This is a genomic window from Salsuginibacillus kocurii DSM 18087 (genome assembly GCF_000377705.1).
Taxonomy (GTDB): domain Bacteria; phylum Bacillota; class Bacilli; order Bacillales; family Marinococcaceae; genus Salsuginibacillus; species Salsuginibacillus kocurii.
Window position 1 is genome coordinate 57,672 of the sequence record NZ_KB898624.1, and the last position, 57,671, is coordinate 115,342.

Sequence of the window (57,671 nt, forward strand, 5' to 3'; positions counted from 1 at the left end):
TGAAGCCTTAGCTATTGCGGCGGAAGAAGCAGAAGCAAACGCTAAGTAATAAGAAAAGAGCTGTCTTAAAAGAAGTTTCTAAAGCATTGAAAAATGAAGCAGGTGCACAGGTACGCTTTCCGCTTGGTCAGTGAAGAGGACGGAGTGTGGTGTCACAGATCATTAGTGCGGCGTCGCGCAACTCCCCCGCCTGTATTTGTGTTATGGCAGCCGCGCCAACGGAAGCACCCAGTTTTCTTATGATAACTAGAAAAGAGCTGCCCTTTTGGGACAGCCCTTTTCATTCACAGTCACGATATAACTTTTTAAAGGTTTTCTTATTAGCCTTGGGTCTTGTAGCGTTCAATACATTCGTCTACAAGTTGAGCAGCAGCTTCTGCATCTTCCCAGCCACCGATCTCAGTCTTTTTGTTTTCAAGGTCTTTGTATGTTTTAAAGAAATGAGCAATTTCATCTAATTTGTGCTGTGGTACATCTTTAAGTGAGGTGATTTGCTCAAAACGTGGGTCTTCCACTGGTACAGCGATTAGCTTTTGATCTTCTTCACCATCATCAATCATGTTCAAATATCCAATTACGCGGGACTCAATCATGCAACCTGGGAAGGTTGGGTTTGTAACAAGTACTAAAATATCTAATGGATCGTCATCCAAAGCCAAAGTATCTTCTAAATACCCATATTCCGCTGGATAAAACATCGAAGAGAAAAGGACTCGGTCTAATTTAAATACACCTTTATCCTTGTCAAATTCATATTTGTTCTGGCTCCCTGTTGGAATTTCAATTAGTGCTTCTACAACTTTACTCATATGTATTCCTCCTAAAATGTTTGTTTTGGTATTATGATTCTTAAAAAAGGTGAGAACTACGAAGATTTGTTCCATGAAAAGCTTGTACTCATTTACTGCTAACTTATAAAGTTGATTCATTACAGCGATAAGTGGATGTGCAGGTATGCCTTAACCCGCATAAGCGGTTGGGCTCCCAATCAGACAGTTCGATGATAAAAAGACCCAACCTGGGTGGATGGGCCTCACTTTTCCTTACTCAAATTTCAATGCGTCGCCGTCAAATGGTTCATCAGCGATTTTAATGGAATCAGTAGGGCACCCCTCAAAAGCATCTTCCATATCTTCAAGTAAGACGTCAGGAACTTCTACGGTACCTTTATTATCATCGAGGATAACTTCCGCAAGCCCTTCATCATCATAATCATAAATATCAGGTGCAGCAGCACCACATGCCCCACACGCGATGCATGTATCTTTGTCAACAATGGTGTACTTAGCCATTTGAACAACCTCCTGAGATTAGGGTAAACATATTCCTTATAAAAAAACGAGCACTATACTGTTGCTCAAGTGTAAGTTCGGACATAAGGAATCAACTTTATATTTCATATTGTATGCCCTCATGTTAAACTTTTCAACAGTTAAGAGCGTAGAATTCCCTGCTTTTTTGATAAAAATGTTATCAGAGAAACCTTTAAATAAGGGGGATATACACTTGGAAAAGTTCCGGCAGGTGTTATTTGTGCACCTTTTATCCAAGCTGCATCAGGATCGAACAGCCCGTTCAGCTTATCATTTACTAAAAGGAAAACGCTCTGCTCAAACCATTCAGGATGCCCGCTTGTATCAGATGTTAGAATATTTTGGAGCTGTTCCTGCCTGGAGTGACGAAGTCTTTGAACGGGATATTTTTGAATTAGAAGCGAAAAATTATATTGAAAAAGGACGGGAAGAGGGCTTTTATACGGTCACCCCTGCTGGAAACAGAGCTGTTCAGGCTGGTTTTAATATGTTTCCCTTTTCGCGCAGTTTTCATGGCTTTCATTTTAAAGACGATGCCCCCATATTTTGGGAACGGCTGCAGTTAGCGGTGCAGACCGTCTCCTTTATAACTGCAGGGAATACTTCATTTGTGCCGATTAGTTCCAAATTTGAAGTGCAACAACAGATAAGGAAATGGTATTACAGGTATGATGATAAGCTGCAATTAAGCAGATCGCTCCTCCAAGAGCTTTATACAGGGTTGGCGGAGTTATCAGATAAAGAAGCCTGTCTCCTTACTTCCCAGCTTACAGGCAGAGATGGTGTTGGGTTGACAATCCGCCAATTGAGCCGCCAGCAAGATGAAGAATACATACGGACTCTCTTTTGGGGCGTTGTCCATCATTTGACTGCAACTGTGAAATCTTCGCCCGAGCAATTCCCCGTTCTGCATGCCCTCTCCTATGATTTAACAGAAAGGAGCACGTTAACCTACACTGCGCAAAAAACCCTTCTGTTACTCGAACAAGGTTATTCCTTTTCTGACATTGTCCAATTTCGTAAGTTAAAGCCGAGTACAATTGAAGACCACTTTGTAGAAATAGCGGGGGCAGTAGAAGGGTTTAGATTTAATGAGCTAGTGAGTGAACAGGTTAAGCAAAAAGTTGTGCAAGTCTCTAAACAGGAGAATACGAAACGGCTTAAACTAATTAAAATGTCTTTAGATGCGGAACAGATAGAGGCCACTTATTTTGAGATTCGCTTAGCGCTCGCTCTAGGAGGGAAAGAGGAGTTATGACACTCGAAGAGAAATTATATAATTGGTTCGGCTACTCTTCTTTTCGCCCAGGCCAAAAAGAGATTATTGAGGAAATCGAAAAAGGAAAAGATGTATTTGCCATGCTGGCGACAGGTGGGGGGAAATCGATTCTTTATCAGCTGCCTGCTTTTACTCATGCATCTGGTTTAACACTTGTTGTATCTCCGTTAATTTCGTTGATGGAGAATCAAGTCCAAGAATTGAAAGCGAACGGATTAAAACGTGTGACTTCTATTACTAGTACACTTACTTTTTCTGAAAAACAAGAACGAATGGCCCGCCTTCAGGAATGGCGCCTGCTTTATGTATCACCAGAGATGTTAAATGCGCCTACTTTCCTAGAGCGTTTAAAAGCGCAACCGATCCATTTACTTGTGGTGGATGAAGCTCATTGTGTTTCGCAATGGGGGCATGATTTTCGCCCGGATTATCTTGATATTGGCGAGAAACGTTTGCAGCTTGGTTCTCCACCTTGTCTTGCGTTAACTGCAACTGCCACGCCTACTGTCCGGGAAGATATTTTGAAGCATTTACATATGGACAGCAAAAGGACTTCTTTATTCTGTCATTCGATGAATCGACCGAATATCGGCCTGTTTGTTGAGCATGTGCAAGGGGAAGAAGACAAAAAAAGTCGCTTACTTGATATTCACTCGCATTTTCGCGGCCCGATGATGATTTATACAATGAGCCGCATGGTAGCTGAAGAACTCGCTGTTTGGTTAGAGGAGCAAACGACTGTGCGGGTTGCTGCTTATCACGGGGGGATGGAGGCACAGGAACGATTAATGATTCAGCAGCAATTTATTAATGGCTCCCTCGACGTGATTTGTTGTACGAGTGCTTTTGGGATGGGCATTAATAAACCTGATGTACGATGTATCATTCACTATCATATTCCTGCCGATTTAGAATCCTTTGTCCAGGAAATAGGACGGGCGGGAAGAGATGGGGAGCGCGCGGCCTCGATTGTATTAAAAGCTCCGTATGATGAAGATAGACCGGAAGGAATGATTTATCATACCTATCCTCCTGTGGAAACAATTAAACATTTACTTATGATGTATGTAGAGGATAACCAAACAGCTGAGCAATTATTGGCTGCCTGGGATGAAGAAGAGGAACTGTATGGGAGGCAAATTGTATACGCCTTAAAACGAATGGGATGGTTTGATTCTGATGATCAGTTATATACCGCTAACATTGAGCGAATGGCCGCCCATCTTAGTAAGTGGGTTGAAGAGCGGATAGCTAATCGCTTACAAAAGCTTGCAGTCATGAAAAAATGGTTGTATGCAACTACGTGCAGGAGAGAAATGTTGGTAAAGGAATTTAATGAAACGGCAGGACAAAACAGCGAGTGTTGTGATGTGTGCGGAGCTGAGTGGCCTGAAGTGGCTGTGAAAAAAGACTTGAAAGTGTCTGAAAAAGGTTGGCGGGACCGATTGCAACAGTTGCTCGGTGAATAGTTTGAAACGAGTGGGGGGAGAAAATGACACGTAATGATCAGGCAGAGAAGTTAAGAGAACAAGTGAAAACAAACAGAAAGATAAGAGAAGAGGTGAACTTGCCTCCTCGTAGTCAGGTACACAAAAAAAAGAAAAACCAAAAAAAGAGCAAACGTCGTTATTTTTTTCAGTTTCAATTCATTCATGTCCTGTTTATAGTCTTTGTTATTGGAGTATTTCTGACGTTAATATATTTAATTTGGGGATGGCCGCTTTAAAAAAAACGTCTCTTACAGCACTTTATCGTGCCTAAGAGACGGAGAGTAACCAAAAAATAGATATTTGGGTCGGTTAAAGCAGGTGCCTGATATAGTGACATGTACTTTTGAAAATGATTTAATACGCCCAAATGCAAGGGTCCGTTTTTTAACCGGGCAGTAAACTTCAACTGGTAAGCCAAGACGAATGTTCTCCATTAAATCTTCGTCAAATGCGAGGGACTTTGTTTTCATTTTGTTTAATTTCATTCGCTCCCCTCCGACCGCACAGAATCTTCTAATTCTTATTATACGGGTTGTTGTTAGAAAATTCAATAAAAGGTCATAGCTTCGGTGAAGTCACTGTGGTTAACGATGCACGTACATCTGTTTCGTCTTCCTCGAGTGGGGAGGCCAGCATAAGCCCAATCAAACAAAATATTACTCCAGCTCCCATACTGATGAATGGAATAAGTAAACTTTTTTTGCGATACAGCTGTATCAAAATAAAAATAAACCCAGCCGTAAAAAAAAGGGAGCCAATTAAGAAAACTGTAAGGTCCATAGTACCGCTCCTTCAAAATAGTAAAATAACATGGTGTGAATATTATATAAAATTTCGTTAAACAAAGCATGTGATGCTGAAAACTGACACAAGTTTGTAAACAGATCAGAAAGGAGATATGTATGAACGCAAATGCAAGGCAAGTAGCAACGTATTTACAGAAAAGCAAGTGTACAGTGATTCTCACAGGGGCAGGCATGTCTACTGAAAGTGGTATACCTGATTTTAGGTCGGAAAATGGGTTGTGGCATGGGAGAGACCCGATGACCATAGCTACGCCAGAAGCATTAGAAACCGATTACGAGACATTTTTCAATTTTTATTTAGCTCGTCTAGAAGCCTTAGACGAAGCTAGTCCTCATAAAGGACATCAGATATTAGCGAAGTGGGAAGAAAACGGCTTTACCCACCACGTAGCTACTCAGAACGTTGATGGCTTCCATAGGCAAGCTGGACAGCAGCACATATCTGAATTGCATGGGTCTATCCAAGCCATTCGCTGTCACGATTGCAATATGAAAGCAAGCGACGAAAAATTTCGCAGTAAAGGAGCTTGCAGTGCTTGTGGAGGAAGGCTGCGTCCGGACATCGTACTCTTTGGGGAAATGCTGCCCCAACAGGAATGGGAACGAAGCATAGAAATGATATCTGAAGCTGAGCTCGTGCTGGTAATTGGTACCAGTCTGCAAGTTGCCCCAGTCAGCCAACTGCCTAATCTTACGCCAGGCCAAAAAGTGTGGATTAATCAAGAGGCTCCGGAAAGGGAGGAGTGGTTTGACCTTACGATTCAAGGCAAGGCCGGCGAAATATTAACAGAAATCGATCAAATGTTGTCTCAACCAGAATCGTAGCAGAAAGGAACTGAACGATGTATCTAGGGCTGTTTATCCTCTTCCTTTGCACTCTATCACTTTTTACAATTATTGCTCGGCATACGTGCACAACTCGCATACAACGCACTACCATAAAACGACCGGATTTAATAGATCAGGTGGAACAGCTGCAGCTTTTGTTTATCTCAGATCTTCATGGGAAGCGCCTCTCACCCAGGTTTCTTCAGCGTATAGACGAGAACCTGGATGCCGTAGTTGTGGGCGGAGATTTAACGGAGGCCGGCTTAAAAGAAGAACAAGTCGTAAAAAATTTAGAACGGCTATCAACGTTAGCACCTCTCTATTTTGTATGGGGAAACCACGACGAATATTGGGGAAAAGAAGCGCTTGCTCGTTTATTGACTCATATGGGCGTCCGAGTTTTAGAAAATCAACCTGCGTATATACCAAGTAATACAGGTGCAGTTCAACTCCTGGGTCTCTCGCTAAGAGAAAGTGAAGAAGACCCAGCGTTAATCAGCCGTGCCCAACAATCGTTTACTATTATAGCGGCGCATGATCCGGAACGCCTCGAACCATTTTTACAACAAAAAACCCCTGGACTTTATTTGAGCGGCCACACCCATGGTGGACAAATTCGTTTGTTTGGCTGGGGCCCGCGACCCAAAGGAAAGTGGGAAGTTATAGCGGGTTCTCCTTTTCTAATCAGCAATGGTTACGGCACTACCAAACTGCCGTTTCGTTTCGGGGCACCTTCAGAATGTCATGTAATAACGATTTGCGCCTGTGAAGATGAACGCAGGCGGTGAATAGTTCACTGCTTCATGGATTTATACTTATGCAAACTGGTGAATTGTAAAGGCAGTATGTAGAAGAAGACAAGCTATATCAGGCTGCTTGTAGATAACACGTGTTGTTCTGAAAAAAAAAGAGAGGCACGCGTATTTTTTGCAGAGGAACGGTTAACTGAGCTATCATTAGAGACAACCTACCATAATCAAGTACTAAACCGGCCCAGCAAGCACTTTGTTAAATTTGCTAAGTAACAATGGGGAAAGAATACAGATTCTAAGAAGACAGTACTACTTGATGCCGTTGCTCCCTTGAAAAAAAGGGAATTGCTAATGCAGGCAGGAGGAGGAAAAAATGCGGTGAAATGGGCACACTTGATAAATGAGCGACTTAATGAATTTGTTAACGAAAGGATAGCCTCCTTGCACGGTTTCAAAAAGACTGAATACGCTATATCATATAGAGCGAGTGAGGTTCCCGAAGGAGGGTGACGATGCGACTCGAAAGAATTGCCACAAATAAAGTGAAGGTGTTTTTAACCTTTGATGATTTAAAAGAACGCGGTTTAACGAAAGAGGATTTGTGGCGAGACCGCCCCCGCGTGCATCAGTTGTTTCGTGATATGGTAATGGAAGCAGAAGGGCTTGGGTTTCAAGCTGACCGTTCCTTATCTGTAGAAGTTTTTGCTCTTCCGGCCCAAGGCATGGTCGTTCACATATCGAAAGCAGCGGCCATCGAAGATGAAGCCGATTATATTGAAATGGATATCACTGTTGATGAACGGCATGAATTGTTTTATCAATTTACAGACTTAGAACCCGTGCTTCAGCTTGCTGATATGTTATATCAGTTAGGAGTCAGGGGAGGCCAGCTGCTATCAATGGACGCTTATTATTATTTATATTTCCCTCACCGCTATGAGCTCCCACTTTCATTCGACCGTTTTATTGCCATTGCTTCTGAATATGGGGAAGCGTGCCCGTTTTCACCGGTCGCTGTAGACGAGCACGGAAAACAGTTAATCAAAGAAGGCGCTGTTAAAACTCTTCATGAAACATTTCATCGTAAATAGCAAGTCCCCGCTCATTTGAACGGGGACTTTTCTTCGCCGGTTAAAACGGTCTGCTTTTTATGAAGAAGAGCCTGACGTTTAAGATGATTGGCAGAGCCATGTAATGATTTAAAGCCATGTGAAGCACAGGGGGACGTTTGGCACATGTGGAAAAATAGCAGGTTTTTCTTTATACTTAAGAGAGTATAAAAATGGATAAACGCGTAAAAACATGGTTTTTCCTATCTGCTTAAAGCATGCGAAGATACACATATAAGAAAATAGTAGGCCCATCTTTAATTGAGGTGAGTAAAATGGCAAATCAGGAACAGGAATCAGAAAAGCACGCAGCAGAAAATATGGACGTTCTTGCATCTACCCAAACAATCGTTAAAGATGCCTTAGATAAATTAGGTTATCCAAATGAAGTTTATGCTCTTATGAAAGAACCTATGCGTTTACTAACGGTTCGAATTCCGATCCGCATGGATGATGATTCTGTTAAAGTGTTTACTGGTTATCGGGCGCAGCATAATGATGCTGTTGGCCCGACAAAGGGCGGTGTGCGTTTTCACCCTAATGTTACGGAAAATGAAGTAAAAGCTCTCTCGATTTGGATGACATTGAAAGCAGGAATTGTGGACTTGCCCTATGGTGGAGGAAAAGGTGGAATCGTCTGCGACCCAAGACAAATGTCATTTCGGGAATTGGAAAGGCTGAGCCGTGGTTATGTACGAGCTATAAGCCAACTAGTAGGGCCTACAAAAGATATTCCAGCTCCTGATGTGTTCACCAACTCGCAAATTATGGCATGGATGGTCGATGAATACAGTCGCATTCGAGAATTTGATTCACCGGGTTTTATAACTGGAAAACCTATAGTGCTAGGTGGTTCACATGGAAGAGAATCTGCTACAGCTAAAGGGGTAACGATCTGCATTCGTGAAGCGGCAAAGAAAAAAGAATTAAACATTGAAGGAGCTGGCGTAATCATTCAAGGCTTTGGCAATGCTGGAAGTTATCTAGCTAAATTCTTGCATGATGCAGGGGCAAAAATTGTCGGGATAGCTGATGCGTATGGCGGCCTCTATGATGCAGATGGGCTTGATATTGATTATTTGCTGGATAGAAGGGATAGCTTTGGCACCGTCACTAATCTTTTTAAAGATAAACTTACGAACACGGAAATTTTAGAGAAAGATTGCGACATTCTTGTGCCTGCAGCTATTGAAAATCAAATTACAGAAGAAAATGCTGAGCGGATTAAAGCGCAAATTGTGGTGGAAGCGGCAAACGGGCCGACCACGTTGCGGGCAACAAAAATCTTATCAAAACGCGGCATTTTATTAGTTCCTGATGTACTAGCTAGTGCTGGTGGGGTAACTGTTTCATACTTTGAGTGGGTGCAAAATAACCAAGGCTTTTATTGGTCAGAAGAAGAAGTAGGGAAAAAGCTTGAAGGTGTAATGGTTCACGCTTTTGACAACATTTACCGCCTTGCCTCCGGGCGCAAGATTGACATGCGCTTGGCTGCATATATGATAGGGGTGCGAAAAACGGCGGAAGCTTCACGGTTTAGAGGATGGCTTTAACCTAGAAGTGCTGCCTTGTCTTTATATAGAAACGTTCATAGATTAGCATCAAGTTAAATAAAGAAAGGGGACTCCCTCTTGCAGGAAGAAGAAGTGATCATTATCGGAGCTGGCCCTTGTGGACTTTCGGCTGCGATTGAATGTCAAAACCTTGGAATGAATCCACTTTTAATCGAAAAAGAAAATATCGTATCTTCAATTTCTCATTATCCGACACATCAACGGTTTTTTAGCTCTAGTGACCGTCTGGAGATCGGAGGCATCCCTTTTCCTAGTGTGGAACGAAAACCAAAACGCGCAGAAGCCCTTGCTTATTACCGGGAAGTTTCCCAACGTAAACATTTGCGCATTAATGCTTATGAAAAGGTAACAAAGGTGATAAGAACTGAACAAGGGGAATTTGAGCTTTTCACAGCCGATCCGCACAATAATATAGCTGCTTATTCATGCAGCTATTTAATTTTGGCTACTGGTTATTACAATCATCCCAATAAACTTCATGTAGAGGGAGAAGAACTTCCCCATGTGTTTCATTACTTCAAAGAAGCTCATCCGTATTTTCAAAAAAATGTAGTCGTGATCGGCGGGAAAAACTCTGCAGTAGATGCCACGTTAGAATTAGAGAAAGCAGGAGCAAATGTAACTGTCCTTTATCGGGGAGAGGATATCTCTGACGACGTGAAGCCGTGGATACTGCCAGAATTCAGGTCCCTGGAACGTAAAAAGAATATACAAGTGCGATATGATGCAGAGGTAACAGCAATTAATGAGCATTATGTATATTTTCAAAGTGGAGAGGCACACGAAAAAGTACAGGCAGATTTCGTTTTTGCGATGACAGGATATCACCCTGATCATGCGATGCTGCAACGTATTGGTGTTCAAGTTGATGAGAAGACAGGTCGCCCGTATGTAGAAGATACGACGATGGAAACAAACATTACGAACATCTATATTGCTGGCGTGCTCGCAGCTGGAAATAATGCGAACGAAATTTTCATCGAAAATGGCCGTCACCACGGAGAACGAATTGCTGCTTCTATTAAACAAAAAGCACTGTTATCACACCGTGATGAGTGAAGGAGAAAGAGCGCCTAATAAGCAGCCAAATGCCCCTGCTTTCGCACAAAATAAGATACGGCGGTATGAATTGTAGTGAAGTATAAATAGATATGTACGTGAATCAATTTCATAATGGCGTTTTATGAGCAATAAAACGAATGATATCTATTTATTTTTTGATTTACTATACGGCATTTCAAAAATGACTGAAACGTAAGGCGGCGACTCCCAGAGGATAACGCGCAGTCTGAAGATCCACTTTTTCTAGGGTTGTACCATCGAAAAAGGTAGCTGAAGACAAGCCCTTGGGAAAGCGTACGTCTGAAGTGAAGATCACATTCATTAGTCGGATTTAAACATCTTATTTTGAATGATGAAATCCAATCACGTTGACAGAAAGCAACCTGCAGCGACAATAGTAAGGTGTAACCGAAATAAGCAATAACAAGCAAGAACCATAGAAGTCAGGAGGGGTGTCTGTGGAAAAGGTGGTATTAATTACTACAGGCGGTACTATTGCTTCAAAACCAACAGGGGAAACAGAACGACTGACCTCTGGTGCCATTCGTGGTGAAGAGCTTTTAGAGATACTTAAATTAAAGGACAATGAAGTTGAGCTCGAAATCATAGAATTATTTCAAAAAGCAAGTATGCATGTTAGTCTCGAGGACCTGTTTGCTTTAAAAAATAAAATTGAAGAAGTGTTACTTCGTAAAGATGTAAGTGGTGTGGTCATTACCCATGGCACTGATTCTCTGGAAGAAACAGCTTATTTCCTGAATTTAACGATTCTAGACAGCCGGCCTGTTATCGTTACTGGTTCGCAGCGTGCCCCAAAAGATATTGGCTCAGATGCATACGCAAATTTAAAACATTCCATTAGACTGGCGGTTGACCCTTCCTCTACGGACCTTGGCACAGTTATTGTTTTTAATGAACGAATCTACCATTCAAAGTATGTTAAAAAAGTGCATGCTTCCAATGTACAAGGCTTTGATTCTTTTGGGTATGGATACTTAGGCATCATAGACAATAATGTACCGTACATTTTTCAAAAACCGATTAGAGAAGATATTTATCATATCCAAGCTGGTCGTATACCCAAAGTAGAAATTGTCAAATCATACCTCGGGGCATCAAATGTTCTCCTTCAAAATGCTGCTACTCTGGGATTGGATGGGCTGGTTATTGAAGGTTCTGGACGTGGGCAGGTGGCGATTGGCATGGCACAAGCCATTAAAGAATTACTTAAAGAGGGTTTCCCCATTGTACTTACCACGAATGCGGAAGAAGGCCAGGTGCACCCAACCTATGAATATGAAGGCAGTGCCTATGATTTGCTCAGCCATGGAGCTATTTTAGGTCGTGATTATGATTCGAAAAAAGCCCGGATGAAATTGATTGTCTTCTTGGCTTCTAAATCGAACAGAAAGCTGCAGCAATTATTTGATTAAGGTGAAATTGCGTTACAAAAACCATTTTCATTTTCAATTATGAGGGAAAGTGTTACTATATCAGTAATGATGAGAGGGAAGGCAGATGAATGTTGTTGCCCTTCTAACAGCAGGACTCGCTCCTGGCCTTGCGCTGCTTACTTATTTTTATTTAAAAAATGAGTACGGAACTGTTATTATTCGACAAGTGATTCAATTATTTATCATTGGGGCACTGCTCGTATTTCCAGTTATGGTGCTGCAATTTGCCTTAACTTCTGAAGGAGCTGTTACTTCCCCATTAGCGGAAGCTTTTATCAGTGTAGCTTTTTTAGAAGAATTGACACAATGGTTCGTGCTATATGTATTTGCTTTTCGGTACGGTTCCTTATCCTCAAGGTACGATGCAATTGTTTTTGGTGTTTCCTTATCTTTGGGTTTCGCCTCAGCAGAAAACTTACTATACTTGGCGGCAGAAGGCATTGACCTGGCATTTGGACGAGCGCTCCTGCCTGTGAGCAGCCATGCATTATTTGGGGTTTTAATGGGATATTATTTAGGGCGAGCTGCATTTACGACCAACAAAAACGTTTATAAGTGGTTAGCTATCTCATTTGTAGTGCCCTTTCTGTTGCATGGTACGTATGACAGTATACTAATGAGCAACCATGAAGGTTTACTAGCAGTTTTGCTACCTTTTATGATTTTATTATGGTCTTTTGCCTTATACTATGTTAAAAAGGCGAATGAAAGCACGGACAAAAAGGAGTGATAGCATGACGACAGATATTCGCTATCGCGTAGTAATCCGCTGCCCAAAGTGCGGAGAAAAGTACATTTTACGTGGCCGGATGAAAGAAAACGGAGAATATGAAACAGGATTTAAACGATGTGTATGCGGAAATGAAACCGACCTGAAAGTAGAAGCAACACCTGAATAAATAGTTATTCCGTTAAAAAGGTTGCAAATTTCGCGCATTTGCGTTACGTTTTATGAACACAATTTCATATGAGATGTACTTATCCAGAGAGGTGGAGGGATTGGCCCGGCGAAACCTCAGCAACCAGCCCAATTGTGGTCAGGTGCTAAGTCCAGTGAAGGGTAGTGAACCTTTTGCAAGATAAGTCGAAGACGAAATTACAACTATTCCCTTCTTCTTATCACAAGAGGAAGGTTTTTTCTTTACCATTTACATGACGCTAGAGAAGAAACCTGACACATTTGCTATAAAAGATCAATGTTGGCTGTGCTGCCTAGTTCCAAAAGCTGTGACTGTCATGCAAGCAGTAGTCTGAGTTTGCATTCTCTTATAAAAAGTCAGAATTCTGCGGCGGCGCCATGGCTCTCATAGTCAGTCAAAGCTCCCACTTACAAGATGATTGCAAAAGTAAATTGAATTAAAGGCAGGGATAGAAAATGGCTCCAAACATAAAAACAAAACTAGCTCAAATTGGAAATCGCAGTGAAACACGTACTGGTACAGTGAATACTCCAATTTATATGTCTACAGCTTTTCGGCATGAAGGGATCGGGCAATCAACAGGCTATGATTATTCGCGGACAGGAAACCCTACGCGTGAAGTGTTAGAGCAAGCTATTGCCAATTTAGAAGGCGGTGATGAAGGGTTTGCCCTTAGTTCAGGGATGGCAGCTGTACAGACGGTACTAGCGTTATTTAAAGTTGGAGATGAAATTCTTTCTTCAGAAGATTTGTATGGCGGTACGTACCGGCTGTTCGAAGAAGGCTGGCGCAACTGGGGAGTGACGTTTCAATACGGTGACCCTCGCGACCTGAATGCTTTTGCAGCCAAAATTACAGATAAAACTAAAGCATTATTTATTGAAACGCCTACGAATCCATTGATGCAAGAAGCCGATATTACGCAATTAGCAGCTCTAGCTAAAGAGCGAGGCTTATTATTAATTGTGGATAACACATTCTATACCCCTGTGATTCAACAGCCACTTGATTTAGGAGCAGACATTGTGATTCATAGCGGCTCGAAGTATTTGGGGGGGCATAATGATGTAATTGCCGGATTAATAGTTGCAAAGGGAGCGGGTGTGTGCGAACAGCTGCGCGCTTTTCACAACGGCATGGGCGCTATTTTATCTCCGTTGGACTCCTGGTTGTTAATGAGAGGGATGAAAACGCTCGGTCTCCGTATGGACCAACATGAAAAGAATGCAGCCCGGGTGGCTCAGTTTCTTAATGAACATGAAGCCATTACAGAGGTGTTATATCCTGGCAGAGGCGGGATGCTTTCATTCCGTGTAGCAAATGAAGAGTTGGTGGAGCCTTTGCTGCAGGAACTGAAGTTAATCACTTTTGCCGAAAGTTTAGGTGGGGTCGAAAGTTTAATGACCTATCCTGCTACGCAAACCCATGCAGATGTGCCAGAAGACGTGCGTCTGGCCGTGGGAGTTTGCAACCGGCTACTTAGAATGTCCGTTGGGATTGAAGAAAGTGAAGATATCATTTGCGATTTGCAGGAAGCATTACAAGCAGCTGATTCTAGGAGCAGAGCGTAAATAGCGAGGTATATTGAAGGAAGGACGGAGCGATATTGAAGCTAAATGAAGCATTAAAAAAACAGGTTCTTGTCGGTGATGGAGCGATGGGAACGCTTCTCCATGAGAGAGGATATAACGGTTGTTTTGAAGCATTAAATGAAACGGAACCTGAAGCGATCAAGCAGATACACCAAGATTATATTGATGCAGGTTCTGATGTAATCCAATCCAATACGTATGCTGCCAATCGCTTGAAATTGGCTAAGTATGAATTACAACATGAAGTTTGGAATTTAAATGTGTTAGGGGTTGAGCTGGCAAAAGCCCAAGCTGGCAGCCGTAAATACGTACTTGCTACGCTTGGGGGGATTAGAGGGGTCTCAAGCAGTGCAGAATCACTTGAAGAGATTAAAGAAGCGATAGATGAACAAAGTGATGCTCTGTTGCAAGCAGAGCCAGATGGCTTGCTTCTAGAAACCTACTATGACCTGGAAGAAGCGGTGCAGACCGTGCAACAGCTCCGGCAAAAGACAGACATCCCACTTATCGCTCAATTATCGTTAGGGGATATTGGCGTCTTAAAGGGTGGCAAGACGCTTGAAAACGGATTGAAAGCCTTAAAAGAAGCTGGTGCTGACATTGTTGGGGTGAATTGCCGTATGGGTCCTTATCATATGCTGCGTTCTTTTGAAACGTTGCCATTAATGGAAAACGTCCCTTATTCAGCCTTTCCGAATGCCTCTTTGCCTGATTATGAGGATGGCCGGTTTATATATCAATCGAATCCAGATTATTTTTATGAACGCGCTCAAGACTTGTACGAACAAGGAGTAAACCTAATTGGAGGCTGCTGCGGTACACGTCCCGAGCACATTAAGGCGATTGCAGAGGCGGTTCGGCATAAAGTGCCTGTTACCTCTAAGCAAGTCGTGCCTGTTGAAGTTGAATCCTTACTTCCAACCAATACGTTAGAACGTCCTTCGTTGCCGGAACGGGTGAAAGAGGCTCGCACTGTAATTGTGGAATTAGATCCGCCGAAAAAACCAACCTCTGTGCAAAAATTCATTGAAGGTGCCGCCGCTTTGCACGAGGCAGGAGCAGATGCTGTGACGATGGCCGATAATTCTCTTGCCACGCCGCGCATCGACAATCTTGCGATGGGAAGTATGATCCAAGCTCAGACAGACGCGCGTCCGCTTCTTCATATAGCCTGCAGAGACCGTAATACAATCGGATTGCAATCACATTTACTCGGTCTGCATGCGTTGGGCATGCATGATATTTTAGCTGTAACAGGAGACCCTACAAAAGTAGGGGATTTCCCTGGGGCGACCTCTGTTTATGATTACGCCTCCTTTGATCTGATTGCGATGATTAAAGAAATGAATGAGGGCCGATCTTTCTCTGGTAAATCATTAGGAGAAAAAACGAACTTCACAGTCGCTGGCGCTTTTAACCCTAATGTACGCTCTGTCGAACGTGCCGTTGCTCGTCTGGATAAAAAGATAGACGCTGGAGTCGATTATTTTATGTCCCAGCCGATTTACAGTGAAGAAAAGCTAAAAGAAGTCTATGAAGCGACCAAACATTTGCCAGTACCAATTTTCATTGGAATTATGCCACTTGTCACGCCTCGGAATGCGGAGTTTCTCCATAACGAAGTTCCTGGCATAAAACTAACAGATGAAATTAGAGAGCGGATGGCAGCGTGCGGCGAAGACCGGCAGAAAGGCGAAGAGGAAGGGCTGAAACTTGCCAAGCAATTAGTGGACGCTGCGCTTGAATACTTTAACGGCATATATTTGATTACGCCGTTTTTACGATATGAAATGACTGCAGAACTGACTCGCTATATTAAATCAAAACAGGAGACCCCTAAGGCAAGCGGAAAGGAGCAACTGTCACCATGATATCCTCACAATTTAAAGATGAACTGAACAAACGCATTTTAGTCCTGGATGGGGCCATGGGAACGATGCTCCAAAATGCTGATTTAACAGCGGAGGATTTTGGCGGCGAAGCCTATGACGGCTGTAATGAATATTTAAATGTGACAGCGCCGCATGTTGTTAGTAAAATCCATCACGATTACTTAGCGGCAGGAGCAGATATTATTGAAACCAACACATTTGGAGCCACTGATATCGTCCTTGCTGATTATGACCTAGAAGCATACGCTTATGAATTGAATGTAGAAGCCGCTAGACTGGCCAAAAAAGAAGTAGATGCTTTTTCAACTCCAGAAAAGCCTCGGTTCGTGGCCGGCGCTATGGGGCCAACTACAAAATCTTTGTCTGTTACAGGTGGCACTACGTTTGAGGAGTTAACCGACTCTTATAAAGAACAAGCGCTTGGGCTGCTTGATGGCGGATCAGATCTTTTATTGTTAGAGACCAGCCAAGATATGAGAAATGTAAAAGCAGCTTACTTAGGTATTGAAGCTGCTTTTAAAGAAAGAGACAAAGTCTACCCTTTAATGATCTCCGGGACGATAGAGCCGATGGGGACCACCCTTGCCGGCCAGTCCATTGAATCGTTTTACGTTTCGCTCGAGCATATGAACCCAACCGTAGTGGGTTTAAATTGCGCTACTGGGCCTGAATTTATGAGAGATCACCTGCGTTCATTATCAGAACTCTCGACAAGCTACGTTCACTGTTATCCAAATGCAGGTTTGCCAGACGAAGAAGGCCATTATCACGAATCTCCAGAGTCATTAGCTACAAAGCTGGAGACTTTTGCAGAAAAAGGCTGGTTAAATGTGGTGGGAGGGTGTTGTGGTACGACCCCTGAACACGTAGAAGTGATGTGCGACATTTCTAGAAGATTCGAACCGCGAGCCATGCCGGAGGAAAGAGGGCACGCTGTGTCCGGTATCGAGGCGCTTTTGTATGAAGAAGACATGCGGCCGCTCTTTGTAGGGGAGCGGACAAATGTTATCGGCTCGAGGAAATTTAAACGCTTGATTACAGAAGGGAAGTATGAAGAAGCTTCTGAGGTTGCCCGGGCTCAAGTGAAAAAAGGAGCTCACGTTATTGACGTATGCTTGGCGGACCCTGACCGCGAAGAAAAAGAAGACATGGTCAATTTTCTCGAATATGTCATTAATAAAGTGAAAGTACCGTTGATGATCGACTCAACCGATGCTGAAGTCATTCGTAAAGCCCTAACTTACTCGCAAGGAAAAGCCATAATTAATTCGATTAACCTTGAAGACGGAGAAGAACGATTTGAAGATTTAATACCGATTATTCGAAGTTACGGGGCGGCAGTTGTAGTTGGAACAATTGACGAAGAGGGAATGGCAGTGACGGCTGAACGAAAGCTTGAAATTGCCAAACGTTCTTATGACCTTTTGGTAAATAAATATGGGCTAAAAGGCAAAGATATTATTTTTGACCCGCTTGTGTTTCCAGTAGGGACGGGAGATGAAGCCTACATTGGTTCAGCAGAAGCGACAGTTGAAGGCATTCGTTTAATTAAAGAAGCACTGCCTGATTGTCCGACGATTCTGGGTGTCTCAAATGTCTCCTTCGGTTTACCACCAGTGGGCCGCGAAGTCTTAAATGCTGCTTATATGTATCATTGTACAAAGGCAGGGCTTGATTATGCGATTGTAAATACGGAAAAATTGGAGCGCTATGCAAGTATTCCAGAGGAAGAAAAAGAATTGGCCCGCGCGCTCCTGTTTGAAACGTCAGAACAAACACTGGCTGATTTTGCGGCCTTTTACCGTGGGAAGAAGGCGGAGAAAAAGCAAGTAGAATCAAATCTGCCACTTGAAGAACGCCTGGCTGAATATATCATTGAAGGAACAAAAGAAGGGTTGGACAAAGATCTTGAGGAAGCGCTGCAGAAATACCCAGAGCCATTAAACATTATTAATGGACCTTTAATGCAGGGAATGGATAAAGTAGGTAAGCTTTTTAACGACAACGAACTCATTGTGGCAGAAGTGCTGCAAAGTGCAGAGGCGATGAAAGCTGCGGTTGCCCATTTAGAACCGTACATGGAGGCAAAAGAAGACGACAGCGGCAAAGGAAAGATCCTGCTTGCTACCGTCAAAGGAGACGTGCACGACATTGGCAAAAATCTGGTTGATATCATTCTTTCAAATAATGGTTTTAAGATCGTTAACTTAGGCATTAAAGTCACTTCAAATGAGTTAATTGAAGCTATTGCGAAAGAAAAACCAGATGCTGTCGGTCTTTCTGGCCTATTGGTTAAATCTGCGCAGCAAATGGTTCTCACTGCTCAAGATTTAAAAAATCAAAGCATTTCCCTGCCAATCCTTGTTGGAGGAGCGGCCCTTACCAGGCGTTTTACAGACGAGAAAATTTCGTCTGAGTATGACGGATTGGTTATGTATGCTAAAGATGCGATGAATGGACTTGAATTAGCTAATCGTCTTTCTGAGCCAGAAGAAAAACAGAAACTCGAGCTTGAAGTAAAAGGCAAACAACAAGCAAGGCGGGACACGCCAACTAGTGGACGAGCACAAGCTACAGCGGTTGCTGAAGCCCCGTCTCGATCTGATGTAAGACGTGATGTTGAAGTCCGCATTCCGCCGGATTTTAAAAAGCATATTTTGCGCGATTATAAACTTTCTCACATTGAACCGTACGTAAATCTGCAAATGCTCTTAGGAAAGCATTTTGGTCTGCAGGGGAACGTTGCCCGGATGCTCGAAGCAGGTGAAGAAAAGGCTGTTCAGCTGAAAGCTCAGCTTGATGATTTATTTAAACAAATCAAAGAAGAGAAGCTACTAGAAGCGCACGGAATGTATCAGTTTTTCCCTGCTCAATCTGACGGGAATGATATTCTTATCTATGCGGATGAAAAGGGAGAAAAAATTCTTGAGCGCTTTTCTTTTCCGCGCCAGCCAAAAGCTCCCTACTTGTGCCTCGCCGATTTCTTAAAATCAAAAGATGAAGGGGTTATGGATTACGTCGGGTTCTTATCGGTAACCGCCGGGCAAGGTGTACGTGCGCTTGCAGAAAAAGCAAAAGACGAAGGGAATTATGTATTTAGTCATTTTCTCCAAGCTTCAGCGCTTGAAGTGGCTGAAGGGTTTGCGGAACGAGTTCACCAAATGATGCGTGATTCTTGGGGTATTCCTGATTCTCCGGATATGACAATGGCCGAACGGTTTTCGGCAAAATACGAAGGAATCCGGGTTTCTTTTGGGTACCCAGCTTGTCCGGATTTAGAAGACCAGGCCAAGCTGTTCCGCCTCTTACAACCTGAAAGGATTGGCGTACAGCTAACCGAAGAATATATGATGGAACCTGAAGCTTCAGTGTCGGCGATGGTATTTGCACACCCAGAAGCGCGGTATTTTAACGTCGGTTCCTAATACAAGCTATCCAATAAATAACCAATCTGCTCTTTGGTAGGCAGCTCACATGCTGAACCAAAGAGCATTTTTTTCTTTATCGGGTTGAGGGGACTGTTGATTTGGCTTTTTGTAACGAAAAAATGTAAGTGCTTACCTTCTTTTTAATGAAAGATGCATATTTTCCTGCTAAGTAAAAAAACTACAGACAGCGGAATTTCACCGCCAAAAGCGAAGGGAGGTTCATTTATGCCGCAACAAACAAAGAAAAAGCTTCTCATTTGGCTTGGCGTACTGTTTATTGTTTTTCATTCCCATCCAGGAATTGAAAAAGCTGAAGCCTTTTCCGACCAAATTATTCAAAGAGGAGCAACTGGAGATGATGTTGTCGAGTTGCAAGCACGTCTCCAATATAATGGCTTCTTTGATGGAACGATAGATGGTGTTTTTGGATGGAGCACTTATTGGTCGGTTCGAGACTTTCAGGACGAATTTGGACTAGAAATCGATGGTTTAGTTGGTGGCAAAATGAAGGACATGCTAGCACGTTCGACTGAGTACAATGAGGAGTTTGTGAAGCAGGCACTTGAAGAAGGGAAAGACTTTACTCATTATGGAGGCGTACCATTAGAGCAACAAAAGGGCCCAAAAGAAGGGGAGCAGGCACCAGCCGATGAAGCTCCACCAGAACAAGCTCCTGAGGCAGAAGAGGGGGCACCAGCTCCAGAAGAAGGAGAGGAAGCTCCACCAGCTGGAGAAGAACCACCTGCGCCAGAAGGAGAGGAAGAAGCTCCAGAGCCTGAAGCAGAGGAAGACGTACCAGAAGCTGGCGATGAAGAACCTGGAGAACAGGGGAACGAAGCAAATATTCAAAAAGCAACAAACGTCCCTGATGGCTATTCTGAAAATGACATCCAAATTATGTCAAACGCTGTTCATGGTGAAGCTCGGGGCGAACCTTACACAGGAAAAGTAGCTGTGGCTGCTGTTATTATCAACCGGGTGAACAGTGAAACCTTTCCAAATACTGTGAACGGAGTTATATTTGAACCGCTTGCATTTACAGCTGTAGCAGATGGACAAATCTGGATGGAGCCTGATGAAGAGTCCCGAAAAGCTGTACTTGATGCGATAAATGGTCAGGACCCTTCAGGCGGGGCAGAATATTACTTTAACCCAGATACTGCTACTTCAGATTGGATTTGGTCCAGGCCACAACGAAAACGAATCGGAAAGCATGTATTTATGGATTAATGAGGAGGTGAGCTGATGATTCGGTATGTGATTATCGGAGCATTGTCGATTCTTTTAATAGCAACTGGCTGGATTGCCATCCAGGAAAACAATCAAAAAAATGCGTACGCTATGCAGCAAGAAAATAATTATTACAGAGCATTTAACGATTTTGCTTATCATGTTGATCAGTTAGAAGATGAACTGTCTCAAGCATTGGCTATGAACAATCCAGAATCATTATCTGGTTCCTTGTCAGACGTATGGAGGGTGACCGCCCAGGCCAATAGTGAAATGGGGCAATTGCCACTTGGAATGATCCCTGTTGAGGAGACAGAGCAGTTTTTGCACCAAGTCGGAGATTTTAGTTATCAAGCTGCGGTCAAAGATCGAGATGGCGGAGAGCTAGATGAAGATGAGGAAGAAAAGCTTGAACAATATCATAAACAGGCAAAAGAACTTAAACATGAGATAAGAGAACTCCAGGCAAAAGCATTGGATGAAGAAATCAGCTGGCTAGAGTTAGAAGAAGAGCTCGTAGCAGCTAAACAACCAGGTGAAGGGACAATGGTTGATGGAATGACTGAGATTGATGAAAAGGTTAAAGGTTACTCAGAAGCTGATGCCGGACCGGACCATCCATTTGGTGGTGAAGAAGAGACTGACCTGGCTGAAGTTATAGAAGATGAAGAGCCTGTATCAGAAGAAGAAGCGATCGACCGTGCGTTGAACCTTTTAAACCTTCCAGATGAAACTCCAGCAAAAGCCAGTGAACTCGGCGAAGGCTCTGATTACGAAGGGTATCAGATTGAAATTGCCGACCCGCAAGGAGAGCCAAATTACATGGTAGAAATGACAAAACGTGGAGGGCACCCGGTCTGGTTTATGCAGGACCGTCCTATTAATGAACCTGAAATCAGCCTTCATGAAGGTTCGGAGCAGGCGAAACAATTCTTAGAAGATGCTGGAGTCGAAGATATGGACCTGGTGGACAGCAAGCAATATGACACCATCGGCTTATATAAATTCGTGCCAGTAGAAGATGAAGTTAGGCTCTATACTGATGAAATTACAATAGAAACAGCTCTGGATGATGGAGATATAGTAGCAATGCAAGCTCTTGACTATTTAACTAACCACAATAATCGTGATGATTTTGATACTGACCCTGAACTATCTGAAGATGAAGCACGCGAATCAGTGAAAAAGCAGGTGGATATTAAAGAAACGCACCTGGCTCTAACTGAATCAGAAAAAGGGGAAGAAGTGCTATGCTATGAATTTTATGGTGTGCGCGGTGATGACTCTTACCGAATCTACATTAATGCTGAAAGCGGAGAAGAAGAACGAGTAGATAAATTACCGGAAGCTGAACCAGTTTATGATGTAGATTAATCATTTTAATGGGTGAAGAAGCTGTAAAAAGCTTCTTCTTTTTTTATTTTCATGCGATAATAAAAAGAAAAAACACAGTAAGTAAAACCTGTAGGAGAGAAAGGGGGATTAAAATGATCGATATTGGCGAATCAATCTTTTTAGAATTGCCGGCTGATAAGCTACGGACGGAAGAAAATATAGATGCTGAAAGTCAGCAGTACCGCTCTCGTTTAGTAGATCGCGCAAATGAACAACTTATGATTGATTATCCTGTACATGAAAAAACAGGAAAGCAAAGTTTTTTCTTGGATGGTACAGAATTTGTTGCTTGGTTTGTCGGCAAAGATCAAGCGGTGTACTCGTTCAATACAGAAATTATCAGTCGCAAAAAAGGTAAAATTCCGATGCTGGTCCTTAAAGACCCCGGCAAAGAACACTATTTCCGTACGCAGCGGAGGAATTATGTCCGCGTTGATACATCGTTGGATGTTGCTGTACACCCGCTGCAAACTCAATCTTCCCCTTTTGTAACAGAAACGATTGATATAAGTGGCGGCGGAATGCAGATCCGTCTTCCGAAAAAGCATAATATCCCTAAGGAAGGAAGGCTGCAGGCATGGATTGCTTTACACTTACCTTCCGGACACATTCAATATATTCAGACTGAGTGTGAAATCGTCCGGTTATTTCAAAAACCCTCCGATCCAAGAGAGAGACTTTCACTTAAATTTATACAAATTGAGGAAGAAGACCGGCAAAACATTATCCGTTTTTGCTTTGAACAACAATTGCTGTTACGACGCGGCAAAAATAGTTGATCAAAGTTGTGTACAGGCCTGTGGTATGGTAATGTGTGACTGTAAACATAGGCATATAGGCTGTCAAAGGATAGCCAAAATACATATTTGCGTGTTGGAGTAGAGGTGAGCCATGGAGACACTTAGTATAGCGATTGATGGTCCGGCTGGTGCAGGGAAAAGCACAGTAGCAAAAAAAGTGGCCATCCTTGAAAACTTTTTGTATATTGATACAGGGGCCATGTACCGGGCCTTGACATGGAAAGCAATTGATGAAAACGTTGACTTATCAAATGGAAAAGAACTAAAAAAGTGCCTTGAACAGATGGAATTGCAGCTTGTAGAAAAGAATGACCAGCTGCAGGTGCTTGTTGACGGCAAGGATGTTTCAGAATTGATTCGCAGTCAAAACGTCACTGACCATGTCTCTGAGGTTAGTGCTCATAAAGAAGTTCGTGAACCGATGGTTGAAAAGCAAAGAGAGCTAGCCGAAGGGAATCATGCGGTGCTCGATGGCAGAGACATAGGAAGTTATGTTCTCCCAAATGCTTCTGTGAAAATTTTCTTAACAGCTTCGGTTAATGAACGTGCCAATCGCCGCCATGTAGAAAATACTGAATTAGGAAGCCCTTCCGATTTGGAAGAAATTAAAGCATCTATTCGCAAGAGGGATGAAATGGATGCCACTCGGGAACTGGCGCCACTCATTAAAGCTGAAGACGCTATAGAGATCGATACAACGAATTTCACCTCAGATGAAGTCGTCGAACAAGTTCGGTCCCTCATTAGAAAACGGGTGATCGACTCATGAACTTCTATAAAATTGGCCAATTTTTATGCAGAGTGTTTTTTCGAACCGCTTTTAGGGTAAAGGTAGAAGGAGAAGAAAACATTCCTGCCACTGGACCTGTACTTGTTTGTTCCAATCACATTAGTAATATGGACCCTCCTGCGGTAGGAGCATTTATACAACGGGAATTAAGGTTTATGGCAAAAGAAGAACTGTTCCGTTTTAAACCGCTCGGGGTGATTTTAAAATCAGTCGGTGCCTTTTCTATTAAGCGTGGAGGAGGAGACCGGCAGGCTTTAAAAGATGGCATTAAAATGCTGAAGGAAGAGCAAGCTTTAATGATTTTTCCAGAAGGAACTAGAAGCAAGACCGGAGAATTAGGAAAGGGGATGGCAGGAGCAGGCTTCTTTGCACTACGCAGTCACGCTGTGGTGGTTCCCTGTTATGTGCATGGTCCCTACCGGTTATTTCGCACTGTCCGGGTGGAGTTTGGACCTCCTATCCCTGAGAATGAACTTTACGGTGAAAAGCTGTCTTCTCAGGAGCTGACAGATATCATCATGAAGCACATAGCCATGCTTAAAGAAAACAAGACGCAAGTGTAAGCCTGGATGTTAAGAACTGTATAAACTTTTTCTTGCTTCTGGCAAGAAGGTTTGTATAAATTTAAAAGTTTTGTTCCTTTGAGAGCAGGTAAGGAGGCAATGTCAATGGTTGATGAAATGAATGAAGAAATGGCAGACATGCAAGATTTTCAAGTGGGCGATCTCGTTACAGCTACTGTAACGAAAATCGAAGAGAAACAGGCCTATGTAGATGCTGGATATAAGGTGGATGGTGTGATTCCAATCAGTGAATTATCTAGCCTGCATGTGGAAAAAGTAAGTGATGTAATTAATGAAGGTGATGAAGTTGAATTAAAAGTTATAAAAGCAGAAGATGATGAACTTGTTCTTTCACGCCGGGGAGCGCGTGCAGATAAAGCTTGGAATGAGTTAAAAGAAAAATATGAAAACAGTGAAATTATCGAAGCAGAAGTTGCCGAAGTGGTAAAGGGCGGCCTGGTCGTTGATCTAGGCGTAAGAGGCTTTATACCAGCTTCTTTAGTAGAAAGACACTTCGTCGAAGACTTCTCCGATTATCTTGGCCGTACACTAAGGTTAAAAGTGGTAGAACTCGACCCAGCAGAGAACAAGCTTATTCTTTCGCAGCGGGCGGTTCTTGATGAAGAAGCGAATCAAGAAAAAACTAAAGTGTTAGAAGCGCTTGAAGTAGGAGACACCGTTGAAGGAAACGTTCAACGTTTAACGGATTTTGGTGCATTTGTTGATATTGGAGGAGTGGACGGCCTGGTTCACATCTCTCAAATGGCCCACCATCGTGTGGAATCCCCAGGTGAGATCGTTAATGAAGGGGACACTGTGAATGTGAAGATATTGGCAGTTGACCCAGATAATGAACGAATTTCTTTATCAATTAAAGATACTCTTCCGGGGCCTTGGACCACGATTGAAGGCCAAATCGAGCCTGGCGATGTTTTGGATGGACAAGTTAAACGCTTAGTTTCCTTCGGTGCATTTGTTGAAGTTGCTCCTGGGGTGGAAGGTCTTGTCCATATTTCACAAATAGCCAACCGTCACATCGGCACGCCAGATGAAGTATTGGAAGAAAACCAGCAGGTTAAAGTAAAAGTGCTGGACATCAACCCTTCCGAACAGCGAATTTCATTAAGCATTCGTGAACTTGAAGATGAAACGAAACCGGATGCCAAAGTACAAAAAGAATACGAGGCACCTGAAGAAGATCATGGCAGTTTCTCAGTTGGAGACATGATTGGTGATCAGTTGAAAAAATATCGAGACTAAGGCGGTAGAGAGCATGAGTCGGGCTGAACGCAAACGAGCACACATTGAACATGCATTGGAAACAGGATTTGTTGGAGGCAATGGATTGGACGATGTTCAGTTTGTGCATAATAGTCTGCCTGAAACGTCTCTTTCTCAAACGAAACTTGATACAACGATCGGCGAACTTCCTTTAAGTTCGCCGATCGTTATTAATGCAATGACAGGTGGAGGCGGACAGGAGACAAAAGAAATAAACGGGGCACTGGCAAGAGCTTGTGCTAAAACAAATACAGCGCTGGCAGTTGGTTCGCAGATGGCAGCGCTAAAAGATCCAAATGAAAAGACCACTTACGAAACTGTACGAAGCAACCATCCAAATGGCACTATTTTTGCAAACTTGGGCAATGAAGCTGACGTGGAACAAGCTAAACAAGCTGTAGAAATGATTGAAGCCGACGCCTTACAAATTCATCTTAACCCCATCCAGGAACTAGTTATGCCAGAAGGGGACCGTGATTTTACGGGTACGCTTACAAGGCTGGAACAAATAGTGACGAAAATTGAAGTTCCACTAATCGTAAAAGAGGTTGGTTTTGGCCTCTCATATGAAACAGTACGGCAGTTACACACTATTGGTGTTCAAACTGTGGATACAGGTGGACGGGGAGGAACAAACTTTTCTAAAATCGAAAACAAACGCCGGGATAATCCCTTAGCTTTTTTTGATAGATGGGGGCTCAGTACTGCTGTTTCACTATGTGAAGCGCTCGAAGCCATGCCAAAAGGGGATGTCATTGCTTCTGGAGGAATACGAGGTCCAGAAGATATAGCCAAAGCCTTAGCGCTTGGAGCTAGTGCGTGCGGATTAGCGGGGCAGATGTTGCTCGTATTAAAGGAAGAAGGGGAAGACGGTGTCGTAGCTTGGATTGAAGAGACGATTAATATTTTGAGGGTTATTATGACCGCTCTAGGGGTAAGTACAATTCAAGAATTACAGCAGGTACCTCTTGTTATACAGGGAAATACGAAGGAGTGGTTGCTGGACCGGGAATTTTGGTCTAACAGCTATCAACGCCGCACCCGACTATCCATCTAGTCGGGTTGTTTTTTATCTCCTTTGGCTATAATGGGTATTACAGGAAATTGAGCCAGAGGAGGAGTAACGGTGCTGGAAGTCTATGGAGGCTTGTGGTTTTTTTGGTTAGTGATCACTTTTTTTTGGAGAAAAACAAAGTTACGGGTACAGGCAGCCGCTATCGTACTTATCTTAATCTCTTTAACGGACATTTTTATTACGTTTGGGGTATATTCAATTAACATGTTTTGGCTGGCAGTGGTGGCATTGAGTGCTTGCTGGCTATCAAACCATACATGGAAGAAGCGCTTGTACATCATTGTATATACGTTGACAGCTGCGATGTTATATACGAGCTTGCACCTCATGAAATGGTATCAGCCGGTTGTTTTTTTTATTGATAAAACGTGGATTATTGCACTTGCCGTTACGCTGTTGATTAGCTATGGTTTTTCCAGTTGGGAAAATAAAGTACTGGTGGCGGGACTGGGGTTATCATGGGGAGAGTGGTTGACCCAGCTTACTCTGTTTAGATTTCAGCAGGAGTTTTTAGCAGGGAGTGAGAGTTATAAGACTATTCTTATGTTATCGTTATTTGTGTTGGCGGCTGCTTGGCTCCTCTATAAGCTTATTCGTATGCTTTATCGGAAGGTTTCAATCTCTTCTGCACATCCCCCGTTAGCAGAAAAAAAGTTCCCTTTTTAGTAACTTTTTAAAAGTAAGGGTTTCGTTAGACAAGAAAGCAAGATATAGTAACTACAGACTTGTTCGATTTAGGAAAGAAAGGTTGCGAATAAAGATGACAAAGCCAACAGTTGCAATCGTTGGAAGACCTAATGTAGGAAAATCGACGGTTTTTAACCGAATTATAGGCGAACGAATGGCTATAGTAGAAGACGTGCCTGGGGTTACCCGGGACCGCATATATGGCACGACAGAATGGCTGAACCGGGAATTTCATTTAATTGATACCGGGGGGATAGACCTCGGCGACCAACCATTACTTGAAGAAATGAGGCAACAAGCTGAGCTGGCGATTGATGAAGCAGAAGCTATACTTTTCATTGTCAATGGCAGAGAAGGACTCACAGGAGCGGATGAAGAAGTAGCTCGCATTTTATTTCGGTCAAAGAAACCAGTGGTCATTGGAGTTAACAAATTAGATAACCCTGATATGGCGAGCATGATGTATGAATTTTATTCTTTAGGTATTGGCGATCCAGTGGCCATCTCGGGTTCACATGGAATTGGTTTTGGTGATTTGCTGGATGAAATGGTGAAGCATCTTCCTGACGAAAAAGAAGATGATTATGAACCAGAAACGATCCGTCTTTCTGCTATTGGCAGGCCTAACGTAGGAAAATCTTCGCTCGTTAATGCGATTCTAGGGGAAGAACGAGTGATTGTAAGTGATATCCCCGGTACGACCAGAGATGCAGTAGATACACCTTTCAGCCGCGAGGATCAGAATTATGTGTTAATTGATACGGCTGGTATGCGAAAAAGAGGGAAAGTATACGAGAACACAGAAAAGTACAGTGTGATGCGCGCGATGAAAGCAATGGAACGTTCAGACATTGTGTTAGTTGTCATTGACGGCGAGCAAGGGATCATCGAGCAGGATAAAAAAGTAGCAGGCTACGCTCATGATGCTGGCAGAGGGATAGTCATTGTAGTAAACAAGTGGGATGCTGTAGAAAAAGATGACCGAACGATGAAAGAATTCACCGACAAGATTCGCCAAGAGTTTCAATTTTTATCGTATGCCCCCATTATTTTTCTATCTGCTAAAACAGGCAGCCGTGTGCGCCATTTACTGCCAAAAGTCCAGCAAGTGGCAGAAAATCATGAAATGCGTGTTCCTACCCATGTCTTAAATGAAGTCATTAGTGATGCGGTAGCCATGAACCCTGCTCCTTCTGATAAAGGCAGAAAACTACGAGTTAATTATATTACACAAGTCGCAAGTGCGCCGCCTACATTTACAGTATTCATGAATGACCCGGAATTGTTTCATTTTTCCTATGAACGCTTTTTGGAAAATAGACTTCGCGAAGCTTTTTCATTTGAAGGCACACCACTCCGGCTCTTGGCTAGAAAGAAAAGAGATTAATGTGCCGGGATCTCAGATGAACCGTAGCAAAAGGTAGCATTTCTTAAGGGGAAGGAAATGCCTGTGCCGTCTTACTTGTGACGAATGGTATGATTATGTTTAAAAAAGGGGGAAGGGGACGACTTGGATGTCTTACTGTCTATACTGACCGCTTATTTACTGGGGTCGGTTAGTTTTAGTTATGTGATAGCGAAAAAAGTAAAAAAGATTGATATACGCCAGCATGGGAGTGGGAATGCCGGAGCGACCAACACCCTGAGAGTATTAGGGAAAGGGCCGGCCATTCTTGTTTTGGCTCTCGATATATTGAAAGGCATTTTTGCGGTATTCATAGCTCATTTTTTAGAAACAATTGATGTGCTGCCTACCCTTTTTCCGGCCATTGCTACTGACGGGCTGGCTCCAGCTCTTGCAGGATTGGCGGCCATCTTAGGGCATAACTGGCCGATTTATTATGGGTTTAAAGGTGGGAAGGGGGTAGCAACAACGGTCGGAGTGATAGCAAGTTTAATCTTTTTTCCGGCGATTTATATAGGAATTATAGCTATTTTACTTATCATAGCTACCCGCTATGTTTCCCTTGGTTCTCTTGTGTTTGCCGTCTTTACTCCACCGCTTGTCTGGTTTACTTTAGACCATTATAATCATCCAGAACCCTACTTTTATCTTGCATTAGCTGTGGGGATCCTTTCTGTTTACCAGCATCGGACCAATATTTCACGGCTTTGGCAAGGAACGGAAAGCAAAATTGGAGAGAAAAAAACATAAAGGAGGGTTAACAACATGTCTACAAAAGTTGCAGTCATAGGTGCAGGGAGTTGGGGGACAGCTCTTGCACTAGTGTTAGCTGATAATAATTATGATGTTCGCCTGTGGTCAAGGCGAACAGAACACGCAGAAGCGATGCAGAACGACAGAGAGAACAAAGCGTATTTAGCAGGTTGTTCCTTTTCTGATAATATTGTTTCTACAGCTGACATGAGTGTGGCGTTAGCGGGCGTCGATGTTGTAGTCATTGTTGTACCAACAAAAGGTATCCGGGAAACTGTGCGGCAAATCGATGCTGCCTTAACGACTAAGCCTTTGTTTATCCATGCTACCAAAGGGATTGAACCAGCATCTTATAAGCGAATTTCAGAAATGATTCAAGAAGAAGCCTCTTCCGCTAACTATCTTGATATTTGTGTGTTATCTGGACCGAGTCATGCTGAAGAAGTAGGTATGCGCCAGCCAACAACGGTTACGGTCGCTGCAAATCATGCTCAATATGCGGGCATGGCCCAGAATCTATTTATGAACCAGAACTTTAGAGTCTACACGAACCCTGATTTAATTGGGGTTGAACTTGGCGGTGCTTTAAAAAATATTATTGCCCTTGGTGTAGGTGTAACAGACGGGCTCGGTTTTGGCGATAATGCAAAAGCAGCTCTTATGACAAGAGGACTAGCTGAGATTGCCAGACTTGGCGAAAAGTTAGGAGCGCAGCCGAAAACATTTTCTGGGCTGGCTGGGCTTGGTGATTTAATTGTTACGTGTACAAGTACACATAGCCGCAATTTTCGTTGTGGGCGTATGTTAGGTAATGGAGCCAGCCTTGATAAAGTATTAGATGAAATGGGGATGGTAGTGGAAGGGGTTCGCACAACCGAAGCGGTAACAGGCATAGCCCGTGACCATGAAGTAGACATGCCAATAACGAATATGCTTGCGGACGTTTTATTTTCTGATACTTCAGCAGAAGAAGCAGTCGAAAAATTAATGGGGCGCGTGCGGAAAAATGAAGTGGAAGACCCTTCTCCTTTTTCATTTGGCCAAGTTGTGGACCAAGATTCTATCGATTCGTAAACTGGCGCATTGTTCATTCACTCTTTCCTAGACTGTGCATATACTACGATTGACTCTAGGGAAAAGGGAGGAATGGCTGTGGACCACCGCCAGGACGGTTCTTTTTTTGACCAGGTGCAGAAACAGACAAATGTAGGTCAACAAGATTTAATGCAACTTGCGCAATTGGTTGAACAAGCAGACTTAAAGGATGAAACCTCCGTTCGCCAGTTAATTCGACAGGTTGCTCAGACAGCAAATGTGCAGGTATCTCGAGAAAAGGAAGAGCAATTGGTCAAAGCAATTGTAAACGATGAGGTACCGATGGACTTTGCCACCTTAGGGCAATTATTTGGCAACCAAGGTTAATAGCTATAAACTGAAAGCGAATTTCCAAAGAAGGCCGGAAAGCCAATTTAGCTTTTCGGTTTTTTCCTTGTTTATGACACGTCCCTCATCAGGACAAGTCATTTCTATTTTTACAAGTCTTCGTTTGTTCACTGCTCCGCCCTGTTTTCTGATTCTTAGGATGTGCTATAATAGTTCGCGAAGAATAGGAGGGATTTTTGTTGGGTTTAGATCCTCTTCAAAGTATGTGGGTATCATTTATTGGATTAGGTTTAATGTTCGTTTCGGTTGTTCTAGCCATTATTAGTAGGGAAAAGCTAAACGGCATTTTCCGTTTTATAGGACTGGCTTTTTCTTTTATTTGCCTCTCGGTTGCTGGGATCATTGTCCTGTTAATTGTGCTGCAAGGTCCGACCGCTGAAGCATTTACCGGCTGAGTTGAATAACAGAAAAGTAATGATATGAATAGCCAAAGCGGCTATAATGAACGGAGTGTGAAATTATGGGGAAAAGAATACTTTTCTTACTCTTTCTCCCTCTTCTGTTAACAGGCTGCCTATATCCAGGGAGCGGTGCAGAGAATCAAGAAACGTATGATGATCAGCTGGCAGCTGTACAAGCTGGGGTAGATCAGTTCCAAGAAGACCAAGACATTCTGCCGCTCGCTAACCGGGATGCAGATACACCGAAATATGAACGGTACGTTATAGATTTTAGCAGACTGGTTCCCCGCTATATGCAGGAACCACCTCCAAATTCATTTGAAAATGGTGGCAGTTATCAATATGTACTGGTAGATGTAGAAGAAAATCCGGAAGTCAAGGTCCTCGATTTAACTATAATGCCTGAACTCCAACGGTTTGAGCAGGCAGTGAATAGTTATATTGCTTCTAATGGATTTGCTCCAGTAGAGGAACCGAAAGGCCATGGCATTTTCACAGTCGATGAAGAGCGTTTGGATTATGATGGGGATATGACGGTTGAAAGCCCCTACTTTCAAACCGAGCTGCCTTTACTTATTAATGAGCAAGGTCAAGTAGTCGTCGATTATAGCCTGGATATTAAACAAGTTATGAACGATATGGATGAAGAGCCAGACAGAGACCAAGATTTACGGGAACTGTTAATTGATGAATACCCGATTGTTCCGGCCTTTTCTGTTCCGTACAAACTAGATGAAGAAGGTGAGCCTGTCATCGACGAGCCTGAAGAGATTGGGGAAATTTCATAACAAATCTAATATATATGCGGTTTATTTAATGAAAACGGCCTACATTTTAGGTCGTTTTTTTATCTGGACCAGAATTCCATATAAATGAGGGGGATAAAGAGAGAGCAAGTTATTTAGTTATGTTCGCACATGTTTTTTGGTTGTTTAGAAGCTCCATCTATTCCCAGTCCGCGTCCGCCAGAGCAAATGCAAACAATGCCCCTTCCTTTTAAAAGAGCACTCTTCTTGGAGAAAGGCTAGGTTCCTCCACTCCAGCGTGAAAAAGGGCAGCTGAAGCTCTCGCACGGTAGGTTTTCCCCGAGTAGGGTAAGAAGCATTATTCGGACGTCTGCCTGTCGCAAACTGAAAGAGCCGCCCCAATATTTAAAAAAGCTGAATCCCTCCTCTACCAAAGATTTCTTACGATTCTGTTGTTCTCATTTTTTATTTCTAGTCATAATGTATGGACAACGTCATAGGTTTTAATGTGCGGCATGTTTGTGGAATCAGGTGATCAAGAGGAGGGGACGTCTTGGAAAAGGTTGATGTCTTTAAAGATATTGCAGAGCGTACGGATGGAGATATCTATCTAGGTGTCGTAGGCGCTGTGCGAACAGGTAAGTCGACGTTTATTAAAAAATTTATGGAACTGGTAGTTTTACCGCAAATGGAAAGTGAAGCAGAACGGATGCGCACACAGGATGAATTACCACAAAGTGCAGCTGGAAAAACGATTATGACGACAGAGCCCAAGTTTGTCCCAAACCAAGCCGTAGGGTTAGAAGTTGAAGAAGGCCTTGATGTTAATGTCAGGCTTGTTGATTGTGTCGGTTATGCAGTCCCAGGGGCCAAAGGGTATGAAGATGAGAATGGACCGCGCATGATTCATACACCGTGGTATGAAGAGGCTATTCCCTTTCAGGAAGCGGCAGAAATCGGAACTCGAAAAGTAATACAAGAACATTCAACGTTAGGTGTTGCTGTTACTTCTGATGGGACGATTGGCGACATTCCCCGCGAGGATTATACAGAGGCGGAAGAACGTGTTGTTGAAGAGTTAAAAGAAGTAGGGAAACCCTTCATTTTAATTGTAAATACGGTACGTCCTCATGACCCTGGAACAGAGTCGTTGAGAGAAGAGCTTGCTGACAAATATGATATTCCAGTCCTTGCCATGAGTATTGAAAGTATGACCGAGCACGATATACATGCTGTACTGCGTGAAGTGCTGTATGAATTCCCTGTTCATGAAGTAAACGTGAACCTGCCCAGCTGGGTAATGGTGCTTCGGGAAGAACATTGGCTGCGTCAAGAATATGAAGAATCGGTGCGCTCCACTGTAAAAGATATTAAACGACTGCGTGATGTGAACCGAGTGGTGCACCAATTCGCAAGCGGCTATGAATGTATAGAAGGAGCACAATTAGCAGGAATTGAAATGGGGCAAGGAATTGCTGATATCGATTTATACGCGCCGGATGATTTGTATGACCGCATCTTAAAAGAAGTCGTCGGCGTCGATATTCGCGGTAAGGACCATCTCCTGCAATTGATGCAAGAGTTTGCCCATGCGAAAGATGAATATGACCAAGTGGCCGATGCTTTGAAGATGGTCAAGCAAACTGGCTATGGTATAGCAGCTCCAACGATTACAGATATGAGTCTCGATGAGCCGGAAATTATTAAACAAGGCTCAAGGTTTGGTGTGCGCTTAAAAGCTGTAGCCCCTTCCATTCACATGATTAAAGTGGATGTAGAATCAGAATTTGCTCCGATTATTGGTACTGAAAAACAGAGTGAAGAGCTTGTCCGTTATTTGATGCAGGACTTTGAAGAGAATCCGTTGTCAATTTGGGAATCGGACATTTTTGGCCGTTCGTTAAATTCTATTGTGCGCGAAGGTATACAGGCTAAGTTATCGCTTATGCCGGAAAATGCCCGTTACAAGCTTAAAGAAACACTAGAGCGGATGATAAACGAAGGGTCGGGCGGTCTTATTGCCATTATTTTATAACCTCCTCCGCGGGGGTTTTATTTTTTGGCTTGATGGTATGATTAATCTGGTAGCAGAAGATTAATAAAAGGAAAAACTTAGGGGCCATAAATGGGTGGCTGCTAAGTTTTTTTTATTTCTTCCTCCTTTCTTTTGCTTTATACAAAGTGGCTGTGCTAAAATTTTGTCGACTGATTTATCGTGGAAACGGAGGATGAAGCCATTGAGTAGCTTTGATCATAAAAAAATTGAAGAAGCAGTTCGGTTAATTTTAGAAGGGGTAGGGGAAGACCCGGACCGCGAAGGCCTGCTCGATACCCCTAAACGTGTCGCCAAAATGTACGAAGAAGTTTTTTCAGGATTGAATGAAGACCCTGAGGAGCATTTAAATACTGTGTTTGGCGAAGACCATGAAGAATTGGTGCTGGTTAAAGATATCCCCTTTTATTCTATGTGTGAGCATCATCTGGTACCGTTCTTTGGGAAAGCCCATGTCGGTTACATCCCAAAAGGTGGTCATGTAACAGGTCTTAGCAAGCTTGCCCGCACGGTAGAAACGGTTACCCGCCGCCCGCAGCTGCAGGAAAGAATTACTTCTACGATCGCGAACACGCTTGTTGATATTTTACACCCTCACGGGGTGATGATTGTAGTAGAAGCTGAGCATATGTGCATGACTATGAGAGGGATAAAGAAACCTGGAGCTATGACAGTGACGTCAGCCGTAAGAGGCACTTTTGAAAGTGACGCTGCGGCTCGCTCAGAAGTTTTATCCTTGATTGAGAAACAGTAAAGAGAGTAGCAGAGGAGAGGAGACTTAGCATGAGTGCAGACCAAGACTTTTTTGTAATCAAAGCAAAAGAAGACGGTGTTAATGTGATTGGGTTAACAAGGGGAACAGACACGCGTTTTCATCATTCAGAGAAGCTAGATAAAGGTGAAGTCATGATTGCCCAGTTCACAGAACATACCTCAGCGGTGAAAGTACGAGGAAATGCAGTTATTCAGACCAGTCATGGGGAAGTAAACACAGAAGATTAACGTGTCCAGCAAGAATGCAATCCGAGGGGAAAATGTACCCGCCAAAAGCGAACCGTATGAGCCATCAGCAGAAGGGAACCAGGTGCATGCAGCTAAGCGCTTGAGAAATGGTGGTAAGGCTCAAAGAGGAGCTTCCCATTTATGGGCGAGCTCCTTTCATCTGTGAAACAAACTCAAAAATGTTCGAAAGTCTACATATTTCGGCCTGTATCTATCCTGTGATATAATATGTAATGATCTTACGTGTAATGAGAAAGTGAAGACTTATGCCATTTGTTTGGAGGCAAGTGAAGATGTCAAATGAAGAAAGTGTTTTCGAGCACTTGTCAGAGATAGAAGACCAGTTTCGATCGTTGTGCCATCATCCATATGTAGCAAGGCATATTGAAGAACCTGAAGCAGATCGCGACCACATTATTTTTTTAGCAGATATCATTCAAACGCCGAGCATGGATTATAAGGAGAAAGAAGAACGTATTTTGTCGGCCTTGCTCGTTCAAGCTGCCTTGGATAGTCATGAACAAGTCGAATTAACTGCTGCTACTACTGATCAAATGAGAAAGAACCGACAGCTTACAGTTTTGGCAGGCGATTATTTTAGCAGCTTGTATTTTCACTTTTTAGCTAAATTAAAAGACACAAGAGTCGTGCGGGTTTTTAGTCATTCCATTCAGCGTATTAACGAACAAAAAATGCGCCTCCATCAAAAGGAAGATGTAACATTGAACGGGCTAGTAAACTGTATAAAAGAAACAGAAGCAGGTCTGCTCGTTAACCTGTCGCATTATTACGATCGTGAATCGATTGGTTGTTTGGCTTCTTTATATTTTGGCTTAAAGAAAGTAAAAGAAACGAAGAAAATGAAAAGAACCGGCGAAAGCTCTCCCCTTCTTGAGGCAGTGACCTCCAGGGATGAAGCAGCTAAGGAAAGCCCTACCTTACTGCAACTTGAGGAACGTTTTGAAAAGGATTTAGAAGAAATGGTAATAAAGCATCAGTTCTTGCTCTCTCCCATTTTAAAGCAACGAATTGAGAATATATTAAACGGAGAAAGCCCGCTGATTGAGAAAGGGTGAGAGGGACATGCTTACCAAAAAAGAAGAGCGCGTACACCGTGTGTTTGAATCGATTTCAACAAGATATGATTCCATGAACAGCATCATCAGCTTTAACCGTCATAAAGCGTGGCGAAAGCATACGACAAAGCACATGAATTTTAAACAAGGCCAAGCTGCACTTGATGTGTGTTGTGGGACTGGTGATTGGACATTAGCCCTGGCAAATATGGCTGGACCAACCGGGCGTGTCACAGGGCTCGATTTCTCCGAAAATATGCTTGAGGTTGGACGCGAAAAAATCAAGGCGGCAGAAATGGAGAACGTTGAAATGATCGCTGGGAATGCCATGGAACTTCCATTTGAGAATGATTCTTTTGAGGCTGTTACGATCGGCTTCGGTCTTCGGAATGTGCCGGATCGCAAGCAAGTATTAAAAGAGATGTACCGCGTCTTGAAGCCCGGGGGCGAACTAGTGTGTCTGGAAACCTCACACCCAGAAGGAAGGCTTTTTAAGCCTCTCTATTATTTTTATTTCAAGCGTATTATGCCGATTTTTGGGAAAATATTTGCTAAAAGTTATGAAGAATACAGCTGGTTGCAAGAGTCAACAATGACCTTTCCAACGAAAGCTGAGCTGGCAGCAGAATTAAAGAGTGCTGGTTATGAAGAAATAAGATGGTTTTCTTATTCGCAAGGGGTGGCAGCCACACATATAGGATATAAGCCAATCGAAGAATAGGTGTTACAACTGGGAGTTGAACGAACGGTGTTAAACAAACTAAAAATCATTTTAGAAATGATTAAATTTGAACATACAGTATTTGCTTTGCCTTTTGCATACTTAGGGGCACTTTTAGGAAGTTTGACGGTGAATGGCACTTGGCCGCCGCTTATGGACTGGGTATGGATCACCCTTGCTATGGTCGGGGCGAGAAGTGCAGCGATGAGTTTGAACCGAGTCATTGATGCTCGAATTGATAAAGTTAACCCACGGACTGCAGAAAGAGCGATTCCAGCTGGTTTGATTTCAAAAGTTGAAACGACTGCTTTTATAATCGGTTCATTTTTGCTGCTGTTTATTTCTGCATTTCAGCTTAACAGCCTGGCAGTTAGTTTGCTGCCTTTAGCCGTGTTCTTTTTAGTTATTTATTCATATACGAAACGATTCACCTGGGCTTGTCATCTTGTCTTAGGCATAACAATAGCAATCGCACCGCTTGGAGGTTGGGTAGGTACTACCGGCGGTTTACATCTAGAAGCATTTTTACTTTTTATCGGGGTGGCTTTTTGGACAGCCGGTTTTGATGTGATTTATGCTACGCAGGATGCTGAACATGACCGTGCAGTTGGTTTATATTCGATTCCTAGCAGGTTTGGAATACCAAATGCATTGTGGATTGCTAAAGCTTTTCATATCATAACATTTGTGGCACTAGTGTCTTTAGCCCTTCTTTCTCCATTGGGGTGGTTATTTTTGGCAGGTGTGGTAATTGCAGGAGCAATTATGGTTTATGAACACTCGTTGGTAGCTCCAGATGATCTTTCAAAAGTGAATGTCGCGTTTTTTACAATGAACGGCATCATGAGTGTAAGTATGTTCTTGTTTACGATTGGAGACGTGCTTGTATGACGGAGGAAACAAAGATTTACTCGGTAGGAATTACAGGGGCAAGCGGTGCGATTTATGGCGTGCGTTTGACAGAAGAACTGCTTGAGCTTGGTTATACAGTACATCTTTTAATCACGGGTGCCGGCTGGCAAGTGTTTAGGGAAGAGTTAAACATGGATATTAATCAGCCCGAGCTGTGTATTAGCACGTTATTTCCAGAGCGCAATGGAACGTTGTACGTGCATGGTTTACAAGAGTTCACAGCTCCCGTCGCGAGCGGTTCTTATCGAAATGATGGCATGGTTGTTATTCCATGTTCCATGGGAACGTTATCAAAAATCGCCCACAGCCATTCCGGCAGTCTAGTCGAACGAACAGCTGATGTGATGTTAAAAGAAAAACGCCCACTCATTCTTGTGCCGCGCGAGACACCGCTGCATCGTATCCATTTAGAGAATATGCTTCGGGTCAGTGATGCAGGTGGTTCGATTGTTCCAGCCATGCCGGGTTATTATCATCACCCACAGACAATGGATGATCTTGTTAACTTTGTAGTAGGGAAAGTACTTGATCATATGAACGTGCCACACCAGCTCTTTACCCGATGGGGGGATCAATCGTGAGTATTGTAATCGGTGAAATTTCTTACACAAACACGCTGCCTTTTTTCCATTATCTTGACCGTGATCGTCTGGAAAGGATCGGCTGCTCTTTTGTACCGAGCATTCCCTCCATGTTAAATGAAAGTATGAGAAAAGGGACGATTGACGCTGGAGCGATTTCTTCTTTTGCATATGCCCGCTCACCTGAGAAGTTTTGGTTAATGCCGGATGTTTCTGTTTCATCGCATGGCCAAGTGTCTTCGATCCTGTTTTTTTCTCATGTTCGAGTTGAAGAGCTGGAAGGAAAGAACGTTGCGCTTACTACGAGTTCAGCAACATCCGTTCATTTGCTTCGTATTTTACTTAGTCAGCGCTTTGGCTTAAAAGATATTACGTATACTCCGGTCTTTCCTGACTTTGAAAACATGAAAGCAAACTTTGATGCGTTTCTTTTAATCGGTGACGATGCTATTCATTCTGCTTGGGAAGGGGACACCGGCTCCTTGTATATTTATGATTTAGGCAGCTGGTGGTACGAATGGAGTAAAAAGGCAATGACCTACGCGGTATTTGCTATTCGCTCCGAAGCTGTAAAACAAAGCCCTGAAGCAGTTGAAGCATTTTATGAAGAGGTGCTGACAAGCTATCAAAAAGCAAGCAGTGACAGCTTTCGCGCACTTAGCCAGGATGTTAGCAGAGCTCATGGGGGTACTGAAGAATTTTGGAAGAAGTATTTTAATCAATTGACGTTTGCATTTGGCCCAGAAGAACGGATCGGGCTGCTTAAATATTATCAAGCTGCTTTCGAAGAAGCTTACATTCCGAAGGCTGTACAGGAACTTGCCATTATTGATTTTGATGGTCAACATTCGTTAAGTTAAGGGTGGTCAGCATGAAGTTAGCCGATTTATACCTCTATTTACAATCAGATATCCAAAAAATAGAAAAAGAACTTGAGCGCTCGGTGCAGGCTGATCATCCTGTTCTACGTGATGCTTCTGTGAACTTGCTTAAAGCAGGCGGCAAACGGATTAGACCTGTTTTTGTTCTGCTTGCTGCTCAGTTTGGGGACTATGATATACATCGTATTAAGCATATCGCTGTGCCGCTTGAATTAATTCATATGGCGTCGCTAGTACATGACGATGTGATTGATGATTCCAAGTTAAGACGTGGCCGCGAGACGATTAAATCAAAATATGATAATCGGGTAGCAATGTATACAGGTGATTACATTTTTGCTAAAGCAGTCGAGCAAACTGCTTATTTTGATGATCCAGATATTCATTTTGTCATCTCGCACGCGATTATGGAAATGTGCATTGGCGAAATTGAACAAATCCGCGATCAATATAGCTGGAACCAAAATTTGCGTATGTATTTACGAAGAATCAAACGCAAAACAGCTCTTTTGATAGCTGTGAGCTGCCAACTTGGTGCAATGGCTGCAGGAGCTTCAAAACACGAACAACGTTTGCTTTATGATTTTGGGTATAACGTGGGCATGGCTTTTCAAATTACTGATGATATTTTAGATTTTATCGGTACAGAAGAGGAATTGGGTAAACCGGCTGGTGGAGATCTGCTGCAAGGGAATGTTACTATTCCTGCGTTATATGCAATGCATGAAAAGCCAGACATCTTTACTCAAATTCATGAAACATTTGCAGACGACGTACCTGATCACGACCAATTAGGACAGTTACTTGCAGCTGTCAATGAAAGTGGGGGCATTCCATTTGCAAAAAGTCTGAGTGATCGGTACTTAAATCGAGCTTACCATGCACTCGAAAAGCTTCCTGAAAGTGAAGCACGCATGTCTCTTACTAATATTGCCCGCTACATTGGAAAACGTAATCATTAAAAGAGAAGAAGTGGCTGTTAGGCGCTTTTCTCTTTCCACTTTTACGTAAGCGGTTGCAATCATCTGAAAAGCGGGATTTCTATTAACATTGTAACTTTTGATAAGATTTGGTATAATCATAAAGGTTTGCACAATACATAGAAAGAAGGTTATTTGGATGGAACAAACATTTGTGATGGTGAAACCAGATGGTGTACAACGCAATTTAGTAGGCGAAATTGTTTCCCGCTTTGAAAAGAAAGGATTCACCCTAAAGGGAGCTAAATTAATGCAGATCCCGCAAAGCTTGGCAGAAGAGCATTATGGCGAACATAAAGACAAGCCTTTCTTCGGTGAATTGGTTGGTTTTATAACTTCTGGTCCAGTTTTTGCTATGGTGTGGGAAGGTGAGGACGTCATCACAACGGCCCGGACAATGATGGGGAAAACAAACCCGGTAGAAGCTGCACCTGGCACTATCCGTGGAGACTACGGTGTTCAGGTAGCTAAAAATGTTATTCACGGCTCTGATTCTAGCGACAGTGCAAAACGTGAAATTGAACTCTTTTTTAATACAGATGATTTGCTTGATTACAACAAGGATGTCAGTCAGTGGGTATAATTCTAAAAGCGCTTTCGTTTACATAAAAACGAAAGCGCTTTTTTAATCGGAAAGTTAGGAAATTTTGACTCTCGGTGCTAGTTTTTATGAAATAAATATGGTAAAAAGAAAGCAGGAGCTAGTAGTAGGCATTATAACTTAGATGAGATGATTAGGGAGCACTGATAATGACTGTATCACCTGAGGAATCACTAGATTATGAACGATTTGTAACCAATGTTTATCAAAAAACGGGGATTGATTTAGGGTTGTATAAAGAAGCGCAAATGAAACGGCGTTTAAAATCTTTCTATGAAAAAAAGAACTATACTAGTTTCTCGCATTTTTTTCAGGAAGGTTTAACACAGGAGCCTGAGCTGTTAAATGAGTTTTTAGAGCGAATGACCATTAATGTTTCTGAATTTTTTCGTAACCCAAAGCGCTGGGAAGCATTAGAAAAAAGGATCCTTCCTACGATCCTCAAAGACCAGGCGAAAGTTAAAGTATTTTCAGCTGCTTGTTCAACTGGTGAAGAGCCATATACTCTCGTTATGTTGTTGAACCGGTTTTTTTCGCTAGCAAACATTGAAGTGGTTGCGACAGATATTGATAAAGCGATACTCGAACGAGCTAAAGCAGGTGTTTATTCAGAGCGGTCATTAAAAGAGGTGCCTGGTCCTATGCTTGATCGGTATTTTGTCAAAGAGGACATAGGCTACCGTGTTAAAGATGAAGTGAAAGCAGCAATAACGTTTAAACAACAAAATTTACTTAGTGACCCATTCGGCACAGAATTTGATTTAATTGTCTGTCGGAATGTATTGATCTATTTTACGGATGACGCGAAAGAAGAATTATACGTAAAATTTAATAAGGCTCTTAAACCAGGCGGTATATTATTTGTGGGTAGTACCGAACAAATTTTCACCCCGCAACGTTTTGGTTATAGTACGTTGGATACTTTCTTTTATCAAAAGGCTATTTTTTAAACGATTGGTGAAAGAGAGAAGGCACTCATTTTATTCCGCTTTAGATGGACGCTTTCACAACAGGCACAACTGCGACGCTTGCAATTTCTTGAAAAACGAGCCAAGCAGGGGTCTTCAGCTCTCTGTTTTCAGCGCTGCTAAAAGTTAATTCACCGATCATTACATGTATCACGATACACTACAACCTATAGTGAGAAATATTGGATGAGACCGAGGGATGTGAGAATCCAGTGGAAAAAGTCAGGCCAAGCCCTTGCGGAGAAACGCTCAAAGTGGCTTTCCGCCTTCTCCACGGGAAGCGGCTTGCGCAGGACTCATCGATCCCTTTGTAGAGGTTATGGTATAAAGATAAAATCGCTCGTAAACAATAAGCCGTTTTTCTGCACCAACATCATCTGTGAAAATAGTCTGCCAAAAGGATACATATAAAAGAGCTGTATCTTATAGAAAAAGTTTTCTGACAAGGGTGTCCACCTTACTTCAAGTATGTTAGTATTTAGTGCATAAAAGCGTTAAAGAAATAAAAGTACGGAACTGTAGATAGAGGAGTGAGCATTTTGCGTTATTTGACAGCAGGGGAATCTCACGGGCCACAATTAACGACAATTATTGAAGGACTTCCTGCTCAGCTTGAGCTTTTGGAAGAAGATATTAATGGTGAGCTTGCCAGACGGCAGGGAGGATACGGAAGAGGGCGCCGCATGCAGATTGAAAAAGACACAGTGGCGATTAAAAGCGGGGTGCGCCACGGAAAAACGACCGGCGCTCCCGTAACTCTTGTGGTAGAGAATGATGATTTTGTGCACTGGACGAAAGTAATGGGCGCTGGGCCACTGTCAGAAGAGGACCAAAAAAGTGTCGATCGAAAAGTAATCTCCAGGCCGCGTCCTGGCCATGCAGATTTAAATGGTGCGATTAAATATGGCCACCGCGATATGAGAAATGTGCTTGAACGTTCTTCAGCACGAGAAACGACAGCCCGCGTAGCAGCTGGCGCAGTAGCAAAGAAACTATTGAAATCACTCGGCATCAATGTTGGCGGCCAAGTACTAGAAATTGGCGGCGTAAAGGCTGAAGAGACGAACTATTCAGGAATGACTGATTTACAGGAGCGAACAGAAGCTTCGCCGGTTAGGTGTTTAGATAAAGACGCTGAAGAAAAGATGATGAAAGCGATCGATGACGCAAAAGCTGAAGGGGATTCGATCGGCGGAGTTGTTCAGGTTGTTGTTGATGGAGTGCCAACGGGACTTGGTTCTCATGTGCAGTACGACCGTAAGCTAGATAGTAAAATTGCTGGCGCTATTGTCAGCATAAATGCCTTTAAAGGTGCAGAAATTGGAATTGGATTTGAAGCTGCCAGTAAACCGGGCAGTGAAGTACATGATGAAATCGCTTGGGACGAAGAGCAAGGCTTTTACCGTAAAACAAATCGCCTGGGTGGATTTGAAGGTGGTATGACTACCGGGATGCCGATTGTAGTGCAAGGAGTTATGAAACCAATTCCAACTCTTTATAAGCCATTACAAAGTGTAGATGTAGAAACAAAAGAAGCATTTGAAGCGAGCATAGAACGTTCCGACAGCTGTGCCGTTCCAGCAGCCTCTGTAGTTGCAGAGAATGTAGTCGCCTGGGAAGTAGCAAACAGTTTGCTTGAAACATTTGGAGGAGATCGTCTTGAGTCCTTGCAGGAAGCGATCCAAAACCAAGCGGATTGGGAGAAAGAATACTAATGGAATCGCTTCGTATCAATGCTTCTACGCATGATTACACGATTTCTATCGGGCCACGGCTGCGATTTCACCTTGTAGATCAGCTTCCTCAGGATCTGTGGGAGGATGTCTCAAGTGTTTTAGTCCTAACAGATGAAGCCATTGCGCCCTTATATTTAGAAGACTTGGTAAGCGGGCTTGCAAACAGCAAGCCAATTCATACGTTAACACTTCCGCAGGGAGAGCATATAAAAAGCATGGAATGGTATGAACGTGTGCTGACAGTTTGCCTAGAGAAGAACCTCGATCGTCACTCGTTAATCATGGCGTTAGGTGGTGGAGTGATTGGCGACCTTGCCGGCTTTAGTGCTGCCACATATATGAGAGGCATTAACTACATTCAAGTGCCGACAACCCTGCTGGCTCAAGACAGTAGTGTGGGTGGTAAAACCGGAATCAATCATGAGCTTGGCAAAAACATGATCGGCTCCTTTCATCAGCCGGCAGCGGTTGTGTATGACACAGAAATGCTAACTACCCTCCCGGAGAAGGAATGGCGCTCAGGATTTGCAGAAATGATCAAACACGCATTTATCCATGATGAAGAGCTGCTTACTCAGTTGAAAGAAGAGGTAGACCACCCTGAAAACCTCGGGGAGATGAAGATCGAACCCCTTTTAAAACGCTCCATTCAAGTTAAGGCAGATATTGTCCAAAAAGATGAAAAAGAGCAAGGTGTTAGAGCTTACTTGAACTTTGGCCACACGTTAGGTCATGCTTTGGAGAAACACGCAGGCTACGGAGAATTAACACATGGTGAAGGCGTAGCTTGCGGCATGATTTTTGCTTTACAGTTAAGTGAACAGTTAGGCTATCATGTTCCGAGTGCGAAGGAAGAGGCTAAGTGGTTTGAAAAGCTGGGATATGATCTGAGCTGGCCCGCTAAATTTGATCCAGAAGCACTTGTTGCCACAATGAAAAAAGATAAAAAAGCAAGGAATGAAAACATTCAGATGGTTCTTCTTAAAACTTGTGGGAGACCTACACTCACTCAGGTTGATGAAAAGCTGATAGTAGATTGCTTGAACTCTTGGAGGGAGAGGCTTTGATTAGAGGAATTCGAGGTGCAACTACCGTAAAACAAGATAGTGAAGATGAAGTAGTTAAAGCTACGGAACACTTGCTGCGAGAGATTGTAGAACGAAATCAGCTGCAGCCAGAAGATGTATCGCATATTTGGTTTACTCTCACTGAGGATTTAGTATCTGCTTTTCCCGCAAAAGCTACCCGCCGCTTAACAGGTTGGGATTTTGTTCCTGTTATGTGTGCACAGGAAATACCTGTACCAAACAGTTTAGCTCGTTGTATCCGCATTATGGTGACTGCTGAGACCTCATTAAAACAAATTGAGGTGGAGCATGTATACCATAATGAAGCTGTGCAGCTGCGGCCGGACCTGCAATTGACAAAGAAAGATTCCTCACGATAAGATAAATAAATAGAAAAGTATAGATTAGTTGAGTGTCAGATAATTTAAAAAGTAAGTGCTAAGAGTAGAGTAGAGTTAGTTGAGAGAAGAAGAGCGGAGTTACAAGACAAACCCAGGGATACGTATATCCTTTTTTGGTCCGGAGCTCTTCTACAAAGGCTTCGGATTTTTTATACTACAAAAAATTAAGGATCTCCCGGCTCAATACCCAACGCAGAGCCATGCGATGACTTCCTGATGTTGTTTTGTACGAATCTATAAGAACAGGCTATTAATGTTCCCCTCTCCTAGCTCCTTACTCATTAAAAGGAGTGAGCCGTATGGGTGAAACAACACAAGCATCTTTTTTTGAGCAAGCGAAGACCTATGATTTAATTCCTTATGTCAAACAATTATTCTCAGATACACACACGCCAATAGCTATGGTACAGCAGTTAAGAGACGAAGTAGCTTTCTTGTTAGAAAGTAAAGACGAAGCTTCACCGTGGTCAAGGTATTCTTTTATCGGATTAAATCCACGTTATTATTTAAGAGAAAGTGAAACAGGTTTCCACCTGGAACGAAAAAACAAAGAAATTTGCCTCGAACGGGCGACGATCCAAGGGATTTTTGACGCTTCTCTAGAGTGGTTGAATCCTGCTCCCGCGCAAGTGGATGTCCCATTTACTGGCGGTGGGGTAGGTACTGTTCCTTATGACTCTATCGAACGTTTTGAACCAAGGTTAAATAAAAATCCTAACCCTGCTCCACGAGAACCGATTCAGTTTTTATTTTGCGAAACGATTGTTTCATTTGATCATACCCGCAAAGAAGTAACCATTATTCATTACGGTGAAAAGAATGGAAATGACCCAGAAGCGGTGTACGAAGCTGCGCAAGAGGAAGTTAAGCGGATTGCCGACAGATTATTTGCTTCACCACCTGAGCCTTTGGTACAGCTCCCGCCACTTAACACAGAAGCAGAAGTATCGGTGGAGAACGTTACTTCAAATTATGAAAAGGCTCAATTCCTAGAAGATGTGGAAGCCATCAAGTCGTATATTAAAAGTGGCGATACCTTTCAAACTGTACTAAGCCAGCGGTTTGAACGCGAGTTAAATGTTTCAGCTTTTACCGTATATCGAGTACTGCGCATGATTAACCCTTCTCCTTATTTATTTTATCTTCATTTAGGAGACCAGGAGATTGTCGGAAGCTCGCCGGAACGTCTCGTGCAAATTCAGGACGGCCATGTAGAAATTCATCCAATTGCCGGGACACGAAAACGAGGTAAGACATTGGAAGAAGATGAAGCATTAGCTACTGAGCTGTTGGAAGATGAAAAAGAAAAAGCAGAGCATTATATGTTAGTGGACTTGGCAAGAAATGACGTGGGAAGAATTGCTTCCTATGGCAGTGTAGAAACTCCGGTCTTAACGGAAATTGGCCGCTTTTCCCATGTGATGCATATTATATCTAAAGTAACTGGACGACTGGCTTCCACTGCCCATCCGCTTGAAGCTTTGATGGCTTCTTTTCCGGCTGGAACGGTTTCTGGAGCTCCCAAAATTCGGGCCATGGAAATTTTGCAGGAGCTTGAACCTACCAGGCGCGGGATTTATGCGGGCGGAATCAGCTATATTGGGTATGATGGCAATATCGACTCTTGCATCGCGATACGAACCATTATTATTAAAGATGGAAAGGCATATGTCCAGGCGGGGGCTGGAGTGGTGGCCGATTCAGACCCTGAAAGTGAATACCAAGAAACGGTAAATAAGGCCAAAGCTTTATTTCAATCGATGGAAATAGCAGAGCAAGTGTTTGAGGAAAGGCAGGAGAGCTGAGATGGAGATGAGAGAAGCATTAAAGCATTGTATTGAAGGAGATACGTTATCAGAAACAGCCAGTGAACAAGTCATGAATGAAATCATGACGGGAAGCACGGAGTCTAGCCAGGTGGCGAGCTTGTTAACGATATTAAGAATGAGGGGAGAAACCGTGGATGAAATGACCGGTTTCGTCCGTTCGATGAGAGCGCATGTCAAACAGATCCCGCATACATTCAATCACCTTCTGGATACATGCGGTACCGGAGGCGACGGCGCGTCCACCTTTAACATTTCAACAGCTAGTGCGATTGGCATTTCTGCTTGTGATATTAAGGTTGCAAAGCATGGCAATCGTTCAGTCTCTTCGACGAGTGGCAGCGCGGATGTATTAGAAGCTCTTGGTATCCAGGTACAGACAGAACCAGCGGAAGTGGAACAGGCTCTCTCATCGCAGCGGTTAGCCTTTTTGTTTGCTCCACTTTATCATCCATCAATGAAATATGTGGTAGCTACTCGTAAGGAGCTCGGGTTTCGGACTGTCTTTAATTTATTGGGGCCACTGACAAACCCTGCTGGAGCGGACCGGCAAGTGATTGGTGTTTTTTCGAAAGAATATGCAGAAAAAATGGCAGAGGTTTTGAAACGGCTAGGAACAAAGAGGGCTCTATTAGTTACGGGTGAAGACGGCCTTGACGAAGTAACAATCACAGGCAAGACGTATATTACAGAGTTGAACAACGGAGAAATCACAAACTATACGCTCCAACCAGAAGATGTGGGAGCGAATCGAGCAGCTCTTGCCGATATTCAAGTGGAAAGTGTAGCAGAAAGTGCTAATCTTATAGAACGTGCGCTAAAAAACGAGGCCAATGATGCTGTGCAGCAAGTATTAGCTTTAAATATGGCTACTGCGTTATATATAGCTGGAGCAGCTCCTACGATTAAAGAAGGATTCGAGCTGGCAAATGAAAAAATAGCTAAGCAAGAAATAGCTGAGCATTTTGAACAGCTAAGAACAGTGAAGGTAGGTGAATCCAATGCTTAATGAGATTATTGCAACCAAGCAAAAAGAAATAGAAACGTTAACCATGCCACCTGAGCAAAGTTTTCACCGCCGCTCTTTGAAACAACACCTCCAGCACGGTGCTGTTCATTCTGGAGTAGGAGTCATCGCAGAAGTGAAAAAAGCTTCTCCTTCAAAAGGCGTTTTAAATGCAGGTTTAGACCCGGCAAAACAAGCTGGGCTGTATGAAAAGAGTGGAGCAGATGCAGTCTCTGTTTTAACAGACTCTTCATATTTTCAAGGAAGTCATTACGATTTAATCGCAGTAAAAGAAGCGATTCAACTGCCAGTTTTGCGAAAAGACTTTATCATTGAAAAAAAACAGATCGAAGAAAGTGTACGCATGGGGGCCGACGCGATTCTATTAATCGCAGCTGCGCTTCCGTCTAAAGCGTTAAAGATCTTGCATGAAGAAGCTGAAGCATCCGGCTTGGAGTGCTTAGTGGAAGTCCATAATGACACAGAACTTACCGACGTTTTAAACGAGTTCACCCCGGCTTTAATTGGGGTGAACAATCGGAATTTAAAAACGTTTGAAACGTCGCTGAATGTTACTGACCAGGTAGCAGCTTTTGTGCCGGAAGAAAGCTTCTTTATAAGCGAGAGCGGGATTCGCACAGCAGAAGATGTCACTCGCATAACAAAGGCAGGGGCAAAAGGGATGCTCATCGGAGAGACACTTGTCACTTCTGAACAACCGCAAGAAACACTTACCAAGTTAAAAGAGGGAGCAGTATGAGCCATGCGCTGCCGTTAAAAATATGCGGTCTTCATCATGAAGAAGATGTGAAACATGCCGTTACAAGTTCGGCGGCCTTCTTGGGATTTGTTTTTGCGAAGAGCCGCCGCCAAGTCCAAATCGCAGAGGTTAAACAATGGCTCCAACTAGCAGGCCCAGTCAACACCGCAAAAATAGCTGCTTTGTTTGTCCATCCAAAAATTGAAGATGTAGTTGAAGTTGTCGAAGAACTACCGGTTTCAATGGTGCAGCTCCATGGCAAAGAGTCCCCTGAATTTGTTAAAGAAGTGAAAGAGCGTACGCGTCTAGAGGTTTTCAAAGCCTTGCATCATGACCCGGCTGCCTCTTCTTTATTTTCTCCATATGAAGGTATTGCTGATGGCTTTATTGTTGATACAAAAGTGGATTCGGCCTGGGGAGGAACAGGGCAGACGTTTGATTGGTCGTATGTGCCTTTTTATAAAAAAGAAGCGGAGCGGCTGCAGGTACCTGTCCTGATCGCAGGAGGGGTTACGCCTGACAACATTTCACAGCTTTTAAGCTACGACCCGCCAGGCATTGATATTTCAAGCGGGCTAGAGAGAAATGGTAAAAAGTGTAGTGCAAAAATTGAACAACTAGAAAAGAGGTTGGTGTCTGATGACGAAGACATACCCCGACAGTAAAGGCAGATACGGAGATTTTGGCGGCAAATTTGTTCCAGAAACGTTAATGGCAGCCTTAGAAGAGCTGGAAGCTGCTTTTGAAAAAGCATGGAACGACGAATCATTTCAACATGAATATAAAGAAATGCTTCGTGAGTATGCCGGCCGAATGACGCCGTTAACCTTTGCAGATCGTCTGACTCGTGAAACAGGTGGAGCCAAAATATATTTAAAACGAGAAGACTTGCTTCACACCGGTGCGCACAAGTTAAACAATGCAGTTGGCCAAGCTTTGTTAGCGAAACGAATGGGCAAGGAGAAAATTGTTGCCGAAACTGGAGCCGGTCAACACGGAGTGGCAACAGCAACCGTTGCTGCTAAATTGGGGCTTGAATGCAAGGTATTTATGGGTGAAGAAGATATGCGCCGCCAGGCTTTAAATGTCTTTCGGATGGAGTTATTAGGCGCTGAAGTAGTGCCGGCCGAAAGCGGAAGCAAAACGTTAAAGGACGCGACGAATGAAGCAATCCGTTACTGGGTTACCCATGTAGATGATACCTTTTACTTAATTGGCTCGGTGGTAGGCCCCCATCCTTATCCTCGCATTGTCCGGGATTTTCAGCGCGTGATCGGGGAAGAAACGAAAGAGCAGATTACCGAGCATGAAGGAAGAGTGCCTGATGCCGCTGTTGCCTGCGTGGGTGGAGGGAGCAATGCAATGGGGATGTTCGCTCCATTTCTTACAGACGAAGTTAAGTTATATGGTGCTGAAGCAGCCGGTAAAGGTATGAATACCGTACAGCATGCAGCTAGCATTAACCGCGGTCGGCCAGGGGTTATTCACGGCTCGCTGACGTACTTAATCCAGGATGAAGCAGGGCAGATCATTGAGCCTTATTCAATATCTGCAGGGCTTGATTATCCCGGCATAGGTCCTGAGCATGCTCATTTGGCTGCTACTGAGCGGGTGACCTATGAAGGGGTAACCGACAAAGAGGCACTCGCGGCTCTGAAAAAACTTTCAGAAACAGAAGGGATTCTGCCGGCGATTGAATCTGCCCATGCTCTTCATTTAGCGATAGAAGTGGCCGGACAAATGGAACGAGACCAAGTAGTAGTAGTCAATCTCTCCGGGCGGGGAGATAAGGATGTCGAAACGATTCGTACTGCTTTTAAAGAAGAGGGGGAAGCGGAATGAGCACGATCCAGGAAGCAGCAAACACAGCAGAATTTCCGTTGTTTATCCCTTTCATTATGGCAGGAGACCCAACACCGGAAGCGACTGTCGATACTGCACTTGCGTTGCAGGAAGCTGGAGCGCATATCCTTGAATTAGGGATTCCATATTCAGATCCGTTAGCTGACGGCCCTGTTATTCAAGCGGCAGCGATCCGGGCTTTAAAGGGCGGCATGACTTTATCAAATGCACTTGACTTAATTCCCCAAATGCGGGAAAAAGGAGTAACGATTCCTATTGTCGTCTTTACGTATTACAATCCGCTCCTCCAGCTTGGAGTAGAAGGGTTTTCTGCAACAGCGGCTGAGAAAGGAGCAAACGGTTTGCTTGTGCCCGATCTGCCGTTAGAGGAAAGCGATGAAGTGAAAGAAGCGGCCAATAGGCATGACCTTTCTCTGATTTCACTTGTTGCTCCTACATCAAAAGAACGAGTGGACCGGATAGTAGAACAGGCGGAAGGTTTTTTATATATTGTCTCTTCCTTAGGGGTTACAGGTTCTAGAGATGCTTTCCATGAACAAACGCATAGCTTTGTAGAAGAAGTCACCCAAAAAGCACAGGTGCCAGCGGCTGTAGGTTTTGGGGTATCTAAACCGGAACATGTCCGTGCCTTAAAAGGCAAAACAGATGGAGTCATCGTGGGAAGCGCCATTGTGTCACTTATGGGCAAGCTGACGAATGAACTAAAAGGCGAAGAACATGAGAGGAAGCAGGCCCTTGGCGAAGTAAAAAAATTCGTCCACCAATTAATTGCTGAGTAGAATTGATATACAGAAGATTGACGGGGGTGCAGAATGAAAGCAAAAGAACAAGTGTTGGAACTAACACCATATCAACCAGGGAAACCAATTGAAGATGTGAAACGCGAGCTTGGCTTGGAGCGGGTGGAAAAGCTTGCCTCAAATGAAAACCCATTCGGGGCCTCAAGCGAGGTAAAGGAAGCAATTAGTGATGCCGCTGCTGTAGCCGGTCTGTATCCAGATGGGTATGCTACTCTATTAAGACAGACAATCGCCAACGATTTAAATCTTAACGAAAAACAACTGTTGTTCGGAGCTGGTTCAGATGAAGTGATATTAATGCTTTGTCGTACATTTCTTGGACCAGGCACAAACACTGTTATGGCAGAGCCTACTTTTTCTCAATATAAACATAACGCTGTCATTGAAGGAACAGAAATTAGAGAAGTGCCACTGATTGACGGGGTGCATGACCTAAATGGCTTATTAGCCCAAATCGATAAACAAACACGCATTGTCTGGGTATGTAATCCGAATAATCCATCCGGCACTTATGTGAACGAAACAGAATTTAAGCACTTTATGGAGAGGGTACCAGAAGACGTACTTGTCGTTTCTGATGAAGCGTACATCGAATATGTAAGCGCAGCTGATTATCCTGAGACTCTTCCGATGCTGAAAGATTATCCAAACCTCGTCTTGTTGCGCACGTTTTCTAAAGCGTACGGTATGGCTGCCCTGCGGGTTGGATTTGGAATTGGGTCAGAGGAACTCATGCAGACGGTCGACCCTGTTCGCCCTCCTTTCAACACTACAACTGTTTCACAAGCTGCAGCTTTGGCTGCTTGGAAGGACCAGGACTATATCAGCTGGTGCCGGGAGAAAACAATAGCTGGTAAGAAAGACTTGGAAGCGTATTGTAAAGAAAATCAATTAACGAGCTACCCAAGTGAAGCAAACTTTTTATTGATAGATACTGGCCTGCCCGGACACGAAGTATTTGAAGGCTTGTTAAAAAAGGGTGTCATTGTAAGATCAGGAGAAGCCCTTGGTTTTCCAACCTGCATACGCGTAACGATTGGAAGTGAAGAACAAAACAAATGGTTTAAAGAAGCGATGAGCGCTTTTCTAAGCGAACAAAGAGCCTAATTCATCATAGTTGTTCGTATTATAACTGATGGAGAAGCTGGCTTAATGGTTGGAACATGGAGGGACCAGGCATGAACAAAAAAGTGTGTGTGATAGGTCTTGGCTTAATTGGCGGCTCGATTTCGCTGGCGATTCAGGCTGAGCATGAAGCCACTGTAATAGGCGTGGATGTAGATGAACAAACATTAAAGCTTGCAAAATCCTTAAAAGTCATACATGAAGGAACAAAGGAAGTAGCAGAAGGGGTTAAAGAAGCTGACCTTATCGTCTTAAGTGTTCCAGTTACTAAAACGGATCAATTGTTAGCACAGCTGGCAGAACTTCCTTTAAAAAGCGGGGCTATTATTACAGACGTTGGCAGCACGAAAACACGTATTTTTCAAACGGCTGAACGATTACAAGAGCTGGACGTCACGTTTGTTGGCGGTCATCCAATGGCAGGGTCACACAAAACAGGAGTATCAGCTGCACGTGAGCATTTGTTTGAAAATGCCTATTATATTCTCACCCCTTCTCCTCATACAAACCCGCGTCAAATTATTCAGTTGCAAAACTGGCTAAAAGGCACAAAAGCAAGGTTTATGGAAATGACCCCTGACCAGCATGACCGGCTTGCAGGGGTAGTTAGTCATTTTCCTCATGTTGTGGCTGCAGGGCTTGTGCATCAAGTAGAAGAGATGGAAAAGGATGATCCTGTAGTAGCCCGCCTTGCTGCTGGCGGTTTTAGAGATATTACACGAATTGCTTCCGCCAGCCCTGAGATGTGGCGTGACATTTTACTACATAATAAGGAGTCGCTCCTTTCGATTATGGACCAATGGTTGGATAATATGAATTCCATCCGTGGTTTTATTCAACAAGAAGAAAGCGAAGCCATATTTGACTATTTTGCTCGCGCTAAAACATATCGAGATGGCTTGCCTCCACGGGAACAGGGAGCTTTAGCCCCTTTTTATGATTTATATGTAGATGTCCCTGACCATCCTGGTGTGATCTCGGATGTGACAGGTATTTTAGCAAAAGCTAAAATTAGTATCATTAACATTCAAATTATTGAAACCCGGGAAGATATTATGGGGGTACTCCGATTGACTTTCCGTTCTGAAGACGACCGGACAGAAGGCATAGCTTGTCTGCGGCGTGAAATGTATGAAACCCATATACTTGATTAAAAAAGGGGAGGACTTGAATGAGCGAACAAGAAATACATCCGGTGCAGGCTATGGAAGGTTCTATACAGGTGCCAGGAGATAAATCTATTTCGCACCGGGCGGTTATGTTCGGGGCGATGGCTAAGGGAACTACCAAGGTTGAAGGATTTTTGCCAGGGGCCGATTGCTTAAGTACGATTGATGTTTTTCAAAAGTTAGGCGTTTCTATTCAAGTTGATGAGTCAACTGTTCACATTGAAGGAAAAGGACTGGATGGTCTGATAGAACCTAAAGAAGTGCTTGATGTCGGTAATTCTGGGACAACGATCCGCCTTTTACTTGGCATTCTGTCCGGCCGCCCTTTTCACAGTGTAGTTGTTGGGGATGACTCTATCGCAAAACGGCCGATGTCTCGGGTGACCCACCCTTTAAAAGAGATGGGAGTGAAAATAGAAGGGCGAGAAGAAGGGACATATACACCGCTCTCTGTAAGAGGACAAGAAATGAAAGCGATCCACTGGGTATCAAAGGTAGCGAGTGCTCAAGTGAAATCATGCATTTTGCTGGCTGGCTTACAAAGCGAAGGGACCACTGTGGTGGAAGAGCCTTATTTATCCAGGGATCATACGGAGAGAATGCTCAGTGCTTTTGGGGTGAATGTGGAAAGGAAGCCGAATGGAGCAGCCATAGAGGGAGGGCAAACACTCCAAGCCCGTGAAGTAAAAGTGCCAGGCGACATATCATCAGCAGCTTTCTTGCTTGTAGCAGCCGCTTTAGTAAAAGAGGCTGATGTTCGATTGCTTTCGGTTGGTGTAAACCCTACACGAACTGGGGTTATTGATGTATTAAAAGAGATGGGAGCAAACCTTACGATTGAAAATGAACGAGAAGAAAGCGGTGAACCGGTTGCTGACCTTCATATGAGTGCTTCTTCGTTAAATGCTGTTACGATTGATGGGAGCTTAATTCCACGCTTAATTGATGAAATTCCTGTTATAGCTGTACTTGCTACTCAAGCGGAAGGTAAAACAGTGATCAAAGAGGCTGAAGAATTAAAAGTTAAAGAAACCAACCGGATTGACACAGTAGTCAATGAATTGAAAAAATTCGGAGCAGACATAGAAGCGACTGAAGATGGAATGATCATTAACGGACCTACTCCTCTACTCGGGGCTAAAGCAGAAAGTTACGGAGACCACCGTATTGGCATGGCTATGTCTATTGCAGCTTTGATCGCAGATGGGATAAGTAACATCCAAAATGCTGAAGCCATAGAAGTCTCTTATCCAAACTTTTTCGAACATCTCCACCAGTTAAGTAAGTAATAAATGAAGAAAAAAGTGCCTACTTTAGGCACTTTTTTTAGGCCTAAAGTTACGAAGGCGAGGATAAAGAGAGCTTTATTCTTCAATCAACTATATGAAAGCTAAAAATTAAATATAAAGCAGGATAATAGTACTGATTATAAGTTATCTAAAATATATGCAAAATATTCGTAAAATTATAGAAGACAAAGGCCAAAAACATTGGTAGAATCCAACCATACCTACCATTCCACGAGGTCATTGTTAGCATACTGGAAAGAATATTGTTGAATTTTTAGTAAAAGTCTTTTCTCCGCTGGAGCAGGAACTTTATAAAAATATCCAGAATTCAAATAGGGCAAAATTACTTATTAAAAGAAGCTTGGGGTACGCTGCGCAGTTAAAAGCGAACAAAAGGAGGTGGGAGGAAGGTAGAGTGTAGTAAAAATATACTCAATGAAAAAGGCTACCTTGCTGAAAAGCAAAGGACGCAAAGTTTACAGGTCTAAGGCGCCAATGCTAAGACGGCTGGGCTACCTGTTGAGAGAAAACTAAGGGTGAGTATATGAAAGGGAATAAGAGTATATTTTATGATCAAGAATGGGTGGAACTAATACTTGAAGCAAAAGAAAAGGGGTTCTCAGCTGAAGAAGTGAAAACATACTTGTGTGAGCTGAAAGAGAAGGAAGTAAAAGAAAAGCTTACCTCATCATAAAGCCATGTCAGTGGCTTTCTTTTTCATTCGTAAGGACTGTCTAAAAGAGTTGCTACGGTCGTTCTATAAGTTGGGACTGACTGCTTTTTACAACGTCACAGAAAGATGAGTTATGCTATAATTGCAGAAAAGTTGTTTAAAGTAGGTGTAGATCATGATCGGTGACCGTGTGAAGCAACACCGTAAAGAACGTGGACTTTCTATGACAGAACTGGCTGATAAAGCAGGCGTTGCTAAATCGTATTTAAGTGCGCTGGAACGAAATATTCAAACGAACCCCTCGGTTCAATTTCTTGAAAAGGTGGCTTCTGTTCTTAACATATCGGTTGATGCACTTATTTATGATTCTGTTGAGGAAGCTGAGACACTTGATGAGGAATGGAAGCAGCTTGTATATGATGCGATGGACTCCGGAGTTTCAAAAGAACAATTTCGCGAGTTTCTAGAGTTTAATAAATGGCGGAAAGAACAACATAATGATTAGATTTGTTTAGCGTAATTGAGCATAGAAATACTCTTAAGGAGGCAAGCTTTATTTTTAAGGCTTGTCCGCCTTTTTCTTATTCTTATATAAGAACGCATAGATATCTTCTTTTTTAAAACCATGCTCTTTTGCTTCTACCATTAATGTATACCATTCCTCGAAATTAACAAGATCTTTCTGTTCTTCACTTAGTTTGTTCCTTTTCATCTGGACTGCCCCTTTCTTTTCTCGAGTATATTGGTGATGTTCACTTCAGTCATAAACGTGATTACTTACCGACAAGGTCGTTTATGGAAACATTTAATGCAGCTGCAATATTACTTAGTAATTCAATAGATGGATTCTGTTTTACGTTTCGTTCCATATAACTTAAATACGACTTAGAAATCCCTGCTTTTTTCGCTAATGTATTTAATGATATTTCCTGTTTTTCGCGGTAATAGCGAATTTGGTCCCCTAGCATGCTTCCCTCCTCCTTTCTCATTTTGTTCATTATATAAAACAACAGAAAAAAAGAAAAAAACAAAATCATGAGAAAAAGTGAGCTACAGTTCTATATATAGAACAAAATGTAGCTCATTTCTTTTAGAAGCGATTTTTCGAACTTTAATATCAAACAAGAATGAATTATGATAAAAATAGTTCTTAATTGAGAACAAAACATATGAATGTAGCGTTTCTCAGTTAAGACCCTTTTTTATACATTTAACGTTCTTTGAAACGAACAACACAAAGGAGGAACGAAGTGAAAAGCTTTTTATCAAGCACAGTACAAATAATGTTTTTTGCCATATTCGGTTGCTTTGGATTGATCATAGTTCTGTCCTTTGTAGGTGACCAAGAAGAGCAACCATTACCATCCTTTTTCGGTTACCAGCCCCTGGTCGTTTTATCTAACAGTATGGAACCATTTTTCTCAGCCGGAGACATCATCATTTCTCAAGCGGCAGATGCTGAAAAGGTTCAAGAAGAAGATGTTATTACCTACTACGATCCAGATGAACGAATAGTAACTCATCGAGTAATTGAAACAACTGAACAAGATGGGGAAATCGCCTTTCAAACGAAAGGAGATAACAATAACACCGAAGACGAGTACCTTGTAGCAGGTGCAAATGTCTTAGGAAACCACTCCATGACTATTCCAAAGGTTGGCTATCTCATTCAATTCCTAGGAACGCCAGCTGGAATCTGGCTAACCATCCTCTTACCGTTATTAATCTTTATTTGGATTACCATCTATGAACGCATATCAAAATCCGAAAAAACGACAAAAGAAGTAGCAGACTAAGTCTTTTATTCTATTAAGGAGGTGAACTAAGAAGCGCGTCCATACTTACAACGGAGATTCATCTTGCAGCTTAGAAAGCAAAAGGCAAAAGAACTTATTATTCAACATTTTAAGGAGGAAGAAGTATATGAACAAAACAAAAAAGGTAATGGTGGCAACAGCACTAACAGGGGTACTAGGAGTAGGCGCATTCTTCGGAACATATTCTTGGTTTACAGATGCGACGGCAACAGGTGAAAGTGAAGTGACAGCAGGCACTCTTGAAATTACTGATATTGCAAATGAAAATGTATTTTTGCCAGAGGGTGAAGAGTTTC

The 57,671-nt window shown here is 43.0% G+C and carries 63 protein-coding genes and 2 riboswitches (2 of these 65 cut by a window edge); of the genes, 56 read left to right on the plus strand and 7 right to left on the minus strand.

Annotated features, from left to right (window positions below; all coding sequences use genetic code 11):
- Window positions 1–49: the 3' portion of a M14 family metallopeptidase gene (locus tag D469_RS0104580; protein ID WP_018922193.1), read on the plus strand. It extends 1,028 nt beyond the left edge of the window; 49 of the gene's 1,077 nt are visible here — the last part of the coding sequence; the start codon falls outside the window, past its left edge; its stop codon occupies window positions 47–49.
- Between the two features lie 271 nt (window positions 50–320).
- Here the strand turns inward: D469_RS0104580 and D469_RS0104585 are convergent, their stop codons facing one another.
- Entirely contained in the window at window positions 321–809 is a 489-nt protein-coding gene (locus D469_RS0104585) for an inorganic diphosphatase (RefSeq protein WP_018922194.1), read from the minus strand.
- A gap of 234 nt (window positions 810–1,043) precedes the next feature.
- A complete protein-coding gene (locus D469_RS0104590; RefSeq protein WP_018922195.1) occupies window positions 1,044–1,292 on the minus strand; it encodes a ferredoxin in 249 nt (82 codons plus the stop codon).
- A gap of 214 nt (window positions 1,293–1,506) precedes the next feature.
- Between D469_RS0104590 and D469_RS0104595 the strand changes: the two genes are divergently transcribed.
- From D469_RS0104595 to D469_RS0104605, 3 genes are read left to right on the plus strand one after another with little or no spacing between them, the layout of a single operon-like run.
- Window positions 1,507–2,571 (plus strand): YpbB family protein, encoded by a 1,065-nt coding sequence (locus tag D469_RS0104595; RefSeq protein WP_018922196.1) that lies wholly within the window; start codon window positions 1,507–1,509, stop codon window positions 2,569–2,571.
- Window positions 2,568–4,061 (plus strand): RecQ family ATP-dependent DNA helicase, encoded by a 1,494-nt coding sequence (locus tag D469_RS19630; protein ID WP_018922197.1) that lies wholly within the window; start codon window positions 2,568–2,570, stop codon window positions 4,059–4,061. The genes D469_RS0104595 and D469_RS19630 overlap by 4 nt, the downstream gene beginning before the upstream one ends.
- A gap of 23 nt (window positions 4,062–4,084) precedes the next feature.
- A complete protein-coding gene (locus D469_RS0104605) occupies window positions 4,085–4,318 on the plus strand; it encodes a hypothetical protein (protein WP_018922198.1) in 234 nt (77 codons plus the stop codon).
- Window positions 4,319–4,330: 12 nt separating this feature from the next.
- Here D469_RS0104605 and D469_RS0104610 read toward each other — a convergent pair whose 3' ends face one another.
- Window positions 4,331–4,567, minus strand: a complete 237-nt coding sequence (locus D469_RS0104610; RefSeq protein WP_018922199.1) for a hypothetical protein — start codon at window positions 4,565–4,567, stop codon at window positions 4,331–4,333.
- 73 nt (window positions 4,568–4,640) lie between these two features.
- Window positions 4,641–4,862, minus strand: coding sequence for a hypothetical protein (locus D469_RS0104615; RefSeq protein ID WP_018922200.1), 222 nt, complete (start codon window positions 4,860–4,862; stop codon window positions 4,641–4,643).
- A gap of 122 nt (window positions 4,863–4,984) precedes the next feature.
- Between D469_RS0104615 and D469_RS0104620 the strand changes: the two genes are divergently transcribed.
- The 36 genes from D469_RS0104620 to D469_RS0104810 all read left to right on the plus strand — a co-directional run bounded on the left by D469_RS0104620 (window position 4,985) and on the right by D469_RS0104810 (window position 41,825).
- Window positions 4,985–5,713: an SIR2 family NAD-dependent protein deacylase gene (locus tag D469_RS0104620; protein WP_018922201.1), complete on the plus strand. Its 729-nt coding sequence runs from the start codon at window positions 4,985–4,987 to the stop codon at window positions 5,711–5,713.
- Between the two features lie 158 nt (window positions 5,714–5,871).
- Window positions 5,872–6,504: a metallophosphoesterase gene (locus D469_RS19635; RefSeq protein ID WP_169577109.1), complete on the plus strand. Its 633-nt coding sequence runs from the start codon at window positions 5,872–5,874 to the stop codon at window positions 6,502–6,504.
- A gap of 476 nt (window positions 6,505–6,980) precedes the next feature.
- On the plus strand, window positions 6,981–7,559 hold the full coding sequence (locus D469_RS0104635) for an adaptor protein MecA (RefSeq protein ID WP_018922204.1): 579 nt from the start codon (window positions 6,981–6,983) through the stop codon (window positions 7,557–7,559).
- Window positions 7,560–7,852: 293 nt separating this feature from the next.
- Window positions 7,853–9,130, plus strand: a complete 1,278-nt coding sequence (locus D469_RS0104640) for a Glu/Leu/Phe/Val family dehydrogenase (RefSeq protein WP_018922205.1) — start codon at window positions 7,853–7,855, stop codon at window positions 9,128–9,130.
- A gap of 78 nt (window positions 9,131–9,208) precedes the next feature.
- On the plus strand, window positions 9,209–10,210 hold the full coding sequence (locus D469_RS0104645; protein ID WP_018922206.1) for a YpdA family putative bacillithiol disulfide reductase: 1,002 nt from the start codon (window positions 9,209–9,211) through the stop codon (window positions 10,208–10,210).
- A gap of 461 nt (window positions 10,211–10,671) precedes the next feature.
- Window positions 10,672–11,646 carry an asparaginase gene (locus D469_RS0104650; RefSeq protein ID WP_018922207.1) on the plus strand — a complete coding sequence of 325 codons (975 nt, stop codon included), beginning with the start codon at window positions 10,672–10,674 and terminating at the stop codon, window positions 11,644–11,646.
- A gap of 85 nt (window positions 11,647–11,731) precedes the next feature.
- Complete coding sequence (gene prsW, locus D469_RS0104655) at window positions 11,732–12,397, plus strand: glutamic-type intramembrane protease PrsW (RefSeq protein WP_018922208.1); 666 nt, start codon at window positions 11,732–11,734, stop codon at window positions 12,395–12,397.
- A gap of 4 nt (window positions 12,398–12,401) precedes the next feature.
- A complete protein-coding gene (locus D469_RS22290) occupies window positions 12,402–12,566 on the plus strand; it encodes a hypothetical protein (protein ID WP_018922209.1) in 165 nt (54 codons plus the stop codon).
- A gap of 76 nt (window positions 12,567–12,642) precedes the next feature.
- Window positions 12,643–12,753, plus strand: a riboswitch (SAM riboswitch).
- 289 nt (window positions 12,754–13,042) lie between these two features.
- The gene (locus D469_RS0104665) at window positions 13,043–14,158 is read left to right on the plus strand and encodes a methionine biosynthesis PLP-dependent protein (RefSeq protein WP_018922210.1); all 1,116 of its coding nucleotides are present in this window, start codon (window positions 13,043–13,045) and stop codon (window positions 14,156–14,158) included.
- 35 nt (window positions 14,159–14,193) lie between these two features.
- The gene (locus D469_RS0104670; RefSeq protein ID WP_018922211.1) at window positions 14,194–16,050 is read left to right on the plus strand and encodes a bifunctional homocysteine S-methyltransferase/methylenetetrahydrofolate reductase; all 1,857 of its coding nucleotides are present in this window, start codon (window positions 14,194–14,196) and stop codon (window positions 16,048–16,050) included.
- Window positions 16,047–19,496 carry a methionine synthase gene (gene metH / locus D469_RS0104675; protein WP_018922212.1) on the plus strand — a complete coding sequence of 1,150 codons (3,450 nt, stop codon included), beginning with the start codon at window positions 16,047–16,049 and terminating at the stop codon, window positions 19,494–19,496. Before D469_RS0104670 ends, metH begins: the two co-directional genes overlap by 4 nt.
- Before the next feature lie 228 nt (window positions 19,497–19,724).
- The gene (gene sleB, locus D469_RS0104680) at window positions 19,725–20,729 is read left to right on the plus strand and encodes a spore cortex-lytic enzyme (protein ID WP_018922213.1); all 1,005 of its coding nucleotides are present in this window, start codon (window positions 19,725–19,727) and stop codon (window positions 20,727–20,729) included.
- Window positions 20,730–20,744: 15 nt separating this feature from the next.
- Window positions 20,745–22,103: a germination protein YpeB gene (ypeB, locus tag D469_RS0104685; protein WP_018922214.1), complete on the plus strand. Its 1,359-nt coding sequence runs from the start codon at window positions 20,745–20,747 to the stop codon at window positions 22,101–22,103.
- A gap of 113 nt (window positions 22,104–22,216) precedes the next feature.
- Entirely contained in the window at window positions 22,217–22,903 is a 687-nt protein-coding gene (locus tag D469_RS0104690; protein ID WP_018922215.1) for a flagellar brake protein, read from the plus strand.
- A gap of 112 nt (window positions 22,904–23,015) precedes the next feature.
- Window positions 23,016–23,693, plus strand: a complete 678-nt coding sequence (gene cmk / locus D469_RS0104695; RefSeq protein WP_018922216.1) for a (d)CMP kinase — start codon at window positions 23,016–23,018, stop codon at window positions 23,691–23,693.
- On the plus strand, window positions 23,690–24,277 hold the full coding sequence (locus D469_RS0104700; protein ID WP_018922217.1) for a lysophospholipid acyltransferase family protein: 588 nt from the start codon (window positions 23,690–23,692) through the stop codon (window positions 24,275–24,277). The genes cmk and D469_RS0104700 overlap by 4 nt, the downstream gene beginning before the upstream one ends.
- Window positions 24,278–24,382: 105 nt before the next feature.
- A complete protein-coding gene (rpsA, locus tag D469_RS0104705; RefSeq protein WP_018922218.1) occupies window positions 24,383–25,537 on the plus strand; it encodes a 30S ribosomal protein S1 in 1,155 nt (384 codons plus the stop codon).
- Between the two features lie 13 nt (window positions 25,538–25,550).
- Window positions 25,551–26,615, plus strand: coding sequence for a type 2 isopentenyl-diphosphate Delta-isomerase (fni, locus tag D469_RS0104710; protein ID WP_018922219.1), 1,065 nt, complete (start codon window positions 25,551–25,553; stop codon window positions 26,613–26,615).
- Between the two features lie 69 nt (window positions 26,616–26,684).
- A complete protein-coding gene (locus D469_RS0104715; protein WP_018922220.1) occupies window positions 26,685–27,299 on the plus strand; it encodes a YphA family membrane protein in 615 nt (204 codons plus the stop codon).
- Window positions 27,300–27,393: 94 nt separating this feature from the next.
- Complete coding sequence (gene der / locus D469_RS0104720; RefSeq protein WP_018922221.1) at window positions 27,394–28,707, plus strand: ribosome biogenesis GTPase Der; 1,314 nt, start codon at window positions 27,394–27,396, stop codon at window positions 28,705–28,707.
- 123 nt (window positions 28,708–28,830) lie between these two features.
- Complete coding sequence (gene plsY / locus D469_RS0104725) at window positions 28,831–29,475, plus strand: glycerol-3-phosphate 1-O-acyltransferase PlsY (protein ID WP_018922222.1); 645 nt, start codon at window positions 28,831–28,833, stop codon at window positions 29,473–29,475.
- 15 nt (window positions 29,476–29,490) lie between these two features.
- Window positions 29,491–30,552 (plus strand): NAD(P)H-dependent glycerol-3-phosphate dehydrogenase, encoded by a 1,062-nt coding sequence (locus D469_RS0104730; protein WP_018922223.1) that lies wholly within the window; start codon window positions 29,491–29,493, stop codon window positions 30,550–30,552.
- 72 nt (window positions 30,553–30,624) lie between these two features.
- Complete coding sequence (locus tag D469_RS0104735) at window positions 30,625–30,900, plus strand: stage VI sporulation protein F (RefSeq protein WP_040606531.1); 276 nt, start codon at window positions 30,625–30,627, stop codon at window positions 30,898–30,900.
- Window positions 30,901–31,100: 200 nt separating this feature from the next.
- Entirely contained in the window at window positions 31,101–31,316 is a 216-nt protein-coding gene (locus D469_RS0104740; protein ID WP_018922225.1) for a DUF2768 domain-containing protein, read from the plus strand.
- Window positions 31,317–31,381: 65 nt separating this feature from the next.
- Entirely contained in the window at window positions 31,382–32,110 is a 729-nt protein-coding gene (locus D469_RS0104745) for a hypothetical protein (protein ID WP_018922226.1), read from the plus strand.
- Window positions 32,111–32,621: 511 nt separating this feature from the next.
- A complete protein-coding gene (gene spoIVA / locus D469_RS0104750; protein WP_018922227.1) occupies window positions 32,622–34,103 on the plus strand; it encodes a stage IV sporulation protein A in 1,482 nt (493 codons plus the stop codon).
- Window positions 34,104–34,296: 193 nt separating this feature from the next.
- Complete coding sequence (gene folE / locus D469_RS0104760; protein WP_420834849.1) at window positions 34,297–34,875, plus strand: GTP cyclohydrolase I FolE; 579 nt, start codon at window positions 34,297–34,299, stop codon at window positions 34,873–34,875.
- A 29-nt stretch (window positions 34,876–34,904) separates the two neighbouring features.
- Window positions 34,905–35,123, plus strand: coding sequence for a trp RNA-binding attenuation protein MtrB (gene mtrB, locus D469_RS0104765; RefSeq protein WP_018922230.1), 219 nt, complete (start codon window positions 34,905–34,907; stop codon window positions 35,121–35,123).
- Between the two features lie 293 nt (window positions 35,124–35,416).
- Window positions 35,417–36,199, plus strand: a complete 783-nt coding sequence (locus tag D469_RS0104775; RefSeq protein ID WP_018922232.1) for a heptaprenyl diphosphate synthase component 1 — start codon at window positions 35,417–35,419, stop codon at window positions 36,197–36,199.
- 7 nt (window positions 36,200–36,206) lie between these two features.
- A complete protein-coding gene (locus tag D469_RS0104780) occupies window positions 36,207–36,920 on the plus strand; it encodes a demethylmenaquinone methyltransferase (RefSeq protein ID WP_018922233.1) in 714 nt (237 codons plus the stop codon).
- A gap of 27 nt (window positions 36,921–36,947) precedes the next feature.
- Entirely contained in the window at window positions 36,948–37,811 is an 864-nt protein-coding gene (locus D469_RS0104785; RefSeq protein ID WP_018922234.1) for a UbiA-like polyprenyltransferase, read from the plus strand.
- Entirely contained in the window at window positions 37,808–38,413 is a 606-nt protein-coding gene (locus D469_RS0104790; protein ID WP_018922235.1) for a UbiX family flavin prenyltransferase, read from the plus strand. The genes D469_RS0104785 and D469_RS0104790 overlap by 4 nt, the downstream gene beginning before the upstream one ends.
- Window positions 38,410–39,273, plus strand: coding sequence for a menaquinone biosynthetic enzyme MqnA/MqnD family protein (locus D469_RS19640; RefSeq protein ID WP_018922236.1), 864 nt, complete (start codon window positions 38,410–38,412; stop codon window positions 39,271–39,273). The genes D469_RS0104790 and D469_RS19640 overlap by 4 nt, the downstream gene beginning before the upstream one ends.
- Before the next feature lie 11 nt (window positions 39,274–39,284).
- The gene (gene hepT, locus D469_RS0104800) at window positions 39,285–40,256 is read left to right on the plus strand and encodes a heptaprenyl diphosphate synthase component II (protein ID WP_018922237.1); all 972 of its coding nucleotides are present in this window, start codon (window positions 39,285–39,287) and stop codon (window positions 40,254–40,256) included.
- A 157-nt stretch (window positions 40,257–40,413) separates the two neighbouring features.
- Complete coding sequence (gene ndk, locus D469_RS0104805) at window positions 40,414–40,857, plus strand: nucleoside-diphosphate kinase (protein WP_018922238.1); 444 nt, start codon at window positions 40,414–40,416, stop codon at window positions 40,855–40,857.
- 167 nt (window positions 40,858–41,024) lie between these two features.
- The gene (locus D469_RS0104810; RefSeq protein ID WP_018922239.1) at window positions 41,025–41,825 is read left to right on the plus strand and encodes a CheR family methyltransferase; all 801 of its coding nucleotides are present in this window, start codon (window positions 41,025–41,027) and stop codon (window positions 41,823–41,825) included.
- Between the two features lie 40 nt (window positions 41,826–41,865).
- On the opposite strand, the gene D469_RS22665 is transcribed toward D469_RS0104810, so the two are convergent.
- Window positions 41,866–41,997, minus strand: coding sequence for a hypothetical protein (locus D469_RS22665; protein WP_018922240.1), 132 nt, complete (start codon window positions 41,995–41,997; stop codon window positions 41,866–41,868).
- 385 nt (window positions 41,998–42,382) lie between these two features.
- On the opposite strand from D469_RS22665, the gene aroC reads away from it, so the two are divergent.
- The 14 genes from aroC (at window position 42,383) to D469_RS0104885 (ending at window position 56,063) form a co-directional block, all read left to right on the plus strand.
- A complete protein-coding gene (aroC, locus tag D469_RS0104820; protein WP_018922241.1) occupies window positions 42,383–43,558 on the plus strand; it encodes a chorismate synthase in 1,176 nt (391 codons plus the stop codon).
- Window positions 43,558–44,646: a 3-dehydroquinate synthase gene (gene aroB / locus D469_RS0104825; protein WP_018922242.1), complete on the plus strand. Its 1,089-nt coding sequence runs from the start codon at window positions 43,558–43,560 to the stop codon at window positions 44,644–44,646. The genes aroC and aroB overlap by 1 nt, the downstream gene beginning before the upstream one ends.
- On the plus strand, window positions 44,643–45,026 hold the full coding sequence (aroH, locus tag D469_RS0104830; RefSeq protein WP_018922243.1) for a chorismate mutase: 384 nt from the start codon (window positions 44,643–44,645) through the stop codon (window positions 45,024–45,026). Before aroB ends, aroH begins: the two co-directional genes overlap by 4 nt.
- Before the next feature lie 320 nt (window positions 45,027–45,346).
- Window positions 45,347–46,852: an anthranilate synthase component I gene (gene trpE / locus D469_RS0104835; RefSeq protein WP_018922244.1), complete on the plus strand. Its 1,506-nt coding sequence runs from the start codon at window positions 45,347–45,349 to the stop codon at window positions 46,850–46,852.
- A gap of 1 nt (window position 46,853) precedes the next feature.
- Window positions 46,854–47,882 carry an anthranilate phosphoribosyltransferase gene (gene trpD, locus D469_RS0104840; RefSeq protein ID WP_018922245.1) on the plus strand — a complete coding sequence of 343 codons (1,029 nt, stop codon included), beginning with the start codon at window positions 46,854–46,856 and terminating at the stop codon, window positions 47,880–47,882.
- Window positions 47,875–48,639, plus strand: coding sequence for an indole-3-glycerol phosphate synthase TrpC (gene trpC, locus D469_RS0104845; protein ID WP_018922246.1), 765 nt, complete (start codon window positions 47,875–47,877; stop codon window positions 48,637–48,639). Before trpD ends, trpC begins: the two co-directional genes overlap by 8 nt.
- On the plus strand, window positions 48,636–49,304 hold the full coding sequence (locus D469_RS0104850) for a phosphoribosylanthranilate isomerase (RefSeq protein WP_018922247.1): 669 nt from the start codon (window positions 48,636–48,638) through the stop codon (window positions 49,302–49,304). Before trpC ends, D469_RS0104850 begins: the two co-directional genes overlap by 4 nt.
- Entirely contained in the window at window positions 49,279–50,481 is a 1,203-nt protein-coding gene (trpB, locus tag D469_RS0104855; RefSeq protein ID WP_018922248.1) for a tryptophan synthase subunit beta, read from the plus strand. The genes D469_RS0104850 and trpB overlap by 26 nt, the downstream gene beginning before the upstream one ends.
- The gene (gene trpA / locus D469_RS0104860) at window positions 50,478–51,281 is read left to right on the plus strand and encodes a tryptophan synthase subunit alpha (RefSeq protein WP_018922249.1); all 804 of its coding nucleotides are present in this window, start codon (window positions 50,478–50,480) and stop codon (window positions 51,279–51,281) included. Before trpB ends, trpA begins: the two co-directional genes overlap by 4 nt.
- Before the next feature lie 33 nt (window positions 51,282–51,314).
- On the plus strand, window positions 51,315–52,409 hold the full coding sequence (hisC, locus tag D469_RS0104865; RefSeq protein WP_018922250.1) for a histidinol-phosphate transaminase: 1,095 nt from the start codon (window positions 51,315–51,317) through the stop codon (window positions 52,407–52,409).
- Between the two features lie 71 nt (window positions 52,410–52,480).
- Complete coding sequence (locus D469_RS0104870) at window positions 52,481–53,581, plus strand: prephenate dehydrogenase (protein WP_018922251.1); 1,101 nt, start codon at window positions 52,481–52,483, stop codon at window positions 53,579–53,581.
- Window positions 53,582–53,598: 17 nt separating this feature from the next.
- A complete protein-coding gene (gene aroA / locus D469_RS0104875) occupies window positions 53,599–54,885 on the plus strand; it encodes a 3-phosphoshikimate 1-carboxyvinyltransferase (RefSeq protein WP_018922252.1) in 1,287 nt (428 codons plus the stop codon).
- 433 nt (window positions 54,886–55,318) lie between these two features.
- Window positions 55,319–55,405: riboswitch (cyclic di-GMP riboswitch) on the plus strand.
- A gap of 24 nt (window positions 55,406–55,429) precedes the next feature.
- Complete coding sequence (locus D469_RS21485; RefSeq protein WP_018922253.1) at window positions 55,430–55,579, plus strand: anti-repressor SinI family protein; 150 nt, start codon at window positions 55,430–55,432, stop codon at window positions 55,577–55,579.
- Between the two features lie 154 nt (window positions 55,580–55,733).
- The gene (locus tag D469_RS0104885) at window positions 55,734–56,063 is read left to right on the plus strand and encodes a helix-turn-helix domain-containing protein (RefSeq protein WP_018922254.1); all 330 of its coding nucleotides are present in this window, start codon (window positions 55,734–55,736) and stop codon (window positions 56,061–56,063) included.
- Window positions 56,064–56,117: 54 nt separating this feature from the next.
- Here D469_RS0104885 and D469_RS21965 read toward each other — a convergent pair whose 3' ends face one another.
- Both D469_RS21965 and D469_RS0104895 read right to left on the minus strand, forming a co-directional pair.
- A complete protein-coding gene (locus D469_RS21965) occupies window positions 56,118–56,270 on the minus strand; it encodes a hypothetical protein (protein ID WP_018922255.1) in 153 nt (50 codons plus the stop codon).
- 61 nt (window positions 56,271–56,331) lie between these two features.
- Window positions 56,332–56,526, minus strand: a complete 195-nt coding sequence (locus D469_RS0104895; protein WP_018922256.1) for a helix-turn-helix domain-containing protein — start codon at window positions 56,524–56,526, stop codon at window positions 56,332–56,334.
- A 282-nt stretch (window positions 56,527–56,808) separates the two neighbouring features.
- Between D469_RS0104895 and D469_RS19645 the strand changes: the two genes are divergently transcribed.
- Both D469_RS19645 and D469_RS0104905 read left to right on the plus strand, forming a co-directional pair.
- On the plus strand, window positions 56,809–57,354 hold the full coding sequence (locus tag D469_RS19645; RefSeq protein WP_018922257.1) for a signal peptidase I: 546 nt from the start codon (window positions 56,809–56,811) through the stop codon (window positions 57,352–57,354).
- A 127-nt stretch (window positions 57,355–57,481) separates the two neighbouring features.
- Window positions 57,482–57,671 carry the start of a TasA family protein gene (locus D469_RS0104905; protein ID WP_018922258.1) on the plus strand. 431 nt of this gene lie beyond the right edge of the window, so the window shows 190 of its 621 coding nt (coding positions 1–190); the start codon lies at window positions 57,482–57,484; its stop codon lies off the right edge, out of view.

Bases quoted from the DNA above. Each gene is read 5' to 3' on its own strand.
- D469_RS0104620 (WP_018922201.1), top strand. From the start codon at position 4,985: ATGAACGCAAATGCAAGGCAAGTAGCAACGTATTTACAGAAAAGCAAG.
- D469_RS0104810 (WP_018922239.1), top strand. From the start codon at position 41,025: ATGACTGTATCACCTGAGGAATCACTAGATTATGAACGATTTGTAACC.
- trpC (WP_018922246.1), top strand. From the start codon at position 47,875: ATGCTTAATGAGATTATTGCAACCAAGCAAAAAGAAATAGAAACGTTA.
- metH (WP_018922212.1), top strand. From the start codon at position 16,047: ATGATATCCTCACAATTTAAAGATGAACTGAACAAACGCATTTTAGTC.
- hisC (WP_018922250.1), top strand. From the start codon at position 51,315: ATGAAAGCAAAAGAACAAGTGTTGGAACTAACACCATATCAACCAGGG.
- mtrB (WP_018922230.1), top strand. From the start codon at position 34,905: ATGAGTGCAGACCAAGACTTTTTTGTAATCAAAGCAAAAGAAGACGGT.
- ndk (WP_018922238.1), top strand. From the start codon at position 40,414: ATGGAACAAACATTTGTGATGGTGAAACCAGATGGTGTACAACGCAAT.
- ypeB (WP_018922214.1), top strand. From the start codon at position 20,745: ATGATTCGGTATGTGATTATCGGAGCATTGTCGATTCTTTTAATAGCA.
- prsW (WP_018922208.1), top strand. From the start codon at position 11,732: ATGAATGTTGTTGCCCTTCTAACAGCAGGACTCGCTCCTGGCCTTGCG.
- trpE (WP_018922244.1), top strand. From the start codon at position 45,347: ATGGGTGAAACAACACAAGCATCTTTTTTTGAGCAAGCGAAGACCTAT.
- aroB (WP_018922242.1), top strand. From the start codon at position 43,558: ATGGAATCGCTTCGTATCAATGCTTCTACGCATGATTACACGATTTCT.
- D469_RS0104690 (WP_018922215.1), top strand. From the start codon at position 22,217: ATGATCGATATTGGCGAATCAATCTTTTTAGAATTGCCGGCTGATAAG.
- D469_RS0104850 (WP_018922247.1), top strand. From the start codon at position 48,636: ATGAGCCATGCGCTGCCGTTAAAAATATGCGGTCTTCATCATGAAGAA.
- D469_RS0104745 (WP_018922226.1), top strand. From the start codon at position 31,382: ATGGGGAAAAGAATACTTTTCTTACTCTTTCTCCCTCTTCTGTTAACA.
- D469_RS0104700 (WP_018922217.1), top strand. From the start codon at position 23,690: ATGAACTTCTATAAAATTGGCCAATTTTTATGCAGAGTGTTTTTTCGA.
- D469_RS0104665 (WP_018922210.1), top strand. From the start codon at position 13,043: ATGGCTCCAAACATAAAAACAAAACTAGCTCAAATTGGAAATCGCAGT.
- D469_RS0104870 (WP_018922251.1), top strand. From the start codon at position 52,481: ATGAACAAAAAAGTGTGTGTGATAGGTCTTGGCTTAATTGGCGGCTCG.
- aroA (WP_018922252.1), top strand. From the start codon at position 53,599: ATGAGCGAACAAGAAATACATCCGGTGCAGGCTATGGAAGGTTCTATA.
- trpD (WP_018922245.1), top strand. From the start codon at position 46,854: ATGGAGATGAGAGAAGCATTAAAGCATTGTATTGAAGGAGATACGTTA.
- hepT (WP_018922237.1), top strand. From the start codon at position 39,285: ATGAAGTTAGCCGATTTATACCTCTATTTACAATCAGATATCCAAAAA.
- trpA (WP_018922249.1), top strand. From the start codon at position 50,478: ATGAGCACGATCCAGGAAGCAGCAAACACAGCAGAATTTCCGTTGTTT.
- folE (WP_420834849.1), top strand. From the start codon at position 34,297: ATGAAGCCATTGAGTAGCTTTGATCATAAAAAAATTGAAGAAGCAGTT.
- D469_RS0104735 (WP_040606531.1), top strand. From the start codon at position 30,625: ATGGCTGTGGACCACCGCCAGGACGGTTCTTTTTTTGACCAGGTGCAG.
- D469_RS0104615 (WP_018922200.1), bottom strand. From the start codon at position 4,862: ATGGACCTTACAGTTTTCTTAATTGGCTCCCTTTTTTTTACGGCTGGG.
- D469_RS0104790 (WP_018922235.1), top strand. From the start codon at position 37,808: ATGACGGAGGAAACAAAGATTTACTCGGTAGGAATTACAGGGGCAAGC.
- D469_RS0104780 (WP_018922233.1), top strand. From the start codon at position 36,207: ATGCTTACCAAAAAAGAAGAGCGCGTACACCGTGTGTTTGAATCGATT.
- D469_RS0104885 (WP_018922254.1), top strand. From the start codon at position 55,734: ATGATCGGTGACCGTGTGAAGCAACACCGTAAAGAACGTGGACTTTCT.
- rpsA (WP_018922218.1), top strand. From the start codon at position 24,383: ATGGTTGATGAAATGAATGAAGAAATGGCAGACATGCAAGATTTTCAA.
- D469_RS22290 (WP_018922209.1), top strand. From the start codon at position 12,402: ATGACGACAGATATTCGCTATCGCGTAGTAATCCGCTGCCCAAAGTGC.
- D469_RS0104640 (WP_018922205.1), top strand. From the start codon at position 7,853: ATGGCAAATCAGGAACAGGAATCAGAAAAGCACGCAGCAGAAAATATG.
- D469_RS0104635 (WP_018922204.1), top strand. From the start codon at position 6,981: ATGCGACTCGAAAGAATTGCCACAAATAAAGTGAAGGTGTTTTTAACC.
- D469_RS21965 (WP_018922255.1), bottom strand. From the start codon at position 56,270: ATGAAAAGGAACAAACTAAGTGAAGAACAGAAAGATCTTGTTAATTTC.
- der (WP_018922221.1), top strand. From the start codon at position 27,394: ATGACAAAGCCAACAGTTGCAATCGTTGGAAGACCTAATGTAGGAAAA.
- D469_RS0104605 (WP_018922198.1), top strand. From the start codon at position 4,085: ATGACACGTAATGATCAGGCAGAGAAGTTAAGAGAACAAGTGAAAACA.
- D469_RS0104895 (WP_018922256.1), bottom strand. From the start codon at position 56,526: ATGCTAGGGGACCAAATTCGCTATTACCGCGAAAAACAGGAAATATCA.
- D469_RS0104610 (WP_018922199.1), bottom strand. From the start codon at position 4,567: ATGAAATTAAACAAAATGAAAACAAAGTCCCTCGCATTTGACGAAGAT.
- sleB (WP_018922213.1), top strand. From the start codon at position 19,725: ATGCCGCAACAAACAAAGAAAAAGCTTCTCATTTGGCTTGGCGTACTG.
- D469_RS0104775 (WP_018922232.1), top strand. From the start codon at position 35,417: ATGTCAAATGAAGAAAGTGTTTTCGAGCACTTGTCAGAGATAGAAGAC.
- trpB (WP_018922248.1), top strand. From the start codon at position 49,279: ATGACGAAGACATACCCCGACAGTAAAGGCAGATACGGAGATTTTGGC.
- D469_RS0104730 (WP_018922223.1), top strand. From the start codon at position 29,491: ATGTCTACAAAAGTTGCAGTCATAGGTGCAGGGAGTTGGGGGACAGCT.
- D469_RS0104585 (WP_018922194.1), bottom strand. From the start codon at position 809: ATGAGTAAAGTTGTAGAAGCACTAATTGAAATTCCAACAGGGAGCCAG.
- D469_RS0104590 (WP_018922195.1), bottom strand. From the start codon at position 1,292: ATGGCTAAGTACACCATTGTTGACAAAGATACATGCATCGCGTGTGGG.
- fni (WP_018922219.1), top strand. From the start codon at position 25,551: ATGAGTCGGGCTGAACGCAAACGAGCACACATTGAACATGCATTGGAA.
- D469_RS21485 (WP_018922253.1), top strand. From the start codon at position 55,430: ATGAAAGGGAATAAGAGTATATTTTATGATCAAGAATGGGTGGAACTA.
- D469_RS19630 (WP_018922197.1), top strand. From the start codon at position 2,568: ATGACACTCGAAGAGAAATTATATAATTGGTTCGGCTACTCTTCTTTT.
- cmk (WP_018922216.1), top strand. From the start codon at position 23,016: ATGGAGACACTTAGTATAGCGATTGATGGTCCGGCTGGTGCAGGGAAA.